The 57,671-nt window shown below is 43.5% G+C and carries 55 protein-coding genes and 1 pseudogene (2 of these 56 only partly in view); 31 read left to right on the forward strand and 25 right to left on the reverse strand.

Annotation, left to right across the window (positions count from 1 at the left end; genetic code table 11):
• The 7 genes from GQS54_RS03710 to GQS54_RS03740 all read right to left on the reverse strand — a co-directional run.
• On the reverse strand, window positions 1-441 hold the start of the coding sequence (locus GQS54_RS03710) for an adenylosuccinate synthase (protein WP_158771914.1). It extends 858 nt beyond the left edge of the window; the window shows 441 of its 1,299 coding nt (coding positions 1-441); its start codon is at window positions 439-441; the stop codon falls past the left edge of the window.
• 81 nt (window positions 442-522) lie between these two features.
• Window positions 523-708 carry a DUF2065 domain-containing protein gene (locus GQS54_RS03715; RefSeq protein ID WP_158771913.1) on the reverse strand — a complete coding sequence of 62 codons (186 nt, stop codon included), beginning with the start codon at window positions 706-708 and terminating at the stop codon, window positions 523-525.
• Between the two features lie 56 nt (window positions 709-764).
• The gene (locus GQS54_RS03720) at window positions 765-2,264 is read right to left on the reverse strand and encodes a HAMP domain-containing sensor histidine kinase (protein ID WP_166422652.1); all 1,500 of its coding nucleotides are present in this window, start codon (window positions 2,262-2,264) and stop codon (window positions 765-767) included.
• Window positions 2,264-2,983 carry a response regulator transcription factor gene (locus GQS54_RS03725; RefSeq protein WP_166422653.1) on the reverse strand — a complete coding sequence of 240 codons (720 nt, stop codon included), beginning with the start codon at window positions 2,981-2,983 and terminating at the stop codon, window positions 2,264-2,266. The genes GQS54_RS03720 and GQS54_RS03725 overlap by 1 nt, the downstream gene beginning before the upstream one ends.
• A gap of 134 nt (window positions 2,984-3,117) precedes the next feature.
• Entirely contained in the window at window positions 3,118-3,837 is a 720-nt protein-coding gene (locus GQS54_RS03730) for a spondin domain-containing protein (protein WP_205967604.1), read from the reverse strand.
• Between the two features lie 10 nt (window positions 3,838-3,847).
• Window positions 3,848-4,552, reverse strand: coding sequence for a spondin domain-containing protein (locus tag GQS54_RS03735; RefSeq protein ID WP_166422655.1), 705 nt, complete (start codon window positions 4,550-4,552; stop codon window positions 3,848-3,850).
• A 164-nt stretch (window positions 4,553-4,716) separates the two neighbouring features.
• On the reverse strand, window positions 4,717-5,673 hold the full coding sequence (locus GQS54_RS03740; protein ID WP_166422656.1) for a hypothetical protein: 957 nt from the start codon (window positions 5,671-5,673) through the stop codon (window positions 4,717-4,719).
• 388 nt (window positions 5,674-6,061) lie between these two features.
• Here GQS54_RS03740 and GQS54_RS03745 point away from each other — a divergent pair, with 388 nt between their 5' ends.
• On the forward strand, window positions 6,062-6,283 hold the full coding sequence (locus tag GQS54_RS03745; RefSeq protein WP_166422657.1) for a hypothetical protein: 222 nt from the start codon (window positions 6,062-6,064) through the stop codon (window positions 6,281-6,283).
• Window positions 6,284-6,365: 82 nt separating this feature from the next.
• On the opposite strand, the gene GQS54_RS03750 is transcribed toward GQS54_RS03745, so the two are convergent.
• Complete coding sequence (locus GQS54_RS03750; protein WP_166422658.1) at window positions 6,366-7,439, reverse strand: peptidase M42; 1,074 nt, start codon at window positions 7,437-7,439, stop codon at window positions 6,366-6,368.
• Window positions 7,440-7,553: 114 nt separating this feature from the next.
• Window positions 7,554-8,459 carry a phosphoribulokinase gene (locus GQS54_RS03755; protein ID WP_158771905.1) on the reverse strand — a complete coding sequence of 302 codons (906 nt, stop codon included), beginning with the start codon at window positions 8,457-8,459 and terminating at the stop codon, window positions 7,554-7,556.
• A 407-nt stretch (window positions 8,460-8,866) separates the two neighbouring features.
• Between GQS54_RS03755 and ompR the strand changes: the two genes are divergently transcribed.
• On the forward strand, window positions 8,867-9,589 hold the full coding sequence (gene ompR / locus GQS54_RS03760) for a two-component system response regulator OmpR (protein WP_166422659.1): 723 nt from the start codon (window positions 8,867-8,869) through the stop codon (window positions 9,587-9,589).
• 27 nt (window positions 9,590-9,616) lie between these two features.
• The gene (gene envZ, locus GQS54_RS03765; protein ID WP_166422660.1) at window positions 9,617-10,915 is read left to right on the forward strand and encodes a two-component system sensor histidine kinase EnvZ; all 1,299 of its coding nucleotides are present in this window, start codon (window positions 9,617-9,619) and stop codon (window positions 10,913-10,915) included.
• A gap of 24 nt (window positions 10,916-10,939) precedes the next feature.
• On the opposite strand, the gene hslO is transcribed toward envZ, so the two are convergent.
• Complete coding sequence (gene hslO, locus GQS54_RS03770; protein ID WP_166422661.1) at window positions 10,940-11,833, reverse strand: Hsp33 family molecular chaperone HslO; 894 nt, start codon at window positions 11,831-11,833, stop codon at window positions 10,940-10,942.
• A gap of 33 nt (window positions 11,834-11,866) precedes the next feature.
• Window positions 11,867-12,271, reverse strand: coding sequence for a S4 domain-containing protein (locus tag GQS54_RS03775; RefSeq protein ID WP_205967605.1), 405 nt, complete (start codon window positions 12,269-12,271; stop codon window positions 11,867-11,869).
• 504 nt (window positions 12,272-12,775) lie between these two features.
• Here GQS54_RS03775 and gspC point away from each other — a divergent pair.
• From gspC to GQS54_RS03835, 12 genes are all read left to right on the forward strand, one after another.
• Window positions 12,776-13,708, forward strand: a complete 933-nt coding sequence (gspC, locus tag GQS54_RS03780; RefSeq protein ID WP_166422662.1) for a type II secretion system protein GspC — start codon at window positions 12,776-12,778, stop codon at window positions 13,706-13,708.
• A gap of 5 nt (window positions 13,709-13,713) precedes the next feature.
• Complete coding sequence (gene gspD, locus GQS54_RS03785) at window positions 13,714-15,786, forward strand: type II secretion system secretin GspD (protein ID WP_166422663.1); 2,073 nt, start codon at window positions 13,714-13,716, stop codon at window positions 15,784-15,786.
• Complete coding sequence (gene gspE / locus GQS54_RS03790) at window positions 15,786-17,348, forward strand: type II secretion system ATPase GspE (RefSeq protein WP_166422664.1); 1,563 nt, start codon at window positions 15,786-15,788, stop codon at window positions 17,346-17,348. The genes gspD and gspE overlap by 1 nt, the downstream gene beginning before the upstream one ends.
• Window position 17,349: 1 nt before the next feature.
• Window positions 17,350-18,570, forward strand: coding sequence for a type II secretion system inner membrane protein GspF (gspF, locus tag GQS54_RS03795; protein WP_166422665.1), 1,221 nt, complete (start codon window positions 17,350-17,352; stop codon window positions 18,568-18,570).
• Complete coding sequence (gspG, locus tag GQS54_RS03800; protein ID WP_166422666.1) at window positions 18,571-19,011, forward strand: type II secretion system major pseudopilin GspG; 441 nt, start codon at window positions 18,571-18,573, stop codon at window positions 19,009-19,011. It begins immediately after the preceding gene.
• Between the two features lie 7 nt (window positions 19,012-19,018).
• A complete protein-coding gene (gene gspH / locus GQS54_RS03805) occupies window positions 19,019-19,663 on the forward strand; it encodes a type II secretion system minor pseudopilin GspH (protein WP_346766546.1) in 645 nt (214 codons plus the stop codon).
• Complete coding sequence (gspI, locus tag GQS54_RS03810; protein ID WP_166422667.1) at window positions 19,660-20,049, forward strand: type II secretion system minor pseudopilin GspI; 390 nt, start codon at window positions 19,660-19,662, stop codon at window positions 20,047-20,049. Before gspH ends, gspI begins: the two co-directional genes overlap by 4 nt.
• Entirely contained in the window at window positions 20,042-20,710 is a 669-nt protein-coding gene (gene gspJ / locus GQS54_RS03815; RefSeq protein WP_166422668.1) for a type II secretion system minor pseudopilin GspJ, read from the forward strand. Before gspI ends, gspJ begins: the two co-directional genes overlap by 8 nt.
• Window positions 20,711-20,718: 8 nt before the next feature.
• Window positions 20,719-21,705 carry a type II secretion system minor pseudopilin GspK gene (gene gspK / locus GQS54_RS03820; protein ID WP_240919821.1) on the forward strand — a complete coding sequence of 329 codons (987 nt, stop codon included), beginning with the start codon at window positions 20,719-20,721 and terminating at the stop codon, window positions 21,703-21,705.
• Window positions 21,706-21,784: 79 nt separating this feature from the next.
• Window positions 21,785-22,978 (forward strand): type II secretion system protein GspL, encoded by a 1,194-nt coding sequence (gspL, locus tag GQS54_RS03825; RefSeq protein WP_166422670.1) that lies wholly within the window; start codon window positions 21,785-21,787, stop codon window positions 22,976-22,978.
• 1 nt (window position 22,979) lies between these two features.
• Window positions 22,980-23,459, forward strand: a complete 480-nt coding sequence (locus tag GQS54_RS03830) for a type II secretion system protein M (protein ID WP_166422671.1) — start codon at window positions 22,980-22,982, stop codon at window positions 23,457-23,459.
• A complete protein-coding gene (locus GQS54_RS03835) occupies window positions 23,456-24,199 on the forward strand; it encodes a type II secretion system protein N (RefSeq protein ID WP_166422672.1) in 744 nt (247 codons plus the stop codon). Before GQS54_RS03830 ends, GQS54_RS03835 begins: the two co-directional genes overlap by 4 nt.
• A gap of 66 nt (window positions 24,200-24,265) precedes the next feature.
• Here GQS54_RS03835 and GQS54_RS03840 read toward each other — a convergent pair whose 3' ends face one another.
• Complete coding sequence (locus GQS54_RS03840) at window positions 24,266-25,237, reverse strand: class 1 fructose-bisphosphatase (RefSeq protein ID WP_166422673.1); 972 nt, start codon at window positions 25,235-25,237, stop codon at window positions 24,266-24,268.
• A 225-nt stretch (window positions 25,238-25,462) separates the two neighbouring features.
• Here GQS54_RS03840 and mpl point away from each other — a divergent pair, with 225 nt between their 5' ends.
• Both mpl and GQS54_RS03850 read left to right on the forward strand, forming a co-directional pair.
• Entirely contained in the window at window positions 25,463-26,809 is a 1,347-nt protein-coding gene (gene mpl, locus GQS54_RS03845; protein ID WP_166422674.1) for a UDP-N-acetylmuramate:L-alanyl-gamma-D-glutamyl-meso-diaminopimelate ligase, read from the forward strand.
• A 65-nt stretch (window positions 26,810-26,874) separates the two neighbouring features.
• Complete coding sequence (locus tag GQS54_RS03850) at window positions 26,875-27,645, forward strand: S1/P1 nuclease (protein ID WP_166422676.1); 771 nt, start codon at window positions 26,875-26,877, stop codon at window positions 27,643-27,645.
• An 87-nt stretch (window positions 27,646-27,732) separates the two neighbouring features.
• Here GQS54_RS03850 and hemE read toward each other — a convergent pair whose 3' ends face one another.
• Window positions 27,733-28,800: a uroporphyrinogen decarboxylase gene (gene hemE / locus GQS54_RS03855; protein ID WP_166422677.1), complete on the reverse strand. Its 1,068-nt coding sequence runs from the start codon at window positions 28,798-28,800 to the stop codon at window positions 27,733-27,735.
• A 245-nt stretch (window positions 28,801-29,045) separates the two neighbouring features.
• Entirely contained in the window at window positions 29,046-29,861 is an 816-nt protein-coding gene (gene nudC, locus GQS54_RS03860; protein ID WP_166422678.1) for an NAD(+) diphosphatase, read from the reverse strand.
• A 341-nt stretch (window positions 29,862-30,202) separates the two neighbouring features.
• Between nudC and GQS54_RS03865 the strand changes: the two genes are divergently transcribed.
• The 4 genes from GQS54_RS03865 (at window position 30,203) to GQS54_RS03880 (ending at window position 32,767) form a co-directional block, all read left to right on the forward strand.
• A complete protein-coding gene (locus tag GQS54_RS03865) occupies window positions 30,203-30,634 on the forward strand; it encodes a transcriptional repressor (protein ID WP_166422679.1) in 432 nt (143 codons plus the stop codon).
• Window positions 30,635-30,683: 49 nt separating this feature from the next.
• Window positions 30,684-31,148, forward strand: a complete 465-nt coding sequence (locus tag GQS54_RS03870) for a chemotaxis protein CheX (RefSeq protein ID WP_166422680.1) — start codon at window positions 30,684-30,686, stop codon at window positions 31,146-31,148.
• Complete coding sequence (locus GQS54_RS03875) at window positions 31,138-31,575, forward strand: secondary thiamine-phosphate synthase enzyme YjbQ (protein ID WP_166422681.1); 438 nt, start codon at window positions 31,138-31,140, stop codon at window positions 31,573-31,575. The genes GQS54_RS03870 and GQS54_RS03875 overlap by 11 nt, the downstream gene beginning before the upstream one ends.
• Window positions 31,576-31,663: 88 nt before the next feature.
• Entirely contained in the window at window positions 31,664-32,767 is a 1,104-nt protein-coding gene (locus tag GQS54_RS03880) for an OmpA family protein (protein ID WP_166422682.1), read from the forward strand.
• Between the two features lie 104 nt (window positions 32,768-32,871).
• On the opposite strand, the gene dnaB is transcribed toward GQS54_RS03880, so the two are convergent.
• Both dnaB and recQ read right to left on the reverse strand, forming a co-directional pair.
• Window positions 32,872-34,263, reverse strand: a complete 1,392-nt coding sequence (gene dnaB, locus GQS54_RS03885; RefSeq protein WP_166422683.1) for a replicative DNA helicase — start codon at window positions 34,261-34,263, stop codon at window positions 32,872-32,874.
• Between the two features lie 158 nt (window positions 34,264-34,421).
• The gene (gene recQ / locus GQS54_RS03890) at window positions 34,422-36,269 is read right to left on the reverse strand and encodes a DNA helicase RecQ (protein ID WP_166422815.1); all 1,848 of its coding nucleotides are present in this window, start codon (window positions 36,267-36,269) and stop codon (window positions 34,422-34,424) included.
• 85 nt (window positions 36,270-36,354) lie between these two features.
• Here recQ and GQS54_RS03895 point away from each other — a divergent pair.
• Window positions 36,355-36,828, forward strand: a pseudogene (locus GQS54_RS03895) (thioesterase family protein).
• A gap of 73 nt (window positions 36,829-36,901) precedes the next feature.
• On the opposite strand, the gene GQS54_RS03900 reads toward GQS54_RS03895, so the two are convergent.
• From GQS54_RS03900 to GQS54_RS03915, 4 genes are read right to left on the reverse strand one after another with little or no spacing between them, the layout of a single operon-like run.
• A complete protein-coding gene (locus tag GQS54_RS03900) occupies window positions 36,902-37,327 on the reverse strand; it encodes a group 1 truncated hemoglobin (protein WP_240919822.1) in 426 nt (141 codons plus the stop codon).
• Between the two features lie 5 nt (window positions 37,328-37,332).
• On the reverse strand, window positions 37,333-38,184 hold the full coding sequence (locus tag GQS54_RS03905) for a DUF3034 family protein (protein ID WP_166422684.1): 852 nt from the start codon (window positions 38,182-38,184) through the stop codon (window positions 37,333-37,335).
• Window positions 38,184-40,511 (reverse strand): EAL domain-containing protein, encoded by a 2,328-nt coding sequence (locus GQS54_RS03910; protein WP_166422685.1) that lies wholly within the window; start codon window positions 40,509-40,511, stop codon window positions 38,184-38,186. Before GQS54_RS03910 ends, GQS54_RS03905 begins: the two co-directional genes overlap by 1 nt.
• Window positions 40,512-41,138, reverse strand: coding sequence for a methylamine utilization protein (locus GQS54_RS03915; protein ID WP_346766547.1), 627 nt, complete (start codon window positions 41,136-41,138; stop codon window positions 40,512-40,514).
• 366 nt (window positions 41,139-41,504) lie between these two features.
• Between GQS54_RS03915 and GQS54_RS03920 the strand changes: the two genes are divergently transcribed.
• The 9 genes from GQS54_RS03920 to GQS54_RS03960 all read left to right on the forward strand — a co-directional run bounded on the left by GQS54_RS03920 (window position 41,505) and on the right by GQS54_RS03960 (window position 52,682).
• A complete protein-coding gene (locus tag GQS54_RS03920) occupies window positions 41,505-42,107 on the forward strand; it encodes a mechanosensitive ion channel domain-containing protein (RefSeq protein WP_166422688.1) in 603 nt (200 codons plus the stop codon).
• Window positions 42,108-42,274: 167 nt separating this feature from the next.
• On the forward strand, window positions 42,275-43,192 hold the full coding sequence (locus GQS54_RS03925; protein ID WP_166422689.1) for a mechanosensitive ion channel family protein: 918 nt from the start codon (window positions 42,275-42,277) through the stop codon (window positions 43,190-43,192).
• Window positions 43,193-43,356: 164 nt separating this feature from the next.
• Complete coding sequence (locus GQS54_RS03930) at window positions 43,357-45,045, forward strand: autotransporter assembly complex family protein (protein WP_166422817.1); 1,689 nt, start codon at window positions 43,357-43,359, stop codon at window positions 45,043-45,045.
• Complete coding sequence (locus tag GQS54_RS03935; protein WP_205967606.1) at window positions 45,042-48,794, forward strand: translocation/assembly module TamB domain-containing protein; 3,753 nt, start codon at window positions 45,042-45,044, stop codon at window positions 48,792-48,794. Before GQS54_RS03930 ends, GQS54_RS03935 begins: the two co-directional genes overlap by 4 nt.
• Window positions 48,795-48,954: 160 nt before the next feature.
• Entirely contained in the window at window positions 48,955-50,292 is a 1,338-nt protein-coding gene (locus tag GQS54_RS03940) for a magnesium transporter (RefSeq protein ID WP_166422690.1), read from the forward strand.
• A gap of 187 nt (window positions 50,293-50,479) precedes the next feature.
• Entirely contained in the window at window positions 50,480-50,671 is a 192-nt protein-coding gene (locus GQS54_RS03945) for a DUF1328 domain-containing protein (protein WP_166422691.1), read from the forward strand.
• Between the two features lie 178 nt (window positions 50,672-50,849).
• Entirely contained in the window at window positions 50,850-51,398 is a 549-nt protein-coding gene (locus tag GQS54_RS03950) for a BON domain-containing protein (RefSeq protein WP_166422692.1), read from the forward strand.
• 100 nt (window positions 51,399-51,498) lie between these two features.
• Complete coding sequence (locus GQS54_RS03955) at window positions 51,499-51,660, forward strand: hypothetical protein (RefSeq protein WP_166422693.1); 162 nt, start codon at window positions 51,499-51,501, stop codon at window positions 51,658-51,660.
• An 89-nt stretch (window positions 51,661-51,749) separates the two neighbouring features.
• Window positions 51,750-52,682 (forward strand): diguanylate cyclase, encoded by a 933-nt coding sequence (locus GQS54_RS03960; RefSeq protein WP_166422695.1) that lies wholly within the window; start codon window positions 51,750-51,752, stop codon window positions 52,680-52,682.
• A 65-nt stretch (window positions 52,683-52,747) separates the two neighbouring features.
• On the opposite strand, the gene purD is transcribed toward GQS54_RS03960, so the two are convergent.
• From purD to dusB, 5 genes are all read right to left on the reverse strand, one after another.
• Window positions 52,748-54,040: a phosphoribosylamine--glycine ligase gene (purD, locus tag GQS54_RS03965; protein ID WP_166422696.1), complete on the reverse strand. Its 1,293-nt coding sequence runs from the start codon at window positions 54,038-54,040 to the stop codon at window positions 52,748-52,750.
• A gap of 90 nt (window positions 54,041-54,130) precedes the next feature.
• Window positions 54,131-54,937, reverse strand: coding sequence for a class I SAM-dependent methyltransferase (locus GQS54_RS03970; RefSeq protein ID WP_166422697.1), 807 nt, complete (start codon window positions 54,935-54,937; stop codon window positions 54,131-54,133).
• 143 nt (window positions 54,938-55,080) lie between these two features.
• Window positions 55,081-56,691: a bifunctional phosphoribosylaminoimidazolecarboxamide formyltransferase/IMP cyclohydrolase gene (gene purH, locus GQS54_RS03975; RefSeq protein WP_166422698.1), complete on the reverse strand. Its 1,611-nt coding sequence runs from the start codon at window positions 56,689-56,691 to the stop codon at window positions 55,081-55,083.
• Between the two features lie 101 nt (window positions 56,692-56,792).
• Window positions 56,793-57,086 carry a DNA-binding transcriptional regulator Fis gene (gene fis / locus GQS54_RS03980; RefSeq protein ID WP_006991173.1) on the reverse strand — a complete coding sequence of 98 codons (294 nt, stop codon included), beginning with the start codon at window positions 57,084-57,086 and terminating at the stop codon, window positions 56,793-56,795.
• Between the two features lie 29 nt (window positions 57,087-57,115).
• Window positions 57,116-57,671 carry the 3' portion of a tRNA dihydrouridine synthase DusB gene (dusB, locus tag GQS54_RS03985; protein WP_166422700.1) on the reverse strand. 446 nt of this gene lie beyond the right edge of the window, so the window shows 556 of its 1,002 coding nt (coding positions 447-1,002); its start codon lies beyond the right edge, outside the window; the stop codon is at window positions 57,116-57,118.

The raw sequence follows: 57,671 nt of genomic DNA on the forward strand, positions 1-57,671 counted from the left end.
CAAACCACGACGAGAGACTTTATCTTCGTACGCAGGACCAATACCACGACCAGTGGTGCCGATTGGCTTGTCGCCACGGGCTTTTTCGCGTGCTAAGTCGAGCTCAACGTGAAATGGAAGAATAAGTGGACAAGCCTCGCTGATACGCAAGCGCTCTTTAACCGGTACTCCGCGTTCCTCAAGCATTGCGGTTTCTTTTAGCAATGCCTCAGGGCTTAGTACAACACCGTTGCCGATAACACAGGTTACGTTTTCACGTAAAATACCAGATGGTATAAGGTGCAAAACGGTTTTCTCGCCGTCAATCACCAGTGTGTGTCCTGCGTTGTGTCCACCTTGATAACGGACTACGTAAGTCGCTTTATCAGTTAAAAGATCTACAACCTTACCTTTACCCTCGTCACCCCATTGGGTTCCGAGTACCACTACATTTTTAGCCATGGATTAGAGAAGTGTCAGAAAATTAGGCGGGGATCCTATCAAATTTAACGCGCCACCTGAATAACTAAATTCGGTTAATTTTTAAAGTAAGAAAAACAGGCTCACTAGACCGATAGTGACCAGCACTCCACCAACGCTACGTAGTTGATTTGCAGGCTGTTCTACCATCTGTTGCAGGTAATTGCGCCATTTGTTGGGGAATAACATAGGGCCAAGGCCTTCGATGATTAACACTAATGCACCGGCGATAAGTAGAGTATGCAGCATAAAAACGCTCTAAAACGAAACAAGCGGAATATGATATAGCAAATTAATCCCCCACCCTAATGGGTAAGGGCATTGCTGTTGACCAAGGTCAGTTCGAAACTAAAACAGGTTCCCTTACCTAACTGACTTTCTACTTTTAGGTCAGAATTAAGTAATTTCATCAGTTTTCGGCAAATTGCTAAGCCAAGGCCAGCGTGACTGCATGCATCTGTTTCAGTGTTGCTCGCTTGATAGCGCGCATCAAAAATATAGGCTATTTCTTTTGCACTTATGCCCACACCTGTATCACGAATATCCACGCGCAGTTTTTCATCATGAATAGCCACGGCTAAGTCAATTTTGCCAAATTCTGGTGTATGTCGAATGGCATTAGCAATAAGGTTGGTGAGAACCCGTTCCAATTTGCCAATATCAGCAAAAACGTGATATTCACAATCATTGGGGATAACGCTAATTTGGATATTTTTCCCTTGGGCGTCTAAGGCGAATTTGGCAGCGACATCGTGCAGTAACTCACCTAAAGGAAATGGTTCTTGGTGTAGCGTTACTTGACCGCCCTCTAAATAAGCTAACTCAAAAATCTGGTCAATAAGGTGTTTAAGGTTTTTAGCATTTTTGAGTGATACATCCGTAAAGTGTTTTCGGTCTTTAATTGATAGGGTGTCATCGTTTATCGCCAGCGTTTCAATATAGCCTTGTAAGCTAGATAATGGCGTACGCAAATCATGGGACAGGTCAGCGAGTAAGGTACGGCGCTGACTGTCGATTTGACTGAGCTGATCAAATTGCTTATTGATGTGCGCTAACATATCGGTGAAAGCACACCCTAAGCGGTCTACTTCGTTGTAGCTATTTTTATTCCAAACCGCTAAATCTCGCGGTAACTGCTCCCGATGGAAATCAGCTGCGCGCACTTTGTCCATATCGTCACTTAAGCGTTGAAGCGGGGACGTAAAGTACTTAAAAATGACTAATAGCGCGACTAACAATAATAACAATCCAACGACTAAAAACAATGCTATCTCGCGCATACTTTGACTGTTTTTCAGATTAGCCAATATTGAATCGTAGCGTTCGCCGCCAATGATCACATACAAGTAGCCTTGTAACTTATCATCATTAAAAACAGGCGCCGCGGAAAATATTTTGTGTCTGCCAAGCTGTCTTGGATCGTCGCCCTCGATAGGAAAGTTTTGATTATCGCCAATGAGACTTTTAATGGGTGCGATATTAACCGATTTGGCTTTTACTTTGCCCGGTTCGGCTGAGTAAGTAAGAATTTTACCTTGCGGGTCTAGGTAATAAAATTCGAAGCTTGGGCCTAAAATCATCAAGGTATGAAAAAGGTTCCCCAGAGCTGCATAATCGTAAACGCCCTCCTTCAGCAAAGGATTATCTCTAACGAGATGTTCAGCCAAGCCGATATGTAATTTCTGTGCTGCTTCTTGTTGAGTCAGTTTTTGTAATTCATTGGTTGAGTAAAAGCAGGCAATCATGACCAGCATAAACACTGCAACTAATGAAATGGCGAGACGCTGATAGAAGCAGATCCGCATTAGGTTGACACTCCTTGAGGATTAAATTTATAACCTACACCCCAAACGGTTTGGACGATTTTGGGCGAGGTGGCATCTGTTTCTATTTTGGCTCGTAGTCGGTTAATGTGCGAATTAACGGTATGTTCGTACCCGCTATGATGGTAGCCCCATACCGATTCCAACAATTGACTGCGGCTAAATACTTGACTGGGGTGGCTGGCCAAATGGTGCAGCAACTCAAATTCTGTGGCGGTTAACACAAGTTCTTGATCAGCGAGAAATACTTGGTGATTCTTTTGATCTATGCGCAGGGAGCCCAAGAGCAAGGCTGTATCAACTTGTTCTGATGGGAGCTGTGCTTCTTGTAATAGGTGCACTTTTCGCAGCTGAGAACGCACTCTAGCTTGCAATTCTCGTACACTAAAAGGCTTGGTCATATAGTCATCAGCGCCCAACTCTAGCCCTAATACTCGATCAGTCTCTGAGGTTTTAGAGGTTAGCATTATGATGATTTGCATAGGACGTTCGTCACGAATTTTGCGACAAATATCCAATCCGTTCATGTTAGGTAACATAACATCCAAAATTATCACCGCGTAATCGTTTTCGAGTGCTTGGCTTAAGGCGACTTTTCCGTCTGCTTGGTGATCAATTTCAATCCCCAACTCTAGTAAGTTAACGCGCATCAAATTTGCTATATCAAGATCGTCTTCAACGATGAGGATTTTATCAGTCATTGGTTTCACCACAATTCTAAAAACATATAGAGCGATGAAAAAGCGCTAAACTTTCACAAGATCAGCGCTTTTATTTACGTGTGTATTAATCGTGTGCCATTTTTTATTATTTACTACACGATATTAAGGCCAAATTACTCGGTACGAGTGACTTGAATACGTATCACTGGGTTATCAAACTTATGTTCGACAGTAAGCGTTGAGTTGGTCAAACCGTCATCAACACTTACCACCCCTGGGTGCATAGAAATAAAGCCAGTATCGTCACGCGTTGGGTTAAAACCTTCACCATTACCTGCAGGTCCGGGTACGGTTTCTGCGGTTTCAGTATTTTTTTCGGTACCGGCGTCATAGGCAGGACTATTTGTAGTCCAGCTGTCGCCTACTTCCAGTTGTGATAAATCCCAAGCACTTAAACCACTAAACGCATCATTGGTGTTACCTAACATGGCAGCAATGGTCATTTTGGCATTGGTGATGTCTTGAATAGTGATACTTATCGTTTGGCTATCACCAGGCGTAATAGGGCCACTTCCACCAGCACTAACGGCGCCTTGGGTTAAGAACTCAGCAGAGTCGCCTACTTCAGCAATACGTTCTAACGAGACGGTTGCCACATCTCCTAACGCCCAAAGTGTGCCCTCAGTGTGAAGTACCACAGCTGGCGGAGATACGGGTTGACCGTTGGTTAGATTTGTTACTGTGACGTCATAGCTCACATCAACCGGCACCACTTCAGGCGCAGGAACTTCGACCTCAACAATAACTTCTCTGGTGTCATCGTCATCACAGGCACTTAATGCCAGTGGAAACGCTATCAGTAACGCTTTTTGATAATTTTTAATGCTCTTCATCACAGTCTCCTTATCTGACGGTTACTGTTACTTTGGCAACGGGGTTCAACCAACGATGTACGGTGTTGTCCACATCACTTTTACCATCAGTGAGTGAATCATCACCTATGTTTCCGCGGTGAATATGAACAGTTGCATTAGTATCAGCACCCGCTACACCACTGCCACCTGTACCCAACAGTGGCTCAAGTGGAGGAGGAACAGGCATACCCGGCATGCTCGGTGCACCACTACCGCGAAGCTCATCGTTTGCTTCTGTGCCAGCATCGTAAGCATTTAAATAAACGGTGTAAGTACCTGCTTCAGTGGGAATTTCCCAGTTATCTAAACCGACAAAACCATCATTAGAGGGTAAAATCATGGCTACAACTGACAGCATAACGTTGTCGTCAGCCGTCATTAAATCAGCGGATGCCTTCATTGTAGGTGCGAGTAAACCACCAGCAGGATTTGAAATCATATCGGCACTGGCTGCGCTAGCGATTGTCGTTATTCCATCGAGGCTGCCGCCTTCTGCCATCATTTGTAACTCGGTGCTCGCCGTTTCGCCTACTTTAAATAAGCTTACATCTGCCGTATGGGCGGCCGCTGCAATAGGAGTGAAGTATAGGCCGTGAGTTAAATTTTGAACTTCGACAGTGATGTCTGCTGCCAGACTCTGTTGACTTGCTAATGCCAACAACGTTGCGGCAGATAGAATATTAATACGTTTCATGTTCGTTCCTATAGAGAGATTGTTGTTTAAGTGTTAACAATCTTGATAGGTAAACGTCCCGAAAGTATCACAGAAAGAAAACGATTTTGTGCTAGTCAAAATAGCGGGCGTAAAAGCGTTTTTTGCACATAGATTAATTGTTTCTGCGTAGTTTTTAATGGTGGCTACGGTTTGTTTTGCTTGGCTTTAACGGCCCTTTTTACTTGTTTTCGGACGGGGATTTTCTCCGCTGTATCGAGCTGTATACTGTAACCGTTGCCTCCAATGCCGTTAAATACTTCGTCTGTGAATATAATCGTGTTGTTATCGGCTGCAAATGTTACGGCTTCTTTTTGGGTCACTATGCCCAAATCGATTTGATAAGCATCGCCTGAAAAAAAGTCGTCTCCTTTCCAGTTCTCAAATAACCACAGACGTTCTGAATCTAGCAGAACGAGTTTGGTACGATCCGGGCTTAACGCTGCTGATGTGACCCAGCACAATTCCTTGATAATGGTGCAGGTCGAAAATTCATTGATATACTCGGCATCAAAATTTGCCGCATAGTCGCCAACGCGATACAGACGGGTTTTGCCATCGAAAGGACTGGTTCTGTTTTTCGTAAACAGATACAAACTGCGTTTATAGTAAATGAACGCTTCAACATCGTAATGGACATTTTTACGCGGTTTTTCGCCTGCCACGGCTTTGAATTTCGGGTAGGTAAATTTGATTATTTCAGCGGTGGTGGTATCACCCTTAATATCGATAGGGTTTTCAATTTTATAGATGGTTAACCATTCACGATCATTATCATTGTTGCCAAAGTCGCCGATAAAAAAGTGACCAAAGTAATCTTGCGTCATATCCTCCCAATCAGAATTCTTGGCGTTGGTGATTTCGATGCTGCGGACGATGTCGCCTTTGTCATCAAGCTGATATAAACGCGGCGCATCACCGCCATCATTAATCGCCCAAAGACGCTGTCTCTTATCATATTCAATACCGGAAATTTCTTTCAGGCGGCTATCGAAACTGATAAATTTTATGCTATTTAGCATCCACACACGATAGCCTTGCACGACCACGAAGATCGTAACAGTTGCGAGTACCAGAAAAGCGATTGATTTTTTTGTAAGCATCGAGAGTAAGTAATATAAGTGGTTGCGCAAAGTATACCGTTCTAAAGCAATAATATTTGGTTATATTCGACAGCAAAGTGCAAAAAAGTGTTACCGCGTAGCAACAGCCTTGAACCTTCAATAAATATCGCAAAAGTGTCGTTAAAAAAAGACATTTTTAGCGTGGATTCTAATTCGCTTTTTGAAGTGTAAGAATATGATAAATATAAATTTTTTTGCTGTTCAGATAGTGAGGTATTGGGGTTGTTAATTTTTTATTGAGATATGTTAAAATTTATCTTGACGAGATATAAAATTGGGCGTAAAAATCCGCCGATTGCAGACATTTATCACTGCAAGAAAATACTCTACTATTGCCGAAAGGCATCCTTATTTTGGTGAGGAATCTATGAAATTTTTACTGGGATTGGTGTTATCACTGACTATATTCGGTGCAGTTGCTGATGAAGGCGAAGTTGCCGATGCAGCGCTAATTGCAGAGTTAACGCAATATTGTGCTGATATTGCAGAAGAAGATGGTACCGGCGGACAAAGCCTAAGCACATTCATGCTTGAGTGTGTTAACAATGAATTAAGTAGTGAAGGCTACAAAGCGGTTGATAAAATTTAAGTCATATTTGGACTTAATATCTTAGCCACGCCTAAGGCGTGGCTGTCTTATTGTGACAATCTATAATTTATATTTTTCTTGTTTAGCCTTTCGCTAACACTTCAAGCATATGCAAAAAACCGACGACAGAAGTTAACGGCGCAGACTCCTGCATGGTGTGGTAACCAGATGATGGCACTTGCAACGTTGTACCGTCTACCAAGCCATTCGATGCTGAAATAATCCGTCCCAACTCAGTTGCACCCAAAGAATAAGGCGCTTCGCCGTTGGCTATCAGTTTGGCGTTTTGCGCCTCTACATAGGTATCTTTAAATTGATAACTTAAGCCAAGGCGCTGACATTCCAACACTAAACGCTCAGTCAAGCGTGGATTAAATACCGCATTGGCGTCTTTATGACGCAAAATAAGATTTTGCTGCGCCGCTGTGGGTAAATCTGGATAGGGGCTGGTATCAACTACGATTAATTGATTAGTAGAGCCTCCGAAGCGTCTGAACCATTCCAGCAAATAACGCCAACTTTTACCTGCCTCTTCTTGAGCGGTAAAAAAAGCCGTGCCTTGAAAGCCACCTTCAAACAAATGTACTAAGGCTGCAGTAGTGAGAATATTGTCGAGTTGGCCTACTAATGCTTGATCAGTAATGCTTAATTTATCAGTAAAGGCCACGGGTGTGCCTGCTACAACATGTTCTAAGCCATCGACTTCAAATATTAAGTTATTACGATTTTCACAGATATAGGCACCTTTTATTGTACCTCGTCCGCGATAGGCGCCCGACCATGGCTCATAGGCATAAACTGATTCGCCGTCAAAACGGTCGACGATTTTCCGCATTAAGCTTTCACTGACCGAGTTGCCCAACAAATCTGAACGAGCTCCTGCCACAAACGCGGCATATTGGAATTCGTTAGGGCCGGTACAAACCAGGCCATGACGGTCAATGTGAGCCGAGAACATCATGCTGTCAGGTGCATTGCCCTGAGCTACCAGCAAGCCTTCATACCAAGTTACATTGGCGCCACGTTCTTCTAGCTCTCGTTGTAATACGCGAAAGAATGAATGCTCTGCACCCACCACACTGGGGCTGCGCATAAGGCTGCTGAGCAGTTCGATAAAGCTTGAGGGTAATCCAGTCTCGGCGGAGGGATAGGGCATAGTGTACAACCTAAAAGTGTTCTGCCTATTATGGCAAAAAGCGGATGAAGTTTGCGTTATAGCACGTTAACTAGCGATTGTTGATCGCAATCGACCTTGAAAGTCATAATTGCGTTAAGACTTATCCGAGACCCAATCCATTTGAAAACCTGCACGGCGCTTTTTATCGAGTATTTCTTCAAGCAAGGGCGTAAGAATTAATTCCATGGCTAAGCCCATTTTGCCGCCGGGTACCACAAGTGTGTTGATGCGTGACATGAACGCGCCTTCGATCATCTGCAGCAAATAAGGATAGTTAACGGTCTTCATTTCGCGGCGAAAACGCACCACTACAAAGCTCTCGTCTTGGCTAGGAATTTCTCGAGCACTGAACGGATTTGATGTATCAACCGTTGGTACCCGCTGAAAATTAACGTGGGTGCGCGAAAACTGTGGTGTGATGTATTGAAAGTAATCGTCTAGGCTACGCACTATGCTACTCATGACAGCTTCACGCGAATGGCCTCGCTCTGCAGTGTCACGAACAATTTTTTGGATCCATTCTAAATTAACGATAGGTACCATGCCCACCAATAAATCAACATGGGTTGCGACATCGGCTTCTTCCGTAACCACCCCTCCATGTAAACCCTCGTAAAAGAGTACGTCTGTGTTGCTGGGTAATTCTTGCCATGGAGTGAAGGTACCTGGCATTTGATTAAACGGCACGGCCTCATCAAATGAATGCAGATAGTGTCGATGTTTGCCACTTCCCGTCTCGGCATACTCGCTAAATAGTTGTTCTAGCATTACAAAGTCATTAGCTTTGGGTCCAAAGTAACTAATATGTCGACCTTGTTCCTGGGCTTTACGAATTTCGACTTCCATCTCTGGGCGTGTAAAACGATGAAAACTATCCCCTGCGACCACAGCGGCATTAACCGACAAGTTACGAAATATATGACGGATCGCATTTGTAGTTGAAGTGGTGCCGGCGCCGGACGAACCAGTGATAGCGATAATTGGGTGTTTTACAGACATGTATGTTTCTTGACAGAAAAAATGACAACCATTTATAAGCAAGCGGCTAGTTTGGGTCAAGGGCTATTCGTATTTAGTTGTGGTTTATATGTAAATTTTTGTGGCAAATTTTTAGGGCGAAACCTTGCTGAGCAAGGAATACACGCGAATAAGGACATACTTTTACGCTAGATTAAGACTATTTTGTATACTTAAACAGATTAAATGACTAGTGCACAGCGCGTAAAATAGTTAAGTAATGCGTCGTGGGATGAATTGATGTGTTGTGGTGTAGGCTGATAACTGCCGTAATATATGGAAAATGGGACAAACTTTGTAACAAACCAAAGCGTACTGAAATCAGAGGATGCTTTGGTATTTCAGCACTTTACCTTATAGTGAGGCTACTGTGATAAAGAGATCCGATAATGGGACAAGAAACCACAAAAATTTTAGTCGTAGATGATGATATGCGTTTACGTAGCCTGCTTGAGCGTTATTTAGTTGAGCAAGGTTATCAGGTACGAGCTGCCGCCAATGCTGAGCAAATGGATCGCATGTTAGAGCGCGAAAACTTCCATTTGATGGTGCTAGATTTGATGTTGCCTGGCGAGGACGGCCTATCAATTTGTCGTCGATTACGTCAAAAAGAAAACGAAATTCCTATTGTGATGTTGACCGCTAAGGGTGACGAAGTCGACCGTATTATCGGCTTAGAAATGGGGGCGGATGATTATCTGCCTAAACCATTTAACCCACGGGAATTGTTAGCTCGGATAAAGGCAGTCTTACGCCGTAAAGTGGTTGAGGCACCAGGTGCGCCATCCCATGCGGAACAAATTGTCGAATTTGGTAAATTTAGACTTAATCTGGGAACACGGGAAATGTCCAGTGAAGGTGTGCCAATGACGCTCACCAGCGGTGAGTTTGCCGTCTTAAAATCATTAGTTACTCATCCTCGCGAGCCATTATCTCGAGATAAATTAATGAATCTAGCGCGGGGACGTGATTACAGTGCACTTGAGCGCAGTATTGATGTACAAGTCTCACGCTTGCGTCGCATGTTAGAAGAAGATCCCGCTAGTCCTCGTTATATTCAAACGGTATGGGGCCTAGGTTACGTCTTTGTGCCCGATGGCGGCGGTGCGTAGTTGAACGTCAACCGCAGCTAACTTAACGTGAGATTCCTTCCTAAAAGTGCATTTGGACAAACGGTACTACTGATTGGTATGTTGTTACTGATCAATCAGGTGGTATCGTATCTGTCTGTTACTTATTACTTTATTCGCCCCAGTTATCAGCAGATAAATAATCTGTTGGCTACGCAGATTAATTTGGTTTTTATCGAAGAGATAGATCATAAAGATCCAGAACTGCATAAACGCTTTTTTGATGCCACGGGTATGCGTTTGTTAAGCAATGAAAAAGCCTTGGCTGAGGGCGTTGAACAGGCTATTTATTACCCTTATTTATCGCGTCAAATGAGCTTGAAACTGGGCGGAGAATCAGAGGTGCGTATTACCCAAGGTAATCCTTACTTAGTGTGGGTAAAGCCGCCTCAAGATCCTAATGTATGGGTCACCATTCCGATGCTTAGTCATGGTGAATCAGATATTTCACCACTAACTATTTATTTGCTGGTAATCGGTATTTTAAGTGTCGCCGGTGGTTGGATTTTTGTCCGCAGGTTAAATAAACCTCTACAGGCATTGCAGTATGCGGCTATCGAAGTGGGTCGTGGCAACATTCCCCCGCCATTAGAAGCCCAAGGTTCAACCGAGTTAATGGCGGTGACCCAAGCATTTAATCAAATGGCCAAGGGCATTAAACAGTTAGAAGATGACCGGGCGTTACTGACGGCAGGGATATCCCACGATTTACGCACCCCCCTAACACGAATTCGCTTAGCGACTGAAATGCTGCCTGAAGCGCAAGATTGGCTAAAAGAAGGCATCGTTAACGATATTGAGGATATGAACGAAATCATCGATCAGTTTATTAACTATGTGCGCCAAGATCAGCAAGAAAGCATGGTCAGCGTGGATGTAAATGATCTTATTCGTGATGCCGTTCAAGTGCGAAATATCGAAGAACACCATAATATACATCTGCATTTGAAACCTATTCCTACCGCGTGCATGCGCAGAGTGGCGCTAAAACGTGTATTAGATAATCTGATTGAAAACGCGTTTCGTTATGGTAGTGAAGATATCGAAATTCGTTCGGGCTTTGATAAAGGTCGTAACTTGTTATTTTTCTCGATTCGAGATTTTGGACCGGGTATTCCAGATACTCAAATAGAAGGCTTGTTTAAACCCTTTACGCAAGGGGATAAGGCCCGGGGCAGTTTAGGTTCAGGTTTAGGACTGGCGATTATCAAGCGTATCGTCGATATGCACAGCGGCGAAGTGACATTAAAAAACCACCCTGAAGGTGGTTTGATAGCAAGCGTATATATACCTCACACCTGCCCTTAATTTATAAGAGCAGTGCCGAGGTTGTTACTGGGTTTGCCCTTTATCTAATGAAAATGTACCCGCGTGAATGGCATGTACGTCAATTTCATCGAATCGGTATTCGCTATGGCAATATTGGCAATTCATTTTAATCGCGCCTTCAGTGGCGACGATATCAAGCAACTCTTCCTTTTCAACCGCGGCTAATGCATTGGCACTACGTTCACGGCTGCAACTGCACTTAAAAATTATGTCAGATGGCGCATACACTTCTATCTCTTCTTGATGATAAAGACGATGTAAAATCTCTTCAGCGGGCAAGGTAAATAGCTCGTCATCCTTGATGGTGTCTGTCAGACTTGCTAAGTGTTCAAAGCCAGTATCGGCAGTAGATGTAGACTCACTGCTGGTGGGTAATATCTGCAAAAACATGCCGCAAGATTTGGCATTACTATCTGTTTGTTGGGTGCGTAAAATTACTTTGGTTGCCAACTGTTCAGATTGCTGAAAATAGCTCTCGATACATTCGGCCAATGTCGGCTTGTCTAAAGCAACCATGCCTTGGTAGCGTTCACCGTCCGTTGGGGTAATGGTGATAACCAACAAACCATTTTGAAAAAGGTCGCTAAAATCCGTTGGCAATGTTTCCAATGACTCATCCCAGCGGGCTACACCTCTGAGCTGCTGATTATGGGTACCGTTTATTACCGCGTAATTAACTGGGCCGTCACTTTGCAGCTGTAATGCGATATCTCCCTCGAACTTCAAGGTGGCTGTTAACAGTGAAGTAGCCGCCATTAATTCGCCCAGTAATTTTTGAATAACCGGAGGATAAGCGTAAGAGTCTAAAATTGATTGGTAGCTGTTCTCTAGGCGAACAAGCTCGCCGCGAACATGGACTTGGTTAAAAAGATAACGGTGAAGTTGGTCAAATGACATAGTAATTTCTCGATGGTTCAGCAGGTAGGCTGGTTACTGGTGTTTTAATTGAATAATTTGTCGACGTTGTTTTTTGTCGGGACGCTGATCGGGCTTCGGGCTATGAAAGGCACTTAACTTGCGCATTTCGGTATTTTTTCCACGTTGCGCAATACTTGCGGGTTTTTCTTCAAACATAAGCTGGGCAAGTACTGCAGAGCGTCTATGTTGAGCTAATTCTAACACGGTGATCTCTTTTACATCGAAACCTTGCGGAACTTTTATCTCGGCGCCGAGCTCTACCGCTCTGCTAGGTTTGCAACGTTGGCCGTTATAATTGACCTTGCCAGACATTACGGCATCTCTGGCTAATGAACGTGTTTTAAAAAAACGAGCAGCCCAAAGCCACTTGTCTAAGCGAACACTTTGTTCTGTAAGAGAATTTTTGCTGTTTTGCATATAAATGACCAATATGTAATATTTTCGTAACGATTGCTTAATAGAGTTGTGACCCCAGTGCCTACTGGTTATCATTGGGGGGGATTCAGCGTAATTCAAATAATAATAAAAAAATGATCTGGGGATGTTACGCCCACAGCTTCAAAAAAGATAACTTAACCCACGAAAATAGTACTCGTATTAGAAGCTAACGATAGCGTTAGCATCCTGTCGGCAATTTTTCCTAGGTCAATCTGTAACGGCTTTGAGTAATCGTAAAGAGGATATAAATTGATTATTCTTGCTATAAATACTCAATGGGTAAAGCGGGCACGGGTAGACATTGGGGCATGAGCACGGTAGAAGTGATAAGGATTTTGCTTAATACGTTACTCGACGGTTCATCTTAAACCGAGTGTGGTAAATTTTAGATGCGTTTAAGGCGTGTTTCCCATGATAAAAATTAGAATAATATGCGTATAAATAACGCGAAGCCTTTGCATAATAAAGCTCAACCGCGAGAACATGACTATTACAAATTATAATTTCAATCATTTTTGGCTAGTTTTGCTTAAAAATCAACAGCAGATCAATCGTGTAGTAGTGGCGCTATTGGTGATTTTTTTATTGGCTTATTTAGCGGAATTAACCTGGCGCTTGATGCCTCAAAGCGAACTCGCAGCAATTGACACGCCGGCTGTGCGCATTGCGCCTATCACCAGTGGCTCAAATAATTCTTTGAATATGAACACATTAAAACGACTTAATTTGTTTGGTGACTTTCAAGCAGGCCCCGTAGTTGAACAAACCGTAACCGATGCTCCCGAAACAAGATTAAATTTGACCTTAACGGGTGTCGTGACCAGTTCAATAAAAGATCAGGGCGCGGCCATTATCGAGAACAAAGGCAGTCAAGAAACGTACGGCCTAGGAGACAAAATTATCGGCACCAATGCTACCCTTCGTGAAGTTTTTCGAGACCGTGTCATTATTCGAAACGGCGTCGTGAATGAAACACTTATGTTGGATGGCATCGATTACGACGAAGCAAATAATAAACGCTCCGCAACACCAAAGCGGAAAAAGTCCAAATCAAGCCCTTTACCAATTCAGCAAGATGTTGTCACTTTATCAGATGATGTGATTGAAGCTACGCGCATGCTTCAACAGCAACCAGCGAATTTCACAGAGTTTATTTCTGTGGCGCCCCATAGTCAAAATGGCGAGTTACAAGGTTACCGGGTGAGTCCGGGTAAAAAGCCTGATTTATTTAAAGCCGCTGGCCTGAAAAGCGGCGATGTGATTACCGATATAAATGGTTTGAATTTAACCGATCCACAACAAGCCGTTGAGGCGATGGGCGAATTGCGCCAAGCACAGTCCTTACAGATTACCGTCAGCCGTGACAACGAATTGTTGACCTTATTTTTAGATTTACCCGATGCAGAACAGGAATAACGAGAATGAATTTTATCCAGCGAACAAGCCGTAATATTTTACCCAGCTTGTGCTTTGTTATTGGGACCGCATTTTTTTCTGCGTCAACCTATGTGGCGGCCAACGAGTATTCCCCTAATTTTAAAAACACCGATATTGGTGAGTTTATTAATATAGTGGGTAAGAACCTAAAGAAAACCATCATAGTAGACCCCAACGTACGAGGTAAAATCTCGGTTCGTAGTTACGATTTATTGGATGAAGCTCAGTACTACCAATTCTTTTTAAATGTACTGCAGGTCTATGGTTATGCTGTGGTAGAAATGCCCAGTGGAATTGTTAAAGTTGTACGCTCAAAAGACGCAAAAACGTCAAATTTACCCGTGGTTGAAGGCACACCTTTTGATGGTGATGAGATGATCACTCGGGTTATGCCGGTATACAATGTACCCGTTCGTGAACTTGCCCCAATATTACGCCAGCTCAATGATCAAGCGGGAGGAGGTAATGTAGTCAGCCATGATGCATCAAACGTAATGATGTTAACTGGACGTGCTGCAGTGGTTAACCGTTTAGTGGAAATTATCGAGCGAGTTGATAAAGCCGGTGATGAAGAAGTTGAAATCATTAAGTTGAAGTACGCATCCGCCACAGAAATGGTGCGCATTATTGACAGTATTAATAAAACCTCAGGCAAAACAAATGCCGGTGGTAAAGACGCCCCTCGTGTGGTGGCAGATGATAGAACTAACAGCGTTATGGTCAGTGGTGATATCAAGGCGCGTAAGCGCATTATTAATTTGATTGAGCGCATGGATCAAGAGCTAGAAAGTAACGGTAATACCCGGGTTATTTTCTTGAAATACTCAAAAGCCGCAGAGTTAGTAAAAGTGCTGCAAGGCGTTAGTGCTAGTATTCAAGCTGAAGAGCAAGGTGCGGCGAAAACAACCGCAAAAACGGATCGTGGTATCAGCATTGAGGCTCATGAAGATTCTAACGCCCTCGTTATCACTGCTCAGCCAGATATGATGCGTTCGTTGGAAGACGTTATCCGTCAGTTAGATATACGCCGTGCACAGGTGCAGGTAGAGGCGATCATTGTTGAAGTATTTGAAGGCGACGGCACCACAGTTGGTGTGCAATGGGCTAGTGAAAAATATGGGGCTCAACAGTTCAGTAATGGCAATGTCGTCGGGATCGGCTCGTTAGCAGTCGCGGCCGCTGAGGCAGAAGATACCACCACGACTACGGTTGGTTTCGATGATGACGGAGACCCTTATTCGTACGATGAAACAACGGAAGGGGATTATACCTCTCTTGCATCTTTGCTTGGTGGCGTGAACGGTTTCCTTGTGGGTGCAGTTAAAGATGGCTGGGGAGCCGTATTACAAGCGGTCAGCACCGACACTAATTCCAATGTACTTTCGACGCCGCATTTAACCACGCTAGATAACGAAGAAGCGTATTTTATAGTTGGTCAAGAAGTGCCGATTATTACCGGTTCAACTACTGGGTCTACCAATTCAAATCCGTTCCAATCTGTTGAGCGTCAAGAAATAGGTATCAAACTAAAAGTTACCCCTCAAATTAACGAAGGTAATGCGGTTCAATTGCTTATCGAGCAAGAGGTTTCGAGTATTAGTGGTGCTACATCAGTTGATATCTTGATTAATAAACGTGAAATTAAAACGACGGTTATCGTGGATGACGGCGGTACGATTGTGTTGGGTGGTTTGATTGATGATGATGTACAAGAGAGTGTTTCTAAGGTGCCCATTTTAGGCGATATTCCTTATATTGGTAACCTATTTAAATCAACGACAACCAGTAAATCGAAACGTAATTTGATGGTGTTTATTCGCCCCACGATCATTCGGGACGGAATAACCATGAATGATATTAGTCGTAAAAAATACAACTACATTCGTGCTGAGCAACTTAAGCGTCAGTCTGAAGGTATTCCTTTAATGCCATTCTCAGAAAACCCAGCTTTACCCGAGTGGAATGAAGGGTTGGCTCTGCCTCCTTCATACAAAGAATATATGCAAAAGAAAGCTGAAGCAGAAAAAGCCATGGAGAAAAAGGGTGACGACGAGTAATGAGCTCAGAATCCATTAGCAGTATTGAAGCTGAAGAGCAGGCGCTAGTCGCAGCGGGAACTGATGTGGATGCGCCTATCGATGAAGCTGAACATAAGCAATTGGCATTTAGCTTTGCCAAGCGTCATAAGGTGTTACTGGAAACCGCTGAAACACCCGCTTTGCTTTATCATACCAATGAAACTGACTTTGCCATTTTCGCTGAAGTACGGCGTTTTCTAGGGCAGCCTTTTCAATTACGTGAAATAGAAAGTGGCCAATTTGAAAAATTATTGACCAGTGCGTTTCAGCGAGACTCGTCAGCGGCAAAACAATTAATGGAAGATATCGGTAACGAAAGTGATTTATTTGCTTTGGCTGAAGAGTTGCCCGATACCGAAGATTTACTTGAAAGTGAAGATGATGCGCCCATTATCAAGTTGATCAATGCCATGTTAGGTGAAGCGATCAAGGAAGGCGCGTCGGATATCCATATTGAAACCTTTGAAACCCAGCTGCTAGTGCGTTTTAGAGTGGACGGGGTGTTGCGAGAAATTTTGCGGCCCAATCGTAAAATGGCCTCAATGTTGGTATCTCGAATCAAGGTTATGTCCAAGATGGACATAGCAGAGAAGCGCGTCCCTCAAGATGGTCGAATTACGTTGCGAATCGCTGGCCGCGCAGTCGATGTGCGCGTATCAACTATGCCATCAAGTCACGGTGAGCGAGTGGTACTGCGCTTATTAGATAAAAATAACGTACGCCTAAATCTCGAAGATTTGGGTATGACCAAGGATAATCGCAGCCACTTTTCTGGGTTGATCCGTAAACCTCACGGTATCATTTTAGTGACTGGTCCAACAGGCTCAGGTAAATCAACCACCTTGTACGCAGGTTTAAGCGAAATTAACTCCAAAGATCGCAATATTCTGACCGTAGAAGACCCTATTGAATTTGATTTACAAGGTATTGGTCAAACCCAGGTGAACCCAAAAGTAGATATGACGTTTGCTAGAGGGCTAAGAGCCATATTACGTCAAGATCCAGATGTGGTCATGGTCGGGGAAATTCGCGATTTAGAAACTGCCCAAATTGGTGTTCAAGCCAGTTTAACTGGCCACTTGGTTATGTCGACTCTGCATACAAATACCGCCGCGGGGGCAATTACCCGGCTTGAAGACATGGGCATCGAACCATTCTTATTGTCGTCAAGCTTGTTGGCGGTATTGTCACAGCGTTTGGTGCGAACGTTATGTCCTGATTGCAAAACGCCGTACCAGCCTAGCGCTCAAGAATGCACTGTCCTAGGGGTGACCGTCGACAGTGCGGAAAGTCTCAATGTTTGTCGTCCTAAAGGCTGCGCAGCCTGTAACCATACCGGTTATCGCGGACGAACAGGTATTCATGAATTATTGATTGTCGATGAAGGCATTCGTGAATTGATCCACAACGGTCATGGTGAGCAGGCAATTGAAAAATATATACGTCAAAATACGCCAAGTATTCGTGATGATGGTTGTCTTAGGGTACTCGCTGGTATCACTTCATTAGAAGAAGTGTTACGCGTTACACGAGAAGACTAGAATGGCTGCGTTTGCATTTAAAGCTCTGGATAAAAACGGCAAAAATAAAAGCGGTGTACTAGAAGGCGACAACGCCAGGCAAATACGCCAGCAATTGCGTGAGCAACACCTTATTCCGTTAGAAGTGGAGCAAGTCGCAGAGAAAGAACGACAATCCGCTACCCAGTTTTCGTTGTTTAAACCTAAGATTTCTGCCTCTGATCTCGCTTTGCTTACCCGGCAACTTGCGACCTTAGTGGAGTCATCTCTGCCCATTGAAGAAGCATTGATGGCGGTAGCGCAACAATCTGAAAAACCGCGTCAGAAAAATATGATGATGGCGGTACGCAGTAAAGTGGTTGAAGGCTATAACTTAGCGGATGCGATGGCTGAATTTCCGCATGTTTTTGATGATCTATTTCGCGCCATGGTGGCCGCAGGTGAAAAATCTGGGCACTTGGATACGGTATTAAATCGATTGGCAGATTACACCGAAAAACGTCAGCAAACCCGCAGCCAAATAACCCAAGCCTTGGTCTATCCCTTGCTTATGATGTTTTTTGCCATGGGTATCGTTATTTTATTACTCACAGTGGTGGTACCCAAAATTGTTGGTCAGTTCGATCATATGGGGCAAGACTTACCTACTATTACTAAAGTGCTGATCAGTGTCAGTGAGTGGATGCAAAGCTATGGTTTGATACTGATAGTTGTGCTGGCATTGCTCGCGATGGTGATAAGTCGCGTATTACAGCAACCGGTAATGAAAAAACGTTACCATCATTTTATTCTGGGCTTACCTTTATTGGGTAAGGTTTCGAAAGGCCTTAACACGGCACGTTTTGCCCGGACATTGAGTATATTAACCTCTAGTTCTGTGCCCTTACTTGAGAGCATGAAAATTTCCAGCGATGTGCTGGCGAACTTGTACATTCGTGATGAGGTCAAAGGTGCATCAATCAATGTAAAAGAGGGCTCAAGCCTACGTGCTGCCCTTGAGCGTACTAAGATGTTTCCGCCGATGATGATGCATATGATTGCCTCAGGTGAGCGCAGTGGTGAGCTGACCCAAATGCTTGGGCGAGCGGCAGATAACCAAGATAGAGAGTTTGAATCCTTGGTTGGCGTGTCACTGAAAGTATTTGAGCCACTTTTGATTGTCTCTATGGCGGGTATAGTGCTGTTTATAGTAATGGCGATCCTGCAACCTATTTTAGCTTTAAACAACATGGTGAATCTTTAAATGAAAATGATACAACGTACCCAGCGCGGCTTTAGCTTGATTGAAGTCATGGTAGTTTTACTGATTATCGGCATTATGGCATCGATGATCGCGCCTTCCATTCTAGGTAATCAAGAGCAAGCGCAAGTGAAAAAGGCCGCTGTGGATATTCAGCAGCTTGAAAGTGCGCTTGAGATGTACAAGTTGCGCAATAATGTGTTTCCTACCAGTGAGCAAGGTTTAGAGGCCCTAGTGACGATTCCAACGATTGATCCCATACCGCGTAATTACCAAGAAGGCGGATTTATCAAGCGTTTGCCTGAAGATCCATGGGGTAATCCATATCAACTATTGAGCCCAGGCGAAGTAGGGGTAATCGATATTTTTTCAAATGGTCCTGACGGTGAGGCCGGAACCGATGATGACATTGGAAACTGGAACCTTAACGACTACTTAGGCTAGTTGGGCTGTGCCACAATCTGCCTTTTTTAACTCGTTTAACGTAAAGCCCCGAAAATCGCGAGGTTTCACCTTAATAGAAGTGATGCTGGTACTGGTTATAATGGGATTACTAGCAGGCACTGTGGTATTCAATATCGGTGGGCAAAGTGGTCAAGACCGCCTCAAAAAACAAGTTCAGCGCTTTCAGGTAGTGTTTAGTATGGCATCTGATTTTGCCGTATTGAATCAAAAACAGCTGGGTTTACGAGTTGAACGAGATAAAAATCAATACAGCTTTATGGTGCTCGATGAAGAGCAAAACTGGCAACTTATTGCTGGCGATAAAACATTCGAGGCGTATACCTTACCAGATGAATTTACCTTCGAATTAGAACTGAATGATTTGCCTTGGGATACAGACGATAGCTTGTTCAATGAGTCTACTATTGATGCCGAGTTATCTGTCAGTGATGACAGCGTCAGTATAGGTGACGAGGAAGAAAAAAAGCTTCCTCCACCACAGGTATTTCTATTATCTAGCGGTGATATTACTCCTTTCTCTTTATCTTTCGCATATGAGCCAGGCTTTTCATCTGAAGTACCGACCTATTTTCGAGTAAATGTTGAAGATTCGTTACCCGTGACGGTTGACGGTCCACTGGATCAGCTATGAACTTAGGCAGCGCATCGCAAAAAGGCATGACCCTGTTAGAGGTGATGGTGGCATTAGTCATCTTTGCTATGACAGCGACCGCAATTATGAAAGCTGCCAGTGATCATCTTGCTAGCATTGGACAAATCGAAGAAATTACTTTCGCTACTTGGGTGGCAAATAATCGCTTAGCGCAATTACAGTTATCAACTCAATGGCCGCCAAAAAATAATGCCAAAGGTGAGCAAGATATGGCAGACCGAACGTGGTATTGGCAGCAAAAAGTGACTAAAACAAATGATAAAGAGTTGTTGTCGGTTGAGGTCAGCGTTGCCTTAGACGAGAAACTTGTTGCGCCTATTACCTCGGTGGTAACGTTTGTGGCAAAGCGAGATAGCGATGCCTAGTTATCGTAATTATAAGGTGGCGCCCAATCGTTCTGCACCGCTAAGACACATCTCAGGTTTTACGCTGCTTGAAATTCTGATTGCTATGGCAATCTTTACCCTAATTGGTATTGCCAGCACCGGTGTACTGACGAGTGTGATCGATAGTGACAAGCTGTCTAGCGAGCGTTTCGAGCAACTTCAAACATTACAGCGCGCTATGCTGACCCTTGAGCGTGATGTATTACAAGCTGTTGCACGACCCGTTAGAGTAGCAGGCGAGGCCAGTGAGCGCGTGATGTATGGCGGTGATGGTGTTCTTGATAGCGACCACGATGGACTCGCGTTTGTGCATGGCGGTTGGTATAACCCACAATTAAGATTGCCACGCAGTACTTTGCAGGGCGTAGGTTATCGCGTGCAGGAGCGCCAATTACAGCGTTTATACGGCAACTATGTTGATAATGTGATTGGTTATGAGCCTAAGGTCAAAGTGCTGCTCGAAAACATAGATGATTTCAAAGTGTACTTTATTTCAGCCCAAGAGGATGAAGAAGACGACTCAGCATGGCAAGAGGATTACAGCGATACTGTGTTGCCTAAAGCTGTTGCCATTGAATTTACCAGTCAAGATTTTGGTTTTATTCGCCGAGAATTTTTACTCTCCGGCAGTAGCTCATGAACTATTTAATGAAACCAAAACAACATCAGACCGGTGTTGCGCTGATTATTGTATTGCTCATCGTGGCGTTAGTGAGTGTTTTGGCTACTGAAATGGGTTCTCGTTTACAGCTACAAGTTAAACGTGCATCGAATATAAAAGATAATAATCAAGCTTATTGGTACGCCATGGGTGCAGAGCAATACGCGCAGAAATCCATTAAGTTTTTAGTGGAAAATAGTGATGGGGTAATCAGTTTTGATCAACAATGGTCTGAACCATTTGTTTATCCCCTAGAAGGGGGCGGCATTCAAGCGCAACTATATGATATGCAAAGTTGTTTCAATGTGAATGGCTTACGCGGTGGAACGCAAAGTAGTAGTGGCGCTACTAGCGGACCAAGTGAGCGTCAAATGGCGTTTAAACGCCTGATGGAGAACGTTAACAGCGATATTAGTACCTACGATATAGATACGTTTAGTGATTCGTTGATGGACTGGTTAGATGGCGACAGCGATATGAGTCAACAAGGGGCTGAAGACAGTGAGTATGAGTCGCGTCAATTTCCTTATCTGGCAGCGAATAATTTGATGGCACACAAGACAGAATTGCGTTTGGTGAATGGTGTTAGTAATGAATGGCTTGACGCCTTACTTAAACAGGTATGCGTGATACCAGGCAATGATGACTTTAAAATTAACGTCAATACTATCGATGAAAAAAGCGCCCCTGTTTTGGCTGCCTTGACTGGTTTAAGCTTGTCTGAAGCACAAGATATTATAACGAATCGTCCAAAAGAAGGCTTTAAAACCGTTGCTGACTTCTTGGCTAGTAGTGCCATTACCGCATTGAATATGCCTGATGAGCGTAATGATTGGTTTGACGTCACCACTGGGCACTTCTTGTTGGAAGTTAAGACTGCTTACAACGACGCAACGTTTTCAATGGTTAGCGTATTTGCAGTGGATGACAGTGAAAATGTGACGTTATTACGCAGAGAATTTGGCACCCTATGAAAAATGATAAAAATAGTCGCCCGCACACGGGCTTCAGTGACATAAACAGTATGTGTAAAGACCAGAATAGGCCAGCATAATGGAACAATTAATAGTTAGACTGGGTTCAAATAAAGATGACGCAATCCATTGGATCGTGTGTTCAGCTCAGGGTGATGACGTTATTGCAAGCGGTGAACTTCCAGATGCAGGACATTTGTCGTCGTTAAAAGATCGGGCAGGTCAACGGCCAATTACCGTACTTGTGCCCACGAGTGACGTATTGCTAAAGTGGGTTGCATTACCGAGCAAAGGTGGACGAAAAGCCCTTAGTGCTATTCCGTTTATGTTGGAGGATGAAATTAGCGGGGACATTAGCACACAGTTTTTTGCATTAGGCGGGCGAAAAGGCAACCAACAAGCCGTTGCTGTGGTGAGCAAAGCTCGTTTACATGCTTGGCAAACACAACTTGCTGACGCTGGTTTACAGTGCGAACGCATTGTACCCGATATACTAGCTGTACCAGAGCCTGCTGAAGGTTGGGCGGCACTGGAATTAGGCGAACAATTATTGATCCGTCAAGACCAGTGGGCTGGCATTCAAGGTGAAAAAAACTGGTTGGTGCAAGCGATTAACCATCACGCTAAGCAGTTGGCAGTGCCGCTATCTTTGGATAATTACACTAGTCTTTGTGCTGATCAGATGCACAACGTGCTCTTGCACGAACAGCGCGTAGACATGCCGATGAAAATTTTGGCCAATGGATTACAGTCAACCCATTTTAATTTGCTACAAGGCGAATTTAAATCCCGCAAAAAGCAAGGTGGGGATTTTGGAAAATGGCGTTTAGCTGCTGTATTAGCAGTGATTGCATTGTGTACAACGTTGATTGATAAAGTTGCAATGCAGCAGCAACTTAGCAGCGAAAAGGCGGCGTTGTCTCAGCAAGTTAGAGCTGAGTTTCAACGGGCATTCCCTAAGGCTGGTGCATATCGAGATCTGCGCGCGACGATGCGCAGTAAAATGGCCGCGCTTGAACAAGGAACCGGCGGTTCGTCCATGTTAGTAATGATGAATCAGCTTGCAGATGCATTTGCTAAGAGTCAGGTGAAACCGGCCAGTGTGAAATTCGATTCAGCCCGCAGAGAGATAAGAATGCAAGCCATGGCGACGAACTTTGAATCGTTAGAACAATTTAAACGTCTAGCTGAAGCGCAAGGTTTCGAAGTAGAGCAAGGGGCAATCAATAACCGTAATGACTTGGTTTACGGTTCGTTGGTGGTAAGGAGCTAGTATGAATATGCTTAAACAAAAATTTAGTCAGTTGACAGAGCGTGAGCAACGCTTAATCGTTATCTCGGCCGTTGTGGTGGTGGTGGGTATGTTTTATTGGTTAGTTTGGTCACCATTAAACCACGCTATTGAACGTGACCAAAAAGCAGTCATTGCGCAAAAATCATTATTAAGTTGGGTACAAAAAAACGCTAATCGTGCCATTCAGCTCAGAGCTGCTCAAGGGGTCGTTGCTGGATTTAATGGTTCGCTGGCCCAGGCAGCAAACCAATCAGCTGCCAGAGCAAATATCGCCATAGCCCGTATGCAGCCTCAAGGTGATGAGCTGCAGGTATGGGTTGATCAGGCACCTTTTAACGATGTGTTAGATTGGCTTAAGTCTATGGAAGAGATGGGGATCAGTATCTTAGATGTGGATCTCGCTGAAAGTGATGCGCCAGGACAGGTTAAAGTCCGACGTCTGAAATTAGGTAAATTATGAAGTTAGTTTTAAAGTGGGGCATTAGCTGCCTAATTATTTATGCTATTTTTCTCATTGCGAAATTACCTGCTGCGCAGATTATTTCACGAGTTGAATTACCGCCCGACGTTACGGTGCACGGCGTTTCAGGTACCATTTGGAATGGTCATGCATCCATAGTCACGGTGCAGGGTTTGCCTGTTCATGATTTGAATTGGGAATTGGCTTTTTGGCCATTGCTTACAGGTACCGCTAATTTGAATCTAAAAGCAGGCAATATTCGTGAAATTGAAGATATTTCTTTGGACGGTAATGTAGCGATATCCAATGGTCGTGTGCAGGGGGAAGACGTACAAATATTTCTGCCAACAAGCTTAGTGATCAGTAGTTTACCTTTGCCGATTCCAGTGAATGCTAGCGGGCGCTTTAAAATTGCGCTACAGGCGCTAGATTATAGTGAGCACTGTACCGTAATGACAGGTCAAGGTTTGTGGTTAAAAGCGAAAGTGCAGGGGACCCAGCAAGATATTGAGTTAGGCAATTTTGCCGCTACACTCAAATGCGAAAATAAAGAAATAGTGATGACCATTAATGAACCTAACAGCTTTGGCTTAAGTGCGGTGGCACATATTCCAAGTTCGCTAGCGTTTCGTATTAATGGCCGTTTTAAACCTGATGACGCGTTGCCTAAAGAAGTACATCAAGCGGCACAATTTTTTGGCAAGAAAGACGCACAAGGTTACTACCCCGTTAAGTTTTAGTTTGCGAATAGCGAATACTAGAAAGGCGCTTTAAAAGCGCCTTTTTTATCGATGTCTAACTGTCATTTAGGCTTTATAGTAGCTCAAACAAGCTTCTACTTCTTCCTTGGAGCCCAGGATTACCGGCACTCGTTGATGGATTTCAGTCGGCATGACTTCTAATATTCTACCTTGACCGGTTGATGCTAAACCACCAGCTTGTTCCATCAAAAATGCCATTGGATTGGCTTCGTAAAGTAAACGTAGTTTTCCTGGCATTTCTGGGTTGCGCTTGTCGAACGGATACATAAATATACCGCCGCGACTAAGAACACGATGAATGTCTCCAACCATCGCTGCAACCCACCGCATGTTAAAGTCTTTACCGCGCGGACCATCTTCACCAGCAATCAAATCGCCGATATAGTCTTTTACAGGCTCTTCCCAATGACGTTGGTTAGATGCATTAATAGCAAATTCAGACGTTTGCTTAGGCACTTGTACATCTTTTTGGGTTAATAGAAAACCGCCATGGGTTTTATCTAGTGTGTACAAGTGAGTGCCGCGCCCAGTACTCAAGGCAAGCATGGCGCTGGGACCATATAAAACATAACCGGCAGCAACGATCTGTGTACCAGGCTGCAAAAACGCAGATGGATCATCCGCATCCATCCATTGTGGGGCGTGAGTAATAGAAAAAATGGTACCGATAAGACTATTAATATCAGTATTTGATGAGCCGTCTAGAGGATCAAAGCTGACTAAGTAGTTACCATTGGGATTACAAGCGACTACATCATCTTCTTCTTCCGAGGATATCGCTTTCACATAGCCTGATTCGCTTAAGATATCTTTTAGGATTTGATTAGATATTACATCCAATTTTTTTTGGGTTTCGCCTTGAACATTTTCACTTAACGTTGAGCCGAGTACTCCGGCTAATGCCCCTTGGCTGACCCTAAATGATATTTCCTTACATCCTGCTAAAAGTGTTCTTAGTAGCAGAATAAGCTCCATAGGAGCGCCATCTTCTTGAAGTTGCGAGTTAAGTCTTTTCATGTATTACCTTGGCCTTTTATCACGATTGTAGGGACAGAATTACAGACGAATATTGTTGTTTTTATGATCGCTGTGCAAGAACTAATGAGTGTAACTGGATTTACCACAAAACTCAGCCCCGAATAACGTAGTTTGTACTGTTGATCATTAAATTGTCATCTTGTCAGTGCGAACTGCTATCGGTATCTGGTAATCTAGGGGTCTATTTATTCTAGAAAAAATAATATGCATCTACATATTTTAGGTATTTGTGGGACGTTTATGGGTGGTATCGCGGCGATTGCTAAGGCGATGGGGCATAAAGTGACCGGCTCAGATAATAACGTTTACCCGCCAATGAGCACGCAACTTGAAGAATTGGGCATCGAATTAACCCAAGGATTTGATGATAGTCAGTTTGACCCGCAACCCGATATTGTTATTATTGGTAATGCACTTTCTCGCGGTAATCTGGCCGTAGAATATGTTTTGAATCGCGGAATACCCTATACCAGTGGCCCTCAATGGCTATTAGAGAATGTGCTTAAAGATCGTTGGGTATTGGCGGTGTCAGGTACCCACGGTAAAACCAGCACCTCAAGTATGTTGGCGTGGATACTAGAGTTTGCGGGAATGTCTCCGGGGTTTTTGATTGGCGGGATCCCGCAAAATTTTCATATTTCTGCGCGCTTAGGGGAAACCCCTTTTTTCGTAATAGAAGCAGATGAATACGACAGCGCTTTTTTCGATAAACGTTCAAAATTTGTGCACTACCGCCCACGCACCTTGGTTATTAATAATATTGAGTTTGACCATGCGGATATATTTGACAGCATTGCTGATATTCAGAAGCAATTTCATCATCTTATTCGTATGTTGCCAGGTAACGGTTTGGTTATCGCACCAAAATCTGATCAGCATATTACCCAAGTGCTCGATAAAGGTTGTTGGTCACCCGTGCAGTTTGTTGGGAGTGATTGGCAAGTAGCAAACGCGTTACCTGATGGCAGTGAGTTTGACGTGGTGTATAAAGGCAGTGCTTTTGGTCGCGTTAAATGGTCGTTGTTAGGTCAGCATAATGTTCAAAATGCAATGATGGCTATTATTGCGGCGCGTCATGCTGGTGTGCTACCAAGCGTTGCTATTGAAGCACTAGGTAGCTTTATAAATGCTAAGCGGCGTATGGAAGTGCTGGGAACTGTGAACGGCATTACGATATATGACGATTTTGCCCATCATCCCACAGCCATAGCGACGACTCTACAAGGGCTGCGCGCTAAGGTGGGTGATGCTCGTATTTTAGCTGTGCTAGAACCGCGCTCTAACACCATGAAAATGGGTGTACATAAACAAACATTAGCTAAGTCATGGTCTGCAGCAGATCAGGTTTTTATCTATCAGCCGGGGAATCTTAGCTGGTCGATGGATACACTGTTAGCCCAAAGCGATGTGACGGCTTCGTTGCACAGTGACTTAGACGTACTAGAAAAATCAATTCTGTCATACGTTAAACCAGGCGATCATGTGCTGATTATGAGTAACGGTGATTTTGGTGGTATTCACCAACGTTTATTAAAAAAGTTGTCACAGTAGCAGAACCTATTATTAGACACATTTTCAGCTCTTAGCGAGCGCATTTAAGTAGGGATTATTCATTTATGCAGAAAGTTATTTTTGGGTTACTCGTAGCCACCTTTAGCGTTAACGTATTCGCATGGGGTCAAATAGGCCACAGGATAACAGGAGCGATTGCCCAACAACATTTAACCCCTCAAGCTCAGGCTGAAGTCAGCGCTTTGCTGCCTAACGAAGATTTAGCAGAAGCGGCGACCTATCCAGACGAGATGCGTTCTAATCCTGAAGTATTTTGGCAGGATAAAGCTGGGCCGTATCATTACGTAACGGTCCCAGAAGGCAAAACATATGCACAAGTTGGAGCGCCAAAAGAAGGTGATGGGGTAAGTGCTTTAGAAATGTTTACCGCCACGTTAAAGGACGGCAAAACGAGCAAAGAAGACAAGCAATTAGCATTGCGCTTCATCGTACATATTATTGGCGACTTGCATCAACCATTGCACGCTGGAAATGGTACTGACCGCGGCGGAAATGATGTAAAGGTTAACTTTTTCTGGAAAGATTCCAATTTGCATCGAGTATGGGACAGTGAGCTGCTTGATCAGCGTCAACTGTCATATACTGAATGGACAGCGCGCTTGAATCGCAAGATCAGCTTACACGATATTGATGCTTGGAGTGTTATCGACCCGCAGGTCTGGATTGCCGAAAGCATTCTAATCCGCGATGAGATTTACCCAAAAGACGAAGAAATTTCTTGGGATTACTTATACAATCACCTGCCACAGGCGAAAATACGCCTACAAATGGCTGGGATCCGCATTGCTACTTACCTAAACGACGTATTTAAATAGCGTTTTAGTGGAAGTAAGTATACAACCATCAAAAAGGCAGCGATTAAGCTGCCTCTTATATACACGGCCTGAAATACCTTAAGCTGTTTAGTTCTTGTGGTACTGGGCACTATATTTGTGCACTGCGTCTACAAACACCTTGGCATTTTCCGGTGGAACATCTAAATGAATGCCGTGGCCTAAATTAAATACATGCCCCGGACCTTCGCCAAATCCGGCTAGAATGTGTTGCACTTCTTGTTCGATTCGCTCCGGTGATGCATACAACATAGAGGGATCCATATTACCCTGAAGAGCGACTTTGTCGCCTACCCGCGCTTTGGCATTGTCGATATCTATGGTCCAGTCTAGACCTATACCATCACAACCCGTTGCAGCAATAGACTCTAGCCACATTCCTGCATTTTTTGTGAATAAGGTAACAGGGACTCTACGTCCATCATTTTCACGGGTTAATCCATCGACAATTTTATGCATATATTGCAATGAAAAATCCCGATAATCGCGAGGTGATAAAACGCCGCCCCATGTATCGAAAACCATAACAGATTGCGCCCCTGCTGCAATTTGTGCATTCAAATACAAAATGACCGAATCTGCGAGTTTATCCAGTAACAAATGTAGGGCTTTGGGGTCACTAAAAGCCATTTTCTTGATCTTAGTAAAAGCCTTACTTGAGCCACCTTCAATCATATACGTGGCCAAGGTCCAAGGACTGCCGGAAAAGCCAATAAGGGGTACTTCACCTTGTAGATTTTTGCGAATAGTACGCACGGCATTCATCACGTATTGCAGCTCTTGCTCAGGATCCGGGGCAGGTAAATTTTGAATATCAGCCATACAGGTAATCGGTCTAGCGAACTTAGGGCCTTCTCCTTGCTCGAAATACAGACCCAAACCCATCGCATCTGGGATAGTGAGTATATCGGAAAACAAAATGGCCGCGTCTAAATCATATCGGCGCAAAGGTTGTAATGTCACTTCACACGCTAATTCAGCGTTTTTACATAAAGACATAAAATCGCCAGCTAGCGCCCGTGTTGCTTTGTATTCAGGTAGGTAACGGCCAGCTTGGCGCATCATCCATACAGGAGTCACATCGACTGGTTGGCGCAGCAGTGCGCGTAGATATCGGTCGTTTTTTAAAGAATGCATGAATTTCCTCTGTAAAAGTGGTACGCCAGTCCTAGGCCAAAAAAGTCGCCATTGTACCTTTTTCGCCGCAATGAAGAAGTGAAAATCAACCTAAATATTGTAAATACTTGCAACCACAATGGGAACTCTGTTATAACATTGTTGCGAAAGCAAACTAACAACAAGAAGCTCGAAAAAACGAGACTTAGACGCTAAAATATTCGAACCCCACTTAAAGTGGGGTTTTTTATGTGAATTATTAAAAGTTAATCAGCACAAATTTCTTCTATGGTGCGCTCGATTAGCTGCCCTGCAATAGAAAACTTCGGAGGAATATTTGGCAATTCATCATATTTGAACCAATGCGCTTCAATTATCTCGTGACCGTCTACTTTTATATCGCCACTGTCGAAGTCAGCTAAGAAACCTACCATCAATGAGTGCGGAAAAGGCCAAGGTTGGCTTGAAACGTAGCGCAAATTTTTTACTGCCACACCAACTTCTTCAAAAACTTCCCGATGCACTGCATGTTCGAGGGTTTCTCCACTTTCGACAAAACCCGCAAGGGTCGAGAACATATTGCGCTCTTTTTGTGGTTTTCCTTGGGCAAGTAAAATTTTATCCCCGTTGCGAATTGCCACTATGATACAAGGCGATATTCTGGGGTAGCATCTGTGGTTGCAGCGATGGCAATGCATCGCCATTTCCCAATCAATTTTCTGCATGGTTGAACCACATTGCCCACAAAATCGGTGGGTGCGTAAAAACAATGCTACCTGCCAAGCCCTTGCGGCAATAGCAAATACTTCTAAATCATCCTGCATTAAAAGTGATCTAAGGTGCGTTAGGTGTATATCTTGTTGCAGGACTTGTTCGTTGCCCATGTCTACTAGATAGCATGTTTGGCCATTGTGCTCGCCAATTTGTACCACCTGTTCTTTGTAAGCGTGGGCAAACTGTAGATTGTCCCATGTCTCGATAAGTGGACCTGGTTGGCCAAAAGGAACCAGTAGTTTTTCGGCGCTAAAAATAAACCAAATATTTTGGCTGTCACCCTGAATTTGAATGTTTTGCTTAATCATAATACTTTTATAGTCACCTTTTTAAACAGCTTTGGACTACTGTTATTATTGGTATAATGAGTCTTATGCATAGGTAATTATTCGTAATATAGAATTTCGAATGTTGCTAAGACGCCCGAAGAATTTAACCGTTCAGCTTTCGTTAATAAATATTTGTTCACAATGATACCCATATTGCACATCAATTCCTTAAGTTTATGATGTAAATCAAGCTACTATTCGTACAAAGCGCTTTAGATGAATGATATACTTCGCTAAAATGTAACGATAAATGTAATTGTGCTTTGTTACCGATAATATGGTGAAGGGGTGGGATTTACAGGAAGGCCAGCAACATAAAGATGAGCATTGGATCACAAGTAGAGAAAGCACGCCAATACTGCGAGCAAAAAGGCGCACGTTTTACCCATTTACGGGAAACGGTTTACGCTCTTTTGTTGGACAAGGAAGGAGCGGTAGGCGCTTACGATTTGCTGGATACGTTGAAAGAAACAGAAACCAATGCTAAACCCGCTACGGTCTACCGTACTTTAGACTTCTTGCTTGAATTTGGTCTAATTCATAGGTTGGAGTCGACGAATGCTTTTGTAGCCTGCCATCATTTTGGTTGCAGTCACCCTGTGCAGTTTTTGATTTGCGATAAATGCGGTTTAGTAAAAGAGATTCAGTCTGAGGGTTTACAGGACACGCTTGTTAAACAAGCCGAATCATATGGTTTTCAAGTTTCTAAGCAAACCATTGAAGCTCATGGTTTGTGCTCAGCCTGTCAATAAGGGTTACGGTGATTAGTCCAGTATTAGTCGACAGGAAGACAAATAAGACATGAATGCAGAGTTTATTAACCCATTTATTGCTGCTTTGCTTAATGTCATGAGTACGATGGCGCAAATCGAATTAGTGCCAGGCAAGCCACAAAAGAAAATGGATGCCGTTGCACGGGGTGATATATCGGGATTAATTGGCATGGTCGGCGATGATCTTAAAGGTTCGTTATCCATTACATTTGAGACTAGTATTGCCTTGAAAGTGATGCAAAACATGTTAGGTGAACAATTAGAAGTCGTTAATGATGATGTTGCCGACATGGTGGGTGAAGTCACTAACATGATTTGTGGTGGTGCGAAGAACGAGTTAGCTAAACTTGGTTACAATTTTGGTATGGCTACCCCGGTTGTAGTTTTCGGTAAAGATCATACACTAAGCCACACGGCATCTGGTCGAAAAATAATCATGCCATTTGCTAGCGACCATGGAAAAATTTTTTTAGAGATGTGTTTTGACAAGTAATTTACCTGTTTGGCATCAATCTAGATTATGCATTAGTCCTAAACCTCGGGGATTTCACCTGATTACAGATGAAGTCGTTCAAGAGTTAGATTGCATAGTAAAAGTAAATGTTGGTATTTTGCATCTGTTTATACAGCATACAAGTGCCAGTTTGACGATTAATGAAAATGCAGACCCAACAGTCAGGTCGGACCTAGAGAGTCACATTAATCAAGCTGTTCCTGAGAATGCGGCATATTACCTGCATGACTATGAGGGATCAGATGATATGCCTGCACATATTAAAGCCAGTATATTTGGTAATAACTTAACAATTCCTATACAAAACGGAAGGTTAGCACTAGGTATATGGCAAGGAATATATTTAGGCGAGCATAGAAATAACGCCAGTGAGCGTTGCTTGATTGCAACTATTACGGGACAATAAATTTTTTACACACTAAATCAGACTATATATCGATGCCCAGAAGGCAGTGATATCAAATGATTAACACATTACATTAAGGACGTTTATTATGAAAAAAACCATGACAGCCATGGGTATATTGCTTGCTTTCACCGGTGGTGCTTTTGCACAATCAGTTCCTGAAGGCGACAAATGGGTAGGTGGTTTCGCTGAGTATTATAAAACTGACGGTGAGTTAGATGGCGTACCTACATTTTATGATGACGGCGTTGGTTTCGGTGCTGAAGTTGGTTTTCGCTTCAAGCCTCAGTGGGCTGCGAGAATAGAGTGGTCTCATCTAAACATCGATCAAACTAATGGTTTAGGCGACGAGTCAGGTAACCGCTTTGGTGTTGATGCTATGTACTTCTTACCAGATGACTTGATGTATGTATTTGCTGGTGTTAAACATTTAGATTTAGCTGACAGCTCGCGTTTAGCTAATATCGGTTTGGGTAAGCATTGGGCAATCAATGATAAATGGCGCGTTATTACTGAAATCGCGGCTTATCACGATTTCGGCGAAGCCTACCATGATGTAAGTGCAAAAATTGGTTTGGCTTATAGCTTCGGTACATCGTCTGCTCCAGTAACACGCGATTCAGATAATGATGGCGTAAATAACAGCATGGACAAATGTCCAGGCACTGCGCCAGGTGTTAAAGTTGACGCCATGGGTTGTGCTTTGGCAATGGTTGCTGAGTCTGACTCAGACAATGATGGTGTTGTAGATAGCAAAGACAAATGTGCTAACACTCCTTCATCAGACAAAGTTGATGCGGCAGGTTGTAGCGTATTCACTGAAGTTGAAGTTGAAGAAACATTACGTATCTTGTTCGGCAACAATAGCGCAAAAATTGAAAATCGTGCTAATTCAGATATTAAAGAATTCGCAGCGTTCATGAAGCGTTTCCCTTCTACTGATACTGTAATCGAAGGTTACGCATCAGCTCCAGGTGAAAGCGATTATAACCAGTGGTTGTCTGAAGAACGTGCTAAGGCAGTTCGCATGGTATTGATTGAAGACTACGACATTCAACCAGCACGCATAACTGCGGTTGGTTTTGGTGAAAGCAAATTGCTTGACGCACCAACAGCAAAAGAAGCTAACAAAATTAACCGTCGCATCGTTGCACGTGTTAGTGCTTCTGAGCGTGAAAAAGTATCTAAATAATATAGTTACTTAGATTAAACAAAAAAAGGAGGTGAATTTCACCTCCTTTTTTTGTGCCTAAATTTTAGCCTTAAGAACTCATTAAAAGATAAATCGATAGTCTGTTAATAATCATCGTCTCTAGCAGGTCCGGCATAGTTATCAAAGCGAGAAAATTGGCCTTGAAACGTTAATCTTGAGGTACCGATTGGGCCGTTACGTTGTTTACCGATAATAATCTCAGCAACACCTTTATCTTCGCTACCCTCGTTGTAAACTTCATCTCGATAAATAAACATAATTAAATCTGCATCCTGCTCGATTGAGCCTGATTCACGCAGATCTGAGTTAATAGGGCGTTTGTCCGAGCGTTGCTCTAGCCCACGGTTTAGTTGAGAGAGTGCAACTACGGGCACTTCAAGTTCTTTAGCTAAAGATTTTAGAGAGCGTGAGATTTCTGCAATCTCTAACGTTCGATTATCACTCAACCCCGGAACTTGCATAAGTTGCAAATAATCGATCATGATTAAGCTGATCCCACCACGATCTCTGGCGAGTTTGCGCGCACGAGTACGGACTTCCATGGGCGTAAGACCTGATGAATCATCCACGTACAAATTATCTTTGTCTTTGAGCATCGCCATGGTGTTCGACATGCGGGCCCAATCTTCATCGTCTAACTGAGCGGTACGAATTTTAGTTTGGTCAACACGGCTCAAAGAGGCCAACATCCTCATCATTATTTGTTCGGCGGGCATCTCAAGGCTAAATACTAATACCGGCTTTTCTTCTAGTAGCATGGCATTTTCACACAAATTCATGGCGAAAGTCGTTTTACCCATGGAGGGACGAGCTGCTACTATTATTAAATCAGATTTCTGTAAACCACTGGTTTTTTTATCTAAATCGGTATAACCGGTGGACACACCGGTGACTTCTTTATTATTTTTAACCAGTTCTTCAAGGCGGTCGATAGTCTTGGTTAATATCGTCTCTATGCCTCTGGGGCCTTCGTTTTTACCGGTGCGTTTTTCGGCAATTTCGAAGACTTTACTCTCAGCCATATCGAGTAATTCACCGCTGTTGCGCCCCTCGGGGTTATATCCAACATCTGCAATATCATGCGCTACACCAATCAGCTCACGCACAACGGCACGTTCTTTAATTATATTCGCATAGGCGGTTACATTAGCAGAGCTGGGAGTATTTTTTGCGAGCTCACCAAGGTAAGCAAATCCACCTGCTGCTTCGAGTTCGTCTAAGTTTTCTAGATTCTCCGAAACCGTGATTAAATCAATTGGGTGGTTATTTTTTAGCAGGCGCAAAATGGCGCTATAAATTACTTGATGAGAGCGATTATAAAAGTCTTCTTCGGTAACTAGCTCGGCGACTTTATCCCACGAATCGGGGGCGATCAACATACTGCCCAGCACCGATTGCTCCGCTTCTATGGAATGAGGTGGAACTTTCAGTTTCTCGACTTTTGGATCTTTATTTTTTGGTGAGACGGCTTTCACAGCAGATATTTTATCCTCAAAAACAGGTGACTAGTATGCGCCAAATCCCCCCCGTTAGTAAAGGTGATATGACGCTCAGAGGAATTGGTTTTTAGACTATTAAATGTCAGTAATGAATCAATATATTAGGTCAAGCCGATGACGTATTTACGCATTAGCTAGGCAAGAGAATAAGCGGAAATAGCGCTTAAAAACTCACTACCATAGCGGTCGAGTTTGGTTTGGCCTACTCCGTTAACATCTAAAAACTCGGCGGAAGATTGGGGTAGCTTATCAGCCATATCGGCCAAGGTGGCATCACTAAATACCACAAAGGGAGGTACATCCTCTCGCTCTGCAATAGACTTGCGTAAATGCTTCAACTTAGCAAATAACTTGCGATCGTAATTCATTTCTTTGAGTTTCGATTTTTTTCCAGAATCAATCGTTAAGCGTGGAACAGCCAAGGCGAGTGCTAATTTCCCTCCGAGAACACTGCGCGCTTCTTCAGTTAATTTTAAAACTGCATTTTGGGTGATATCTATACGTAAAAAACCTTTGTGTATCAATTGATTAATAATATTATGCCAATGAGCATCGGACTTGTCCTTGCCTATAGCGAATGTACTAAGACTGTCATGCCCCTGCTCTATAATTCGCTTCAGCTTCTTACCACGTAATACATCTATCACATATTGACTGGCCACATTTTGACCTAGACGATAAATACATGATAAAACCATTTGCGCCGGGACCGTGCCGTCGAAGCGCTTCGGGGGATCGAGACAAATATCGCAGTTGCCACAGTCTTGCGCTGAGTATTCAGAAAAATAATTTAACAGTACTTGCCTACGACAAGTTTGTGCTTCGGCAAAGGCTTCCATGGCGGCAAATTTTTGTAGCTCAATATCTAAACGAGCAGGGTTATCGCCCATGCTGATCCATTGCCTAATACGCGCTGCATCTTTCTCATCGAACAAAAGAAGGGCTTCAGCAGGCATGCCATCACGACCGGCTCGTCCTGTTTCCTGATAATAAGCTTCAACACTTCGAGGCAAATCAAAATGTACCACGAAACGCACATTTGATTTATTGATGCCCATTCCAAAGGCTACTGTCGCCACTATGATGTCGATATTGTCTTGAATAAAATCACGCTGTATCTTATCCCGAATTGGCCCCTCTAGGCCTGCGTGATAACCGGCACAGTTAATACCTTGGCGTGCTAAAGCGATACTTAAATCATCGACTTTTTTACGGCTGTTGCAGTAAATAATACCACTGCCGTCTTGTTGCTTTACATACTGAATAACTTGGTCTGTAGCTTTATATTTGAACAATTGGTTGTAGCGGATATTGGGTCTGTCAAAACTGCCTTTAAATACAAATGGTTGCTCCAAAGCGAGCTGCTGCAAAATATCACTGCGGGTGGTGATATCGGCAGTAGCCGTTAAACCAACAATAGGAACTCCCAAAAACTGTTGCTTTAATTGACCTAGTTGGCGATATTCTTTGCGAAAGTCGTGACCCCAGTGCGAAACACAATGGGCTTCGTCTACGGCAAATAGGGCGATTTTTAAACTGTGCAAACGTTGCATGAAATCAAATTTCATCAGGCGCTCAGGAGCAACGTAAATAAGCTTATATCGCCCGTCTTGCATGCCACGATATACATTTAGCATTTCTTCACTGCTAAGATTCGAGTTTATATACGCAGCACTAACCCCGGAAGCGACTAAGGCATCTACTTGATCCTTCATCAAAGCAATTAAAGGCGAAACAACTATGGTTAACCCTTCAAGCACTAAAGCAGGAATTTGGTAGCAAAGAGACTTACCGCCGCCAGTCGGCATCAGCACTAACACATCCTGTCCCTGGATAATTTGTTCGATGACTTCTCGTTGGCCATCGCGAAATTCATCATAACCAAATACGGTTTTCAGTACGTCTTGGGCGCGGGCAATATCAGAGGTTGAAGGGATAAGCTGGGACAAAAAACAGGCTCTAAAACAAAATTCTGCGCGCATTTTACGCGTTTTTAACGCATACATCACTTGCCAATAGTTAAAAAGTTAGTCACATTATAATTTTCGCCAAGATAAGGAAGATAACATGAGCGATAACAAAAGCTTAACTCCAGAGCAATTAGCCGAATTCGTATTGACTTTTTTTCAAGAAAGTATGCCTTTTAATCAAGCTTTAGGATTTCAAATTGAAACTGTAGGTGATCATGAAGTACAAATACGTATGCCTTGGAACGATAAGTTAATGGGGAATCCTGTACATAAAATACTCCACGGTGGAGCGACCGCTGCCATTCTTGATACAGTAGGCAGTATTGTGGCTTTGATGTACGGCATTAAACAACTTAAACCAGATGAAGTGGACGAATTTAAAAACACATTGGCAAACAATGGCACAATAGATATGCGCGTTGACTATTTGCGCCCAGGTAAGGGCAAATAATTTACCGCAACCGCGACAGTCATACGCCGGGGACGGAAATTAGCCGTATGCCGAATGGAGCTACATAACGAGGACGGGCAGCATATTGCCTCTGGTACAGGTACTTATTTAGTCGGATAAATGATAGACCCTCCTTAAGTAAGAAGGCATGTGGGAACGTCCTAAAACACAGATAAATTAGCGTATCAGATGTTTAGATATAGAGCATTTCGTTACGCTTTGTAGCAAGAATAGCCAATACTTTGTTTTGCACAGTATGCGGTATTTGCGCGGTGTTCATGGCGTTGATTAACAAATCTACCCCTCGGTTAAAATCGGCCTCTGTCATATTCATGCCGCTATGTACCTGAACCATGGTATCGCCAGAGTATTGACACGGGCCACCAGTTAAATTGCATAAATGCTCAATAAATTTTTCTCTAAACCGATCAATATCGGAGTCTTTAAAATATTCAAAAATAACCGGATCGAATTCTATTTCATTAATGAAGTTATCGACCACTTGTTCAATTTTCTGCTGGCCACCCATTTGAGTATAAACGGATCGCTGTGAAATGGATGAGCAAGCGCTTAGTCCTAAAAATAATATGGTTAATAGCACAAATTTACTGCGTTTCATCAGTCTCACCAAAGTTGGCCGTTTAAAGAAAGATATAGTCCGTCTTGACCGCTGGCTCCTGCAATGGTGCCTAAGTCCGCCCAAGCGAGGGTGATGGCGAAGTCTTTACTGGGAATATAGGTGACGAACAAGTCTTTCCAGTCGTCCTCCCCTAATCCTAAATTATCTGGCTTTTGCCGGTACTCAATTCCGACAGCAACGTGACGAGAAAACAAAATACCCGCCGAGGCTTCCAACATAACTTCATAAGAATTGTTGTTTATTCCGCCATAACCGAGTAACCCCATTTCATTGGCTTGGGTGGCGCGAGCGGTTAGGTTCCAGACTGCATTGTAGCCAGCAATTGCACCAAGATGTACTTTTGTAGCCGCAATGTAAAAATCAGTCCCACTACCTGTTTTATGGGCACCAAGTGCACTGGCTATGCTCTCGTTTGCTAGCACTTTATGTTGGGCGCCAACACTAATCTGCGGCCAGTTTGAATATACAACATCACCGTATACGCGATATTTCACAGCGTATATATTTTGCTTGATATTTATCCCAGTACCCTTCAAATCAAAGCGATGTTGGGCCACACTGATTTCGACACGGTCATAAAATGAAGCACTCAGGCCCAATACATTTAATCGGTAATCATCCACATCTACTTGCGTTGCTACCACGTTGAGAGAGATTTGATCTTGGCTATCATAACCGACTAATGTTGCCCAAGGTACGATACCGCCGCCACCTGATCCTTCCAATTGTACTAAGCCCGCTGTGCCAATCAATTTCCCATCCTTGGCTGATGTCACAGTGCAGCAAACCGTGCACAAACAAACTAAGAAGACCCTTATAACGAGTAATTTTTGCATTAATCTTCTAACCAATTAGTTAATTGATGTTTTTTGTGCCATTGAACAAAGTTGTCCAAAGGCAACGGCTTACTCATATAAAAACCTTGTGCCAATTCACATCCCCAGCCATGTAGCAGTTTTAAGGTGGCCTGATTTTCAATACCTTCTGCGACCACATTCAAACCAAAGCTATGGGCCAAATCTATAACCGTGCGTACAATTTTCTGATCGCCTTGCTGGGAGTCAAGTTTGAGCACGAAGCTTTTGTCAACTTTCAAGGTCGTCACTGGCAGGTTTTTTAAGTAAGACATAGATGAGTAGCCGGTACCAAAATCGTCAATAGCCATCTCGAACCCCTTATTTCGAAACGCTTGTAGTTGCTGGATCGCTTTTTCCGGCTCTTGCACTAAGTCGCTTTCTGTCATTTCAAAACTTAAGGCATTGGTCTCTAATTGACTTGCGTTCATCAGCGCGATTATATGAGGCAATAATGCATCGTCCATTACATCTTGAGCGGATAGATTAATAGCAATACTCATATTTAAACCTAAGCCCTTGAGTATCACTGCATCTTTAATAGCTTGATTGATGACCCAATCAGTAATTTTGCCAATAAATCCAGCTTGTTCCGCCACGCTAATAAAGTCCTCGGGAGAGACAAATCCTAATAAGGCATTATTCCAACGAATCAACGCTTCTACTTTAGTTACTTTTCCGCTGTTTAAGTCTAACTTGGGTTGATAAAACAGGCTCAATTCTTCTTGCTGGTCGTTTAATGCCGTTTTTAACTCAGCGATAATGGACAGGCGTCGTAAATAACGATGCTCGTACTCAGGTTCGTAACTTAACATCATATGTTCGGTTTTTTGGGCTTCATCAAGCACAATATTCATACGTCGAAAAAGCTCTTCAGCGTTATGTGCATCAACTGGACAGTTAAGCATACCTACAGATACACGGGGGGTAATCGATGCATCACCTGTTTCGACGGGCTCTTCTAACGTGTTTTTAAACTGAATGACTTGTTCATAGTTAACAAGCGTATCGGGTATCCATAGTAATTCACCGCCGGCTAAACGCGCACCTAGTCCGCCGTACTTATCTAAACGCTTGGCTAATATCTGTAGGCATATGTCGCCGTTGTGATAACCAAATACATCATTAATACCGCGAAAACCAAATATATTTATACCCAATACCTGAAATGGCTTGTTTTGCTCAAATTTGGCGTTTAGTTGGACTTCCATGTTGTAACGATTATTCAGGCCGGTCAGAATGTCATGCTGGGCTTGGTAACTTATTTTCTCTTCACGTTGACGAATGTTTGACTGCATCGATTCAAGTGCAATGGCTAGGTTGGTTACTTCTGTAGAGCTCGATGTGGTATTTATGCTTTTGTTATAATCCCCACTAGATATACGCTGAGCGATGTCAGCAAGCGCAACAAGAGGCTTAGCGACTTTTCGTGAGAACAGCGCGGCAAAACACAGGGCAAGTATAATGGCCAGTAAGGCGATAAGCGCAATATTGGTTTGTAACGCTCTAAAATCTGCAAACAGACGATGAACATCGTTTGACAACGTAATTAAGACTTTGAAGTTATCTTCGTCTGTCAATAAAAAACGCCTTGAAACATAAGGTATATCGCTGAAAAGGCTAAGAGAAAGCCAAGACAATGGTTGGCCTTGTTGAGCTAGTGTCGGCGCCACAAGCTCTGCCGGTAAGGTGCTAATTGTAAAGGTTTCTTCTCCTTTAGCTTGTACCTCTATAGTCGTCTCGAGCTGAGTAATATTTTTAAGTTGTTGACCCCATTCTTGGTTTATTTCAAAGCCGATGACTGCGACAGCGATAGGAGTGGGAGCGTCTATTGTCAGCATCATCACTTGATATAGGCGTTGACCAATAAACAAAAGTGAAGAAGCGCCACCGTTACTTATGGCGTTTTGCACAACCCGAGGATAAGGGAATGTTTGTTCTGGGGGTAAAATTTTAGGGACACTGCTAATATTCTTGCCATCAAGAGATACGAGTGCCATTAAATCTGCGTTAATACGCCCACCATGGTTGAACAAGGCACTGTTAATTGTCGGTCTATCGCCTGTGGCCACGGCTTGTTTAAAACCAAAGTCTGCGGTCAACACGCTCGCCGAGCCATAGAGCACATTTTCGCGATTTTCAAGTACTTGCTCAAATACGTTCTGTGCAACTTTCAGGTCATTATTTAGCTGATGTTGGGCGTGTTTACTGGTCGAGCTCCAAACATTGATGAGTATCATCGTAGCGGTTAGCATAACGAGGCCAACGACAAGACGAAATATACTCTGATTTAATTTTTTAGTGGCCAATTATGGGTCTCCAGATGAGAACTTTCGGGAGAATGTGCGTTTTTTGACGTGCGTGTTAGTCTCTTCTAACAGGGGGAGGGTTACTTTTTGCTGCGCTACATCCGCTGCATCGCGGACAATATGGATGCGTTCGGAATGACTGGACGATAATTTTGGCTGCCAAATATTGAATTCAGTGGCCTGAGTATGCAAGGTTGCTTCGCCATTTTCATCGGTTAGGGCTGTTAGCTCATGATCGGCTATGTAAATATAACCGATCATCTGATCATGAATATTACAACCGAGCACGACGACTCCGGGTTGCTCAAATGTGACAGGGCTAGATTCCTCACCTTTGAAAAGACGTATCTCAAAGGGCTTAGGTTGTGAAAAACTATATATGTGATGTCGTATGTCGTCGCTATTAGGAAAGCGTACCGACTGACCTTTTTGCACGACTAAAACATGAGGAGCAAACTGCTTATTAATTTGGTCCATTACCGCGGGGGCTTGAGGGCTATTTAGTGATGCTCCATGGGTACTAACAACAGCATTAGCCACAGGTGTTCCAAATTGGTCAACTACTTTAAAGTGTATGTCCTGACGTGCATCTACTGAGAAAATAAGCAGTGATATCGTAGTTAGCACCAACCTACTGAGCCAGTGCTTATGTTTTGTGTAGAAAACCGGTCTGTTCTTCATCAATACGTAAACTCTATTAGCCCGATTATTGCGGGGAATTCGCTTTGTGTTTTCCATGGGATTTAATATTACACGAGCACGAGAAAATTGCATATGAGTTAATAAATACCCAAGTATGAGATGCCAATACAATGCAGTTTTATCTCATGAGAATGCAGTTTAAGCGAATGTAATTCGGGCGGCATTAGCAATCTGCTTTACTTAGTATTCTTTTATCGACTAGGATGCGAACTTTCATTAATGCTCCGTAAGTTAGGGCAAAATGAGTACCTTAACCTTTGACATCAGTTTTCATAAATTGGATTGCATTACATGCTAGAAACACATTGGGTAAATAACGTAATCGACTGGGCACACCAATACATGGGTAGCTTGATATGGACGGCAGTGATGTTGCTAGTTTATGTGGTTATCACTAAGTTGACATTACCCAAGATTGAAAAGAAGATTGATGAAAGCAATTTAAAAACGCCGGAAGTTTTAAGGGCTTATCATATTATTCGGCTAGTATTCGGTATCTTGACCTTTGCGGTGATCCTAATTGCGTGGGGAATTGATTTTAGTGGTTTATTAGTTATCTCAACGTCACTTATTACGCTAACCGGTGTGGCATTTTTTGCCAGTTGGTCGTTGCTGAGTAATATCACTGCGTACTTTTTATTGTTGTTTCAAACGTCTTTTCGACGGGGTAATTTTATTCGGGTGATCGATGCAGATAATTACGTCGAGGGTTTTATCACTGAAATCAATCTGTTCAATACGAAATTGATTACCGAAGACAGAGAAATTATTGTTTATCCGAATAATTTAATTTTGACTCGACCAAGTATCATTAATCCACGGGCTAAGTGGAAAACGGTTGGTAAAGTGACTGACAGACCAGAACAAAAAATTCAGCAGCCACGCAAAAAATAATCATATCACCAGCGGATTCATCATTGTGAAGCATGCTAAAATAGCGTCGATATTGACACTTGAGTTGGCATGCCTACCCTTAGTAAGCATATATAAAGCGTAACACTCAAGTTTGTATTGATGACGTGTCCGTTTTTTTGAATAGCCATACAAGTATGAAGCCGTAAATGAGTATAGATTTTCCAAACTTTTTAGAACAAATCACTTTCTTCGTTAGCGCTTTGCTTAGCAATAAAGTTGTGCTCACTATCATTGTGGGCTCTCTTACGCTCGGGGTGAAGCACATGCTAGTCAAAGTGGTGCGTAATCGAGCGATAAGCAAAGGTAAAGACAAGCGCGATCTCGTTAATAACATTAAGAATTTTTTAAATTTCGTGATGTTATTTTTGTTACTCAGTTTGTGGGCAGGGGAGTTACAAAACTTCGCTTTGTCTATTGCCGCGTTTGCGGTAGCTATTGTATTGGCCACTCGAGAGTTTATTCAATGCGTAATCGGTTTTTTCTACTTAGCTTCTACTCGACCCTTTCGGATTGGCGATTGGGTGCAAGTAGGGGAAATTGTCGGTGAAGTGTCAGAAACCGATTGGATGAAAAGTACCTTATTAGAAGTGGATATTCATAAATACGAGTACACAGGTAAAACCTTATTTATTCCAAATAATGCCATGATCACGAACACCATCAAAAATCTAAACTTTTTGAAACGTTACGCGACGCACCATTTTATGATTACTAGAGACCAAAGTGTTAATCCCTATTTGTTTATCGATCAATTACAACAAAATGCTGAGTTGTATTGTGAGGATTTTAAAGATGTTGCTTATCGTTACAGCCAAACAATTGAACGACGCCTAGATGTAAAAATTGCCGGTCCCGATCCGCATATTAGTGTATCAACTTCTGACGTTGGGGATTCGGTGGTGACTATTGCAATATTTTGCCCCACAGAACGTGCAATCGAAATAGAGCAGAAATTGATTAAAGACTTTATGACGATGTGGTTTGCCGCTAAGCATTCTGGCAATATTGGTTTATCTGAAGAAGAACGGGTTTCCTCTCAACGCACTAATATGGTCGATGCTTAGCAATAAAAATAATTGTGTCGGTTGTTAACGTGTTGTCACGTATCTTGCTTATTAATCCATTGTTATGCATCTGATAGTAGTAAATGAATGCTCGTCGTTCATAAAGCTGTCGAAATACCGAGGTTACTTTGTTTATTCTGCGGACACTTTTTTATTTTGCGCTTATGGCGCTAATTGCACCTAGCGCATATGCAATATCGGTTGATATCGAAGGTGCTGACGATAGTAGTCTGAATGATAATATCGATATTTATATTGGCATTATTGGTGCGCCGGTTAATTGTGAGCTGACTCAAAACTACAGCCAAACGGTTAAAGAAGCTGTTACCAAAGCGGCACAAGCGATGGGTTATTATCAACTCGAAACCTTAAAAATGAGCTTATCTAAAGACAAAGAATGCAGTGAGTTGTACCTCACAGTACAAGCTGGCTCGCGGGTTAAAATAAGCAAACGGCGAATTGAATTGGTTGGCACAGACAAACCAGACGACGTTTTACAAGGGATCGTGGATAAGGCCCAACTAAAAGAGGGAGCTTATCTGGATCAAGGCCAATATGAGAGTCTTAAAAGTAAACTATTGTCGATGGCTCAAGTGCGGGGTTACTTTGATGCTAAATTTACGGTACAAGAGATTCGTATCGATTTTGACAACTACTCTGCCAGTGTAGATCTGCAGTTTTCTGCTGGTAAGAGATACGGCTTCGGTAAACTCATTATACCGGAAGATGATAAAGCTAAATTGCTTATTAAAGAAGTGTCTAACTTTAAAGAGGGCGACCCATATGATGCTGATAAGCTGGCTGTATTTAATCAAAATCTAAAGTTAACTGGCTATTTTCAACAAGTCGTTGCTAGGCCACTTGTTAGTAAAGCAGATGGGCTTAACGTGCCGATTCAATTGATCACCAGTGCAAAACCCAGAGATACATTCAACATAGGTGGCGGGGCATCGACGGATACAGGTCCGCGTTTGCGTTTTAAATGGCAGCGGCCGTGGGTTAACAGCAAAGGACATAGTTTATCGGCTGAAATGTTTATTTCTGAACCTGAGCAAAATGCCAGCATCAAGTACAAAGTACCATTGGAAGACCCACTAAATAATTATCTTAGCTATCAAGCAGGGATGAAAGCCGAAAACGATAACGATACGCAAAGTGAAGCTCTCACGTTGGCCGTTCAGCGTCACTGGGGATCACAGCAAAGTGATTGGCAACGTATCGGTTTTTTACGCTTAGAACAGGAAAAGTTTACGCAAGGCACCGACGACCAGCAGACAACCACACTACTTTTACCGGGTCTTACTCTGAGCCGTCGCAGAGCGCGTGGAGGTCTTGATATCAACTGGGGGGATAAACAGCAATACACGCTTGAAGGCGCTACTCAAGAAGTCGTTTCAGATATCGACTTAGTGCGTATTTCTTTGCAATCTAAATGGTTACGTTCGTACGGTAAGCACAGGGTATTTGTGCGTGCCGAGCTTGGGGCTATTGCCACCAATGACTTCTCTCAGGTTCCCTCAAGCTTGCGCTACTTCGCTGGGGGCGATCAAAGTGTGCGAGGTTTTGCTTTGAATACCTTGTCGCCTGAGGAAGATGATGAACTGACGGGCGGCCAATACTTAAATGTAGCGAGTGCAGAATACTCCTATCCCGTATCTCAAAACTGGCGTATTGCGGTGTTTACCGATATTGGTAATGCCAGCGATAAACCCTTTAAAGATTTAGCCACAGGTATCGGCCTTGGAGCAAGTTGGTCATCGCCAGTAGGGCCTATTCGCTTCTATTTTGCTCGAGGTAATAGTGTGGAAGAAACGACTTGGCGCTTCCACTTTTCAATGGGACCCGTTTTATGAAACTGTTGAAATATTTAGCCTTTTTTTTATGTTGCGTAGTTTTACTGCTACTATTGATTGCCTCTCCTTGGGGTACTAGAGGCGTATTAACTATCGCTGATAGTAGTCTTGACACCCTTGATATTGACTATGACTCAGGAAGTTTACTTTCAGAGCTTTCGTTGAAACGTATAAGGTTTATTACTCCTGAAGTAAACTTACAGGTGAGCAAACTCGTCGTAGATGTAAATTGGTCGTGCGTGGCGACTATGCAAGCATGTTTATCGAAATTAAGCGCTCAAAGCATCGGTGTTACAGTCATTCCAAGCGAAGCTCAAGCCCCCAACAGCGAACCTTTAGAGCGCATTACCTTGCCAATACCTGTTTCTATCGACTCATTAGATATTCGAAATATACGCTTCGATATGCCCAACACGCTAGGCTTAACAGTACAGGCAGTGTCAACCAAGCTAAGTATGTATCGTACTTTGCGCATTGATCATCTCACCGTGGATGGGGTCAAAGTGGTATTACCTTCAGCTAACTCGAAATCATTAGCCGATACACAGCAAGGCATTGATTTGCAAAGTATCGCTAATTGGCAATATACCCCGCTTAAACTACCGCCAATTGTTTTCCCAATTGTTATGCGCGGGAAAAACTTGGCGATTAATGATGTGCTGTTTACTCAAGGCAAGCAGTCTATTTTAGATATCGCACAATTGCGCGCCGCCATCGATATTACCCCTAAGATACTAACCGTAAAATCCTTACAAATAAGTTCAAGTTTAGGCAACGCCGATTTAACCGCCACACTGACCAAGCAATGGCAGCATCAACTGCAGTTGATGGCGAAAAGCTCAGCTAAAAGCCTTTATCCCCTTGATGCTAAGGTGACACTCAAAGGAAACCTGCAGCGCAGCCAAATAAATGTCGAAACCAGTGGACTAGTTACATTAACGGCCCTTGCTAACGTTGATTTAAAATCTAAATTGCTTCCCCTTTCTTTAGACGTCAATTGGCAATCAATTGAGTGGCCAGTTAAGGAGCCACAAGTTCATGTGGACAATGGCCAACTCAGCCTTGAGGGGGATTTAAATGAATACCAATTGGCCTTAAATACCGCGGTAAAAGGTGCGGCTATTCCTCAGTCGAGTATTGTATTGCAAGCCTCTGGCAACACGCATAAAGCACATATTGCTAGCTTAGCTATTAAAACGCTAGGAGGGGGAATTGAAGCAACGGGCGATCTCACGATTGATTCATTAGCTAAATGGCAAAGTACAATAGAGTTCAATGATATTCAACCGCAGGTCTTTTGGCCCCAGCTTGAAGCTAAGGTTAAGGGAGTGGTTACCCTCAATGGCCAATATGATGGCCAACATCTTATTGCCCATGTGCGCGAGCTGAGTGCATCTGGAGATTGGCTTGATTATCCGTTGCTGGCGTCAGGTAGCGCTAATTTTGACTCTATCGATGGGATAGAAATTCCAGAGTTGGTAGTGCAAACGGGTGACAACAAGATCGTTATTAACGGCACATTGGAAGCGTTTGAAGATTTACAAGCTGAGTTGTCGGTGGATGCAAAAGACTTGTCACAGTTATACCCGAGTTTTGCAGGTCAAGCGCAATTAAGCGCGCAAGTCGATGGCACGTTACTTGCGCCTCAAGTTAGCTTTACCGGCTCAGCGGAAAACATTTCGTTGCCCGAGATGAGGATCGCGCAATTGTCGACTAAAGGACAAGTAGTATGGGATGCAGATAAGCAAGCTGAAATCGAATTACAGTTAACAAATGGATTGTTTAACCGGCAGTCGGTTTCTAATTTGAATGTGGTATTGACCGGAGACGCGCAGCAGCATCAATTGAGTTTGTCTCTTAACAGTGAAATGGCTGATATAGTCACCAAACTGCATGGTACGCTGGCCGACACCCATTGGGATGGCAGCCTAGATGTGGCAACCATAGCACTGGATGCTGGGCAGTTTAGTTTGGACGAGGATACCCCTCAGATAAGTGTGAACTGGGCGAGCAATGATTACAGTATCACGCCGTTCTGTTTAATTGATAGCGAAGCTCGAGTCTGTATAAAGCAGGCGGTATATGCAACCAGTGGTGCCCAGTTTGATATAGCCATTAACGATTTGCCGTTGTCTCCAGTGTTAAACGCTAACCTGTCTGTTTTACAGAAGTTGAGCACTGATGCGACGTTAAACTTAGTAGCAAAAGGGCAGTGGGATACCAAAGGTTTGCCTGTTATCGAGGCTAATCTTAATTTATCACCTTCAACCTGGACGGTAGAAGGTGCCACAATGCCACTTCAGCTCGACACATTGACCATGCTAGTGAATACACGCACCGATCCCGATAGCCAATCTCAACATGTATTAAGTAAACTCAGACTGCAGAGTAAACAGTTCGGTGATGTTAGCTCAGAAGTAGATATGCAAATTAACGGAGACGAAAAACCCATCACGGGCCAGTTGTCACTTGACAATATTACCCTTGGCACAGTCGCACAGTTTGTACCACAATTAAGTGAATTCGCGGGGCGCATTAACGGCCAGGTGAATATCGGAGGCAATCTCACTGCGCCTTTAATTAATGGCGAAGTCAAGTTACACGAGGGCGTATTTGCCGGTGCGATTTTACCTTCACGTATCAATCAAGTAGAGCAAGTTATCGCGTTTGAAGGACAGGCCGCATCACTGAGTGGACCGTTTCAGCTAGGCAACGGCAAAGGGCAAGTTGACGGCCGATTTAGCTGGCAGGGCGAACCCAGCGCGGTGGTAAATGTGCAGGGCAGTGATATGGAAATCGAATATCAAAATATGGTTCGAGCCAAACTATCCCCTGACATCGATATAGAATATAGCTCTGCTGGGTTAGTGGTTAAAGGTGAGGTCACCTTACCTTATGCGCGCATTAAAGTGCGCGAGTTGCCACCGACTGCATTGTCTCCGTCAAACGACGTGATTTTAGTCAATCATGAGCAAGCTGTAGTAGAAAATAAAATGCCATTTGATCTTTCCCTACAAGTTAATATTGATCCGAAGAAAGAGAACGCGGTAAAAATAGATGCCTTTGGTCTTACATCCGATTTAGAAGGCTCATTATTACTTACTCAAACGGGTGAGGTACTCAATGCCAACGGTGAATTGAATTTGATCAATGGTCGTTACACAGCCTACGGACAAGACCTGGTCATTAGGGAAGGTGAGGTGCAATTTAGTGGCCCCATAGATAGTCCTTACTTAGTCGTAGAGGCTATCCGTGATCCAGATAAAACCGCTGATGACGTGATCGCAGGGCTGCGTATCGAAGGCAGTGCCTCAGAGCCCAAAGTGAGTGTGTTTTCAGATCCAAGTATGAGCCAATCTGAAGCGCTTTCGTACTTGCTTCGCGGAACAGCGATAGACAGCGTCGATGAAACATCTAATGATGCGGCATTAGCAAGTCTGTTAATTGGCTTCGGTCTCGGCAAGAGTGAGAACACAGTCACTAAGGTAGGACGCAAATTAGGTGTTGAGGATTTAGCGGTAAATACTAGTGGCGCAGGCGATGATACCAAGTTGTCTGTTTCAGGTTATATAGCCCCAGGCGTGCAATTGCGCTACGGCGTTGGCGTTTTCGACTCCGTATCTGAAGTCGCTTTGCGTTATCAGCTAATGCCTAAGTTATATCTTGAGGCGGTAAGTGGTTTAAACAGTGCATTGGACTTGTACTATCAATTTACCCTTAATGATGACAAAGAACCTAAATCTGAATAAATAGCTCATCAGTAACTAAAAATCACTAGTAGCATAAAATTTGTGACTTTTATGCTTGTTGTTACGTCTATTGCAAATAAAGCTATTGCGCTTAGTTTAATTTCACTAGCCACCCATCATTTTCTCATCATTATCGAGCCCTTACTGGATAGGAGTCACCATGGCAGAACTATTACCTGAGTTGATTGAAGAAGTTGTGTCAGCTCCTGAGCGTGATGAGCAAGATATAATTACGTCCCTTGTAGCGGCGCAAGATACAGACGATGTTGCGTTACTGCTGGAATCTTTACCTTTAGACCAACGTTTAAAAGTATGGGAAGGAATTCCTAAACGTCGCCGCTTAGACGTGTTGGTTGCTATGCGCGGAGATCCACGTGAAACCCTTATCGCTGCAACTGACATCGATGAGTGGGAAGCCATTTTCTTTGAAGTCGATGCTGAGCAATTACTTGAGCTGTCTGATTCACTGCCTAGCACATTAGTCGACAAAGCACTCGACGCGATGGATAAGCAGCAGCGTCAGTATTTTACCGATGCTAGCCAGTTCAGTGATGATCAGATAGGTCACTGGCTTAGCCAGGATCCTCTCGTGTTGCCGTTAAACGCAAAAGTACGTGATGCGCTGCGCCTTATTCGTCGTGATATACCGACTCATGCTGATACTATTTTTTTGGTTAACCGCGCGGGTCAGTTCTCTGAAGCCGTTAAACTTACTAAGGTTATGGGGTTACCCGAACACGTGCCGCTCGTAGATTTATCTGAAGAGGTATTTGATACCATTAATGCCACTGACGAATTGACGTTGGCATCATTAACGGTGCAGCGCTCAGGGTTCGCCTCACTACCTGTTGTGGACGAGCAAAATAAAGTACTTGGTCGTCTAGATATTTCGACTGCGAGTGAGCTACTTAACGAATTTTACGAACGCCAAGTGATGGCAACCGCGGGTATGGATGAAGACGAAGATTTGTTCTCGTCAGTGCCTAAGAGTGCTAAGAATCGAGCAGTATGGTTAGGTATAAACTTACTCACCGCTTTTTTAGCATCAGCTTTCATTGGAATGTTTGAAGCTACTCTGCAACAGGTTGTGGCCTTAGCGGTACTTATGCCTATTGTGGCCAGTATGGGCGGAATAGCTGGCAGCCAAACTTTAACATTGATGATACGAGGCCTTGCGCTAGGTCAGGTCACTAGTTCCAATGTAAAGGCGCTGTTGAAAAAAGAGTTAAGTGTTGGCGGGTTAAATGGTGTCGTTTGGGCGCTAGTCATCGGCTGTATCGCCTCTTTTTGGTTTTCTGACCCTATGTTAGGTGTGGTTATTTGTTTAGCTATTCTATTGAACATTGTTGCGGCAGCCGCCGCAGGAGTGATAGTACCTATGGTATTGAATAAGTTTGATATCGATCCCGCATTGTCAGGTTCGGTGATCCTAACCACTGTGACCGACATCGTTGGGTTTGTCGCTTTCTTAGGGTTAGGTTCGATATTTTTATTGTAGTTGGGCGGGAATGTAAACTTTTCTACCGTTAGTGAAAAAGCTACAGAGTAGAAGGTAGAAATAGCCGGTTTCTCAGCAAGTCGAGAGGCTTTAAGCTAATTTTAAAGGTTGGCATACATGTCGCTTGTAGCAGCAGGCTACCGGGTAAAATTTCCCTTTAGCTTTATCTGTTGTGAGGGAAGTGTATATGTTGACTTGGGCCCTAACATTTTTTGTTATAGGCGTTATTGCCGCCGTATTTGGTTTTGGTGGAGTGATAGGCGTTGCAGCCAGTATCGCCAAACTGATTTTTTTGTTGTGCGTTTTATTCGTTATCGTATTTTGTGTGTTGGCATTTTTACAACACAAAACGGTACGTGAAAAATCTTCATCGCGTTAGCTTACTGGAGTTGTACCTAATGCATTTTTTACCGCAGTAAAGGTAACTACTACGTTATGTTTTCGTCTTTATGACTATTTTGCTACTTATTAAGTGATGTAGATCAATACGGCGTATGTGGCATCTTTATAGCATTGATATGTTATTAGATAATCTATCGAGTTCTCAGGAGAATAAAATGAGTCGAGTAATTCGTAATTTTTTACTATTAACAGCGCTAAGCATTGCCAGTATTGGTGTGCAAGCAGGAAATTATTGGAAAGCGAGTGCCCATGACGGTTGGCTTGATGGCTATATAGAAGCAACACTGTTGCTAAATGGCAACTTAGATGCCACCAGCATTGATACCGACGTAGAAAATGGCAAAGTGACATTACGCGGCAAGGTTGAAACTGACACTGATAAAGATCTCGCTCAAGAACTCGTGCTAGGTATAGAGGGAGTCAATGGAATAGAGAATATGCTGACGGTTTTCTCTCCGGGCGTCAACGAAGACACTGCAGTCCAACGTAAGCTTACCGACGGAAAAGTCGCAACAGTGGTGAAAACCCGTCTTTTAGTCGCGCCAGATATTGGTAGCACTAAAATTAATGTGAACAGCAATGAAGGCGTCGTTGTATTGGAAGGACACGTTAAGAGTGATGCTGAAAAGCAACTCGCAGTGGAGGTAGCAAAGAAGGCCAGCGATGTAGAGCAAGTAATAAATAATTTAAAAGTCAGTGATTAGCAGTAAAGAGCCTAATTCACCAGTAAATCCCTGTTTGTGACAGGAGGCGAGTCCCTCTTCGAATAAGTAGGACATAATGAATAGTAGTAAAGGTATATGTATGAACAATGAAAATAAAAATAAATATTTCAATTGGTTTGATAAAGTTAACAGACAGCAACCTAATGACGAAGACTTCATTGAGCGTTTGGTTCAAGAAAATGCTTTGTTGAAAAAAATACTCTTGCAAAAAGAACAAGAAGCAGTTGAATCCGCTGTGTGATTATTGAACAATAGCTCTATAATTATTATGTCGGCGCGCCCGTCTCGTATTTGATTGGGCGATAGTACTAATTCAATCATAGAGCTATTATGCAAAACCCCGCGACACCTAACATATTAAAGCAAACACTGTTAGTGATCGGCGATGTTGATGAGCGGTTGGGTCGTTTTACGACCCACTTTTCAAAGTCATTTCTACTCTTAATCAGTTCTGATACTGAAGAAGCACTAAAACTAACCCTAAATGAACCGATTGATTTGGTCATGATTTGCGTTTCGTCAGATAATATTGATTGGCTTCTATTGTGCTCACATCTTAAAGAACATCCGCTTACCTTAGATATTCCCATTATCTTGTACGGTCAGGAGCCTTCTAAAACAGTGTTGGTATCGGGTTTAGAGGCCGGAGCGTTAGATTTTGTCTCCCTACCTTTAGATTTCGACATTCTTGATGTCAAAATTCGTAATCATATGCAGCTTTCCGCGAAGTTACGAACGTTAGCGCTTATATCGTGTACCGATGGCTTAACGGGTGTACCGAACCGCATGCAGCTCGATACAACATTTCATCGCTTTTGGTATGCGGCCATTCGTGGCCAGCACGAGTTCTCTGTCCTTATGATCGATATAGATTTTTTCAAGGGATTTAACGACACCTATGGTCATGTAGCGGGTGACGAATGCCTTAAGAAAGTGGCGACGACTATTCGTGATTGCCTTCAGCGGGAGAGTGATGCTATGGGGCGTTACGGTGGAGAAGAGTTCTTAGTATTGTTACCATTTACCGATAAGACTGGTGCGGAACTCATCGGTCGTCTAATCCTCTCGACAATCGAAAAGTTGGGTGTAGAAAATACGTCTTCGACCGTAAGTGGTAAAGTGACAGTGAGTGTTGGTGTTGCTAGTCTTATGCACAGTGAAATCAATGACGAGAACTTTAATCACCCTGAATTTTTGATTGAGCGAGCAGATAAATGCTTATATGCAGCAAAGCATCAGGGGCGAAACCGATTAGTTAGTTAAGCCAAGTTCGTTAATAAAGCTAAATGGCCTGAGTCCGATTCGATATCAGGCCTTAATAGCAAATTTTATTTGGCCTTTTGTTCTCGAGCAATGGCTCGGTAGGCTATGTCATCACGATAAAACATGCCTTGCCAACTGATCGTTTTAGCCAATTCGTAGGCGCGTTGATGGGCTTCAGTGACGGTTTCGCCTAACGCGGTAGCGCACAAAACACGGCCGCCATTGGTGGTAACTTGGCCATTTATTGTTTTGGTACCGGCATGAAATATTTTGGCGCTTGTGCTGTCATTCTGGCTTAAACCGCTTATCACATCACCTTTGTTATATGCTTGAGGGTAACCGCCAGCGGCGAGTACCACACCTACTGCTGCTCTTGGGTCAAATTTTGCTGTAGCTTGGTCTAACTTACCTTGCACCGCCAATTTTACCAATTCAACCAAGTCAGATTGCAAACGCAGCATAATCGGCTGAGTTTCAGGATCGCCAAACCGGCAGTTATATTCAATAACCTTAGGTGTGCCATCGGCCATGATCATTAAACCCGCATACAAAAAGCCGTGGTAATCATTACCTTCGCTAGCCATGCCCTGAACTGTAGGGTAAATCACTTCGTCCATCACCCGTTGGTGAATTTCATCCGTCACAACTGGTGCTGGAGAGTAAGCACCCATTCCGCCCGTATTTGGTCCTGTATCGCCGTTGCCTACGCGTTTGTGGTCTTGGCTAGTAGCAAATGGTAATACATGCTTACCGTCGACCATCACGATGAAGCTTGCTTCTTCGCCATCTAAAAACTCTTCGATAACCACGCGGCTACCAGCTTCACCGAAAGCATTGCCAGCTAACATGTCGCGCACAGCATCTTCAGCTTCAGCCAGGGTCATGGCGACGATTACACCCTTACCTGCGGCTAGGCCATCGGCTTTGATTACGATAGGAGCGCCTTTTTCTTGCAAGTAAGCCAAAGCAGGCTCTATTTCGGTAAAGTTTTGATAATCAGCAGTAGGAATATTGTGACGAGCTAAGAAATCCTTGGTGAAAGCCTTTGAGCCTTCCAACTGCGCCGCCGCTTTACTTGGACCAAAAATGGCTAATCCTTCAGCTTGGAATGCATCAACCACGCCGAGAACTAACGGGACTTCAGGACCCACAATTGTCAGGCCAATAGCGTTTTGTTTAGCGAATGTGACCAAAGCACTAATGTCTTCAACATCGATTGGCACATTTTCTAATTTAGGCTCAAGGGCAGTACCCGCATTACCAGGGGCCACATAGACTTGGCTCACACCGTTAGATTGTGCGGCTTTATAGCCAAGAGCATGCTCGCGGCCGCCGCCGCCAATTATCAATACTTTCATGAGGTTCGCTTTTCTAATAGGTTAACAAATGGATCTAATTATCAAAACGCCGCTTATTGTAGCGGCGTTTTTATTTGGCTACTATGTAGCCTATTTTACAAATTTTAAAGTCATGCGATTGCTCTCACCTATCGCTAGGTATTTCGCCTGGTCTTTCTCACCTAAGCGTAAACTAGGAGGCAATGTCCAAACGCCTTTTTCGTGTTCGCCATTGTCTAGTTTATTGGCGTTGATGTCACTTTTGGCCGCTAGGGTAAAACCCGCTTTTTCGGCCAAAGCAATCACGTAAGACTGCTTCATATAACCAGAACTTTGTTGCAATGCGCTGCTTTGTGATTCAAGCAAACTATGCTCAACCACACCTAACACGCCGCCTACCTTGAGTGCTTTATAAAACGCTTTAAATGCATTCTCTACACCTTCATCACCGTCTTGCATATACCAATTATGGATATTGCGAAAAGTCAGCACGCGGTCTAATGATTCAACTGGGGCAAAATCTGTGGCTTTCATCTGGTGAAAGGTCGTTACTTTGACATTCTGATAGCTTTTCAGTGCAGTTATTTTTTGTTCGAACTGTTCGCGTGATTTTTTATAAAACTCGTTGGTATTTTCGTCCACATAAAAATGTGCGGCGTAAAACTGGCCTTTGTCCTTTAACAGAGGTGCAAGAATGTTGCTGTACCAACCACCACCGGGTGAAATTTCGGCTACAGCCATATCTTCTTGTACTTCAAAGAAGCGCAATGTTTGTTGGGGATGACGGTATTCGTCACGCAAACGTTGTTCGGTGGGACGTCCTTCGTCAGCAAGAGCATCGATGAGCGCATCGGCTTGCACGAAAGAAGAGGCGAGTAACGTAACGGAACAGACTAATTGAGTAGCACGCTTGAACATGAGCAAATCCTGTAATGAGTCATAAAACGGAGGATAGTGTAGCGTTTTTTTGTACAACACTGAATGCTATGTACATTAAATCTGCAGTAGGTAGGTGGACATGGCGAATATACCTATGACCACCTCTCTATTACTGGCAGTAATTAATGACGGAAGTGTCGCATTCCGGTAAACACCATAGCAATGCCGTGTTCGTCAGCTGCTGCGATAACTTCGTTATCACGCATTGAACCGCCAGGCTGAATAACTGCGCTGATACCTGCAGCCGCAGCTGCATCTATTCCGTCACGGAAAGGGAAGAACGCATCAGAGGCCATAACGGAACCTTCAACTTGTAAGCCCTCATCAGCCGCTTTAATGCCAGCAACCTTAGCTGAGTAAACTCGGCTCATTTGACCCGCGCCCACGCCAATTGTCATGCTGTTTTTGCAGTATACAATGGCGTTAGATTTCACATATTTAGCTACTTTCCAGGTAAACATTAGGTCTTTCAATTGCTGCTCAGTGGGTTTTACTTTGGTGACCACGGTGAGATCTTCAATTTCAACCATGCCAAAATCACGTTCTTGGACTAATAGTCCGCCGTTTACGCGTTTAAAATCGTAGCCGTCAGTTAGTTGCCCTTGCCAATCGCCACACGCTAGAAGACGTAGATTTTTTTTGGCAGCAACAATCGCCACGGCTTCATCACTAACGGTAGGTGCGATAATTACTTCAACGAATTGGCGATCAACTATGGCTTGTGCTGTTGGGCCATCTAATTCGCGGTTAAAGGCGATAATGCCACCGAAAGCAGACGTTGGGTCTGTTTGATAAGCACGGTTGTAGGCTTCTAAAATATTTTCACCTAACGCTACACCACAAGGATTAGCATGCTTAACGATAACGCAAGCTGGCTCAGCAAATTCTTTAACGCACTCTAACGCTGAATCAGTATCAGCGATGTTGTTAAAAGACAGTTCTTTGCCTTGTAACTGCGTAGCAGTAGCCACAGATGCTTCTTGAATATTGTTTTCTACGTAGAACGCAGCCTCTTGATGGCTGTTTTCACCGTAGCGTAAATCTTGTTTCTTGCTCATTTGCACGTTAAATGTACGTGGGAAGGCGCTGTGAACATGGCCGCAATTATCATCACAGTCATCACCATGATCGTCAGACTCGATCATGGCGCCAAAATAGTTAGCGATCATGCCATCGTATTCCGCTGTATGCTCAAAAGCGGCTATAGCTAAATCGAAACGAGTGTTCGCCGTAACAGAGCCGTTGTTGGCTTGCATTTGCTTGGTCACGCGAGCGTAATCTTTAGCGTTAACCACTATGGTGACGTCATTATGGTTTTTGGCTGCAGCACGGACCATCGTTGGGCCGCCAATATCGATATTTTCAATAGCATCTTCAAGGCTACAATCTTCTTTAGCTACTGTGGCAGCAAAAGGGTAGAGGTTAACCACGACTAAATCGATTGGTTGAATATTATTTTCAGCCATAACCGCTTCATCCTGACCGCGACGAGCAAGAATGCCACCGTGGATCTTGGGATGTAGCGTTTTAACGCGTCCGTCCATTATTTCAGGATGACCCGTATAAGTGGATGCTTCGATAACGGTCAAACCATTGTCCGCGAGAAGTTTTGCAGTGCCGCCGGTAGATAAAAGCTCAACGCCTTGCTCGGCTAAGAAAGTGGCAAATTCAACGATACCAGTTTTGTCAGAAACGCTCAGTAAAGCGCGGCGAATAGGTTTTTGAGTCGTCATAGTGTGTTTATCTTCTAAATAGGGATTAACAGAGATGCCTGGGCTGCGCAGTATAGCGCATACAAAAAGAGCACCCTAGGGTGCTCTTTAAATTTTTCAGCTTAGTTCATGCCGTATTGTTTAAGCTTCTTACGTAGCGTGCCACGATTGATGCCTAACATGATTGACGCGCGGGTTTGATTGCCGCGGGTAAAAGTCATGATTTCTTCTAACATTGGCGCTTCAACTTCGGCCATTACTAGCTCATACAAGTTTTCAATGTCTGTGTTGTCTAGTTGCTTAAGATACTTATTAACTGCCTGTTTTACTGAGTCACGTAAAGGCTTCTGCGCCTGTGTTTGTGAAGGAGTCGTTACCGTTGTGGTAAAAGGAGAAGTTACATTTTGCTCGAACATATACAATCTTGCTCTTTAGTTAGTCATCGTTAGGCAGCAGGTGATACGAGATGAGTCGTAGATTCGCCTGCCATTTGGTCGAAATAATATGCCAATGTATCGAGTTGCTCTACTGCATCATCGATGGCATTGAACTTGGCTCGGAACAACCGTTCCCGGTCATGTTCCGCTAAATACCAACCCACATGTTTACGGGCAATCCGTGCTCCCAAATATTCACCGTAAAACTGATGAACATTAGCTACGTGCGCTAGTAATACGTCGCGTACTTCGCTTAATGGGGGCGAGGGTAGTATCTCGCCAGTTTGCAGAAAGTGCTGAATTTGGCGAAATATCCAAGGGTTACCTTGGGCACCTCTGCCTATCATCAACGCATCTGCTTCGGTGTACTCCAACACGTGTTTTGCACTGTGCACGCAGGTAATATCACCGTTGGCAACAATGGGTATCGACACCGCCTGTTTAATGGCTTTAATTGTGTCGTACTCAGCGTTACCTTTGTACATACAGGCCCGGGTGCGGCCATGAACTGCTAAAGATTGAATGCCGTGTTGTTCGGCGATTTTAGCAATGAGCAACCCGTTG

Source organism: Paraglaciecola sp. 20A4, assembly GCF_011378905.1.
Classification (GTDB): Bacteria; Pseudomonadota; Gammaproteobacteria; order Enterobacterales; family Alteromonadaceae; genus Paraglaciecola.

Coding starts and splice junctions, on each gene's coding strand:
- GQS54_RS03715 (WP_158771913.1), bottom strand. CDS start 708: ATGCTGCATACTCTACTTATCGCCGGTGCATTAGTGTTAATCATCGAA.
- GQS54_RS03720 (WP_166422652.1), bottom strand. CDS start 2,264: ATGCGGATCTGCTTCTATCAGCGTCTCGCCATTTCATTAGTTGCAGTG.
- GQS54_RS03725 (WP_166422653.1), bottom strand. CDS start 2,983: ATGACTGATAAAATCCTCATCGTTGAAGACGATCTTGATATAGCAAAT.
- GQS54_RS03730 (WP_205967604.1), bottom strand. CDS start 3,837: ATGAAGAGCATTAAAAATTATCAAAAAGCGTTACTGATAGCGTTTCCA.
- GQS54_RS03735 (WP_166422655.1), bottom strand. CDS start 4,552: ATGAAACGTATTAATATTCTATCTGCCGCAACGTTGTTGGCATTAGCA.
- GQS54_RS03740 (WP_166422656.1), bottom strand. CDS start 5,673: ATGCTTACAAAAAAATCAATCGCTTTTCTGGTACTCGCAACTGTTACG.
- GQS54_RS03745 (WP_166422657.1), top strand. CDS start 6,062: ATGAAATTTTTACTGGGATTGGTGTTATCACTGACTATATTCGGTGCA.
- GQS54_RS03750 (WP_166422658.1), bottom strand. CDS start 7,439: ATGCCCTATCCCTCCGCCGAGACTGGATTACCCTCAAGCTTTATCGAA.
- GQS54_RS03755 (WP_158771905.1), bottom strand. CDS start 8,459: ATGTCTGTAAAACACCCAATTATCGCTATCACTGGTTCGTCCGGCGCC.
- ompR (WP_166422659.1), top strand. CDS start 8,867: ATGGGACAAGAAACCACAAAAATTTTAGTCGTAGATGATGATATGCGT.
- hslO (WP_166422661.1), bottom strand. CDS start 11,833: ATGTCATTTGACCAACTTCACCGTTATCTTTTTAACCAAGTCCATGTT.
- GQS54_RS03775 (WP_205967605.1), bottom strand. CDS start 12,271: ATGCAAAACAGCAAAAATTCTCTTACAGAACAAAGTGTTCGCTTAGAC.
- gspC (WP_166422662.1), top strand. CDS start 12,776: ATGACTATTACAAATTATAATTTCAATCATTTTTGGCTAGTTTTGCTT.
- gspD (WP_166422663.1), top strand. CDS start 13,714: ATGAATTTTATCCAGCGAACAAGCCGTAATATTTTACCCAGCTTGTGC.
- gspE (WP_166422664.1), top strand. CDS start 15,786: ATGAGCTCAGAATCCATTAGCAGTATTGAAGCTGAAGAGCAGGCGCTA.
- gspF (WP_166422665.1), top strand. CDS start 17,350: ATGGCTGCGTTTGCATTTAAAGCTCTGGATAAAAACGGCAAAAATAAA.
- gspG (WP_166422666.1), top strand. CDS start 18,571: ATGAAAATGATACAACGTACCCAGCGCGGCTTTAGCTTGATTGAAGTC.
- gspI (WP_166422667.1), top strand. CDS start 19,660: ATGAACTTAGGCAGCGCATCGCAAAAAGGCATGACCCTGTTAGAGGTG.
- gspJ (WP_166422668.1), top strand. CDS start 20,042: ATGCCTAGTTATCGTAATTATAAGGTGGCGCCCAATCGTTCTGCACCG.
- gspK (WP_240919821.1), top strand. CDS start 20,719: ATGAAACCAAAACAACATCAGACCGGTGTTGCGCTGATTATTGTATTG.
- gspL (WP_166422670.1), top strand. CDS start 21,785: ATGGAACAATTAATAGTTAGACTGGGTTCAAATAAAGATGACGCAATC.
- GQS54_RS03830 (WP_166422671.1), top strand. CDS start 22,980: ATGAATATGCTTAAACAAAAATTTAGTCAGTTGACAGAGCGTGAGCAA.
- GQS54_RS03835 (WP_166422672.1), top strand. CDS start 23,456: ATGAAGTTAGTTTTAAAGTGGGGCATTAGCTGCCTAATTATTTATGCT.
- GQS54_RS03840 (WP_166422673.1), bottom strand. CDS start 25,237: ATGAAAAGACTTAACTCGCAACTTCAAGAAGATGGCGCTCCTATGGAG.
- mpl (WP_166422674.1), top strand. CDS start 25,463: ATGCATCTACATATTTTAGGTATTTGTGGGACGTTTATGGGTGGTATC.
- GQS54_RS03850 (WP_166422676.1), top strand. CDS start 26,875: ATGCAGAAAGTTATTTTTGGGTTACTCGTAGCCACCTTTAGCGTTAAC.
- hemE (WP_166422677.1), bottom strand. CDS start 28,800: ATGCATTCTTTAAAAAACGACCGATATCTACGCGCACTGCTGCGCCAA.
- nudC (WP_166422678.1), bottom strand. CDS start 29,861: ATGATTAAGCAAAACATTCAAATTCAGGGTGACAGCCAAAATATTTGG.
- GQS54_RS03865 (WP_166422679.1), top strand. CDS start 30,203: ATGAGCATTGGATCACAAGTAGAGAAAGCACGCCAATACTGCGAGCAA.
- GQS54_RS03870 (WP_166422680.1), top strand. CDS start 30,684: ATGAATGCAGAGTTTATTAACCCATTTATTGCTGCTTTGCTTAATGTC.
- GQS54_RS03880 (WP_166422682.1), top strand. CDS start 31,664: ATGAAAAAAACCATGACAGCCATGGGTATATTGCTTGCTTTCACCGGT.
- recQ (WP_166422815.1), bottom strand. CDS start 36,269: ATGCGCGCAGAATTTTGTTTTAGAGCCTGTTTTTTGTCCCAGCTTATC.
- GQS54_RS03900 (WP_240919822.1), bottom strand. CDS start 37,327: ATGAAACGCAGTAAATTTGTGCTATTAACCATATTATTTTTAGGACTA.
- GQS54_RS03905 (WP_166422684.1), bottom strand. CDS start 38,184: ATGCAAAAATTACTCGTTATAAGGGTCTTCTTAGTTTGTTTGTGCACG.
- GQS54_RS03920 (WP_166422688.1), top strand. CDS start 41,505: ATGCTAGAAACACATTGGGTAAATAACGTAATCGACTGGGCACACCAA.
- GQS54_RS03925 (WP_166422689.1), top strand. CDS start 42,275: ATGAGTATAGATTTTCCAAACTTTTTAGAACAAATCACTTTCTTCGTT.
- GQS54_RS03930 (WP_166422817.1), top strand. CDS start 43,357: ATGGCGCTAATTGCACCTAGCGCATATGCAATATCGGTTGATATCGAA.
- GQS54_RS03935 (WP_205967606.1), top strand. CDS start 45,042: ATGAAACTGTTGAAATATTTAGCCTTTTTTTTATGTTGCGTAGTTTTA.
- GQS54_RS03940 (WP_166422690.1), top strand. CDS start 48,955: ATGGCAGAACTATTACCTGAGTTGATTGAAGAAGTTGTGTCAGCTCCT.
- GQS54_RS03945 (WP_166422691.1), top strand. CDS start 50,480: ATGTTGACTTGGGCCCTAACATTTTTTGTTATAGGCGTTATTGCCGCC.
- GQS54_RS03950 (WP_166422692.1), top strand. CDS start 50,850: ATGAGTCGAGTAATTCGTAATTTTTTACTATTAACAGCGCTAAGCATT.
- GQS54_RS03955 (WP_166422693.1), top strand. CDS start 51,499: ATGAACAATGAAAATAAAAATAAATATTTCAATTGGTTTGATAAAGTT.
- GQS54_RS03960 (WP_166422695.1), top strand. CDS start 51,750: ATGCAAAACCCCGCGACACCTAACATATTAAAGCAAACACTGTTAGTG.
- purD (WP_166422696.1), bottom strand. CDS start 54,040: ATGAAAGTATTGATAATTGGCGGCGGCGGCCGCGAGCATGCTCTTGGC.
- GQS54_RS03970 (WP_166422697.1), bottom strand. CDS start 54,937: ATGTTCAAGCGTGCTACTCAATTAGTCTGTTCCGTTACGTTACTCGCC.
- purH (WP_166422698.1), bottom strand. CDS start 56,691: ATGACGACTCAAAAACCTATTCGCCGCGCTTTACTGAGCGTTTCTGAC.
- fis (WP_006991173.1), bottom strand. CDS start 57,086: ATGTTCGAGCAAAATGTAACTTCTCCTTTTACCACAACGGTAACGACT.